Here is a 57,671-nt window from a genome sequence, read left to right as displayed (position 1 = left end):
CGGCATTTGCGCCGGCAAAGTAGTGGGCTGCTGCGGATAGTTGTACCCGTAACCTGGGAAACCTCCCGTGCTTGCTGGACTAACCGCTGTGTTGTACCCGTAACCGTTTGACATAGGATTTAATTCCTCGCTTTCGTAAATGTGCTGCATTGTCAGTAAACTGCTGGACACTCGGAGGCTTTGGGCGCGTAGAAGCAATGGGATTTAAATTTATCGACCAACCGCTGATCCCACCAAGTCGGCGGGCAGCTGCCGGCCGGACGGAAATACCAGAGGGAATTGGTGGCCGGCCATTGCCGCTCGCCGTTGATGACCCGTTTGGCCAGGGCGATTTCATTGTCCCGGGCCGCTTGATAAAAGTAGCCCTTCTGAGTCGCTTCGAACCCTCCCGGACTTTGGAAGACCATCTGCTGGATCGTGCGAATGTTCCGGAAATCGATGCAGTTGCCTCGTACCCGGTTGACGCCGACGTTGCCGACCATCAGCATGCCGAGGTTGCCTTCGCCTTCGGCTTCGGCACGCAGCAGCCGCGCCAGAAGCTTTACTTCTTCCGAGTTGGATTTAATGACTGCCATTGCCGAACCTCCCACATCCTTTCGCTCAGTTGGGCCATGAACCACATTGACAGTGTATTGAGAACTGGGCAAAATGGTTCCAACCGGTGTCAAATTCATGAACGACAACCGCGAACATTGTCAAGAGCTTGTTTTTTCGGTATGATTAAGAACGATTTTAAAAAGAAAATCTAGACACAAAATGGGCGGAAAATTCGCTCATCGGGATCGGAAGCGGGGAGGCTGGCTGTGCTTAAAGATTATGTGGCCCTGACAAAACCGAACATCATACGATTAAACGCAATTGCTGCGTTCGGCGGGTTTTGGGTCGCTTCCAAATGGGATAATATCGATTGGTTGCTACTGCTCTACATGTTAATCGGCTCGGCGTTGACGATGGCATCGGCTTGCGTCATCAACAACTACTGGGACCGTGAATTGGACAAGAAGATGGAACGCACCAAGAATCGCGCGCTTCCGACAAAGAGGCTGAACCCGAACGCCGTTCTGGTTTACGGAATCGTGCTCGGCATTATCGGGCTGGCGGTGCTGTTCGCCCTTGTGAATCCGCTCACAGGCTGGCTTGGCCTGCTCGGATTTTTCGTCTACGTGGTCATCTACACGATGTGGCTCAAACGGACGTCGACATGGAGCACGTCCATCGGCGGCATTTCCGGGGCGATGCCTCCGGTCATCGGCTATTGCGCGGTGACGGGCGTCGTGGACGAAGGCGCTTGGATTTTGTTCGCGCTGCTCTTCCTGTGGCAGCCGGCGCATTTTTGGTCGCTCGCCATTCGCCGAGTGGAAGAGTACCGCGCGGCGGGCTTTCCGCTCCTGCCCGTCGTCAAGGGAATCCCGCGGACGAAGCTGCAAATGCTGCCCTATATCGTACTGCTGATTCCGACGGGAATCCTGATGTTTACGTATGATTACGTCGGTTATACCTACCTGATCATATCGCTGATCTGCGGCATCGTCTGGCTCGTGCACACGTGCATGGGAATACGCGCCGCCGATACGACCAAGTGGGCAAGAACGAATTTTCTGATTTCCATTAACTATCTGATGGTCGTGTTCCTCGTTATGATCGCGGATACGAACGGCGCGATCGGTTAGGAGGGACGTAGAACATGCACGTGTTGCGCAAGTATGGTTTTGCGATTGCGGTGCTCCTATTGTGCGCCGCGATGGGCCTTTATTTATATCTCTCCTCATCCAAAGGGTCCAGCGTCAATTTGGATCAGAACCTGAAGGCGCCGAATTTCGCCCTTACGGATCTGGACAATAACAAGGTGACGCTGGACGAGACGAACGGCAAAGTCAGGGTCGTCTACTTCTTCTACGCCAACTGCCCGGACGTCTGTCCGCCGACGACGTATTTGATGACGCAGGTGCAGAACAAGCTGAAGGAGAAGGGCTCGTTCGGCAAAGACGTCGAGTTCATGTGGGTAACCTTCGATCCGAAGCGGGATACGACGGAAGCGCTGAAAGAGTATTCGAGCAAATTCGACATCGATACGAGCGGCTGGAAATTCCTGCGGGAAGACAACGCGGAAGCTACGGAGAAGCTGATGAAGGATTTCGGTCTGGGGCTTCTGAAGGACGAGAAAACGAATACGTTCACGCATACGGACACGATTGCCTTCGTCGACCGTAAAGGCGTCGTGCGCAAATACTTGACGGGGTCCATCGACGAGACGCAGAGCGCGGATAAAATCGTGGACGTCATCAATGCGCTCGTGAAAGATTAACGCATGGCCATATTTCTCTCTATACTATGGAACAACGTAATCCCGCTGTCAGTCATGATTGCTTTAGGCATCACGCTGCATCGGGTTTTTTCTTTGGATATCAAGACGCTGTCCAAGCTGAATTTTTATTTGTTTTCCCCGGCTATTATTTTTAACTTATTGTATACGACCGAGATTTCGATGAACGTACTGCTGAAGGTATTGTTATTCTTCTTTGTTTTCATGTTTCTGCTCTACGGCTGCGTGGAAGCGGCGATCCGGATCAGGCGAACGCCCAAAGCGATGCAGGGCGCGGTGCGCAACAGCGTGCTCTTCTACAACAGCGCGAATTACGGCATACCGCTCAACCAGCTTGCGTTCGCTTCTAATCCGTACACGCTGTCCGTCCAGGTGCTGATCATGATGATGCAGTCGCTCATACCGAATACATACGGCATCTATAACGTGAATTCCCATAAACTGCAGGCGAGGGATATCGGGCGGACCATTCTGGGACAACCCGTCATCTACGCGATTCCGATGGGCTTCCTGCTGCACACCTTCCATATCGAAATTCCGAAGGCGCTCGATATTCCGCTGAATTACTTGGCCAACGCGTTCATCGGCACGGCGCTTATCACGCTCGGCGTTCAGCTCGGGAGCATGAAGCTGACGCTGCGGCATCCCAAGCTGAAGGACGTGCTGATCTCCGTCGTGCTCCGCTTGATCGGCGGACCGCTGCTTGCGCTCGCCGTCGTCTGGCTGATGCGGACGAACAGCTTCACGATGATCGACAGCCTGATGGTGAAGGCGCTGATCGTCTCGTCTTCCGTGCCGACCTCGCTCTCGAGCGTCCTGCTGGCAGTGGAATTCGACAACGAACCGGAATTCGCCTCGCAGGTCGTGCTGCTGTCGACGACGCTGAGTATCATCACGGTGACTTGCGTGATTTACCTGCTTCACATCTAAGTGTGATTAGATGCTTTGATTCAAAGTTATCCGGCTACAACAGCGATTGGAAACCCATACTGCCCGCAGAGCATGCTTCTGCCGATGGCTTGCAATCCAACTTTCAAATCCCGTCTTCCTTACTCCAACTGGCGGCGCTCCGAGGCGGATACACGATATACGCCTCAAGGCCCGCCTTTTCCAATTGCTCGATCAGGTACTCCTCAGGCGTTTTCTCTACGCCAGGGTAGCCGCGCCGCGTGTGAATATGCTCGGCGTCGGGGAACGCGTCGCGGAGCATGCCGCGAATGCGCCGCCCGGATGCGTCGTTATCGGTGAATATGTACACCTGCTTGTCGCCGGCCTGCCGGCGCAGCTTCTCGAGCTGGAGCGTGCCGGGCGTGCCGAACGTGCACAGGATGGGAACATCCTCGTGCAGCACGCGCCGAAGCCGGCTGCGGTCATTCTTGCCTTCTACGATTATAGCGATATCCATGGAAGCGTCACCTCTTACCGTCATCTTACCGCATTTGCGCGCGAAACGAAAAACGGCCTGCCGGGATAACCCGGCAAGCCGTTTTTCACATACCCGATATGAAGAATTTTAGCACCAGCAGCCGCTAAATACGATAACGAGCAGGATGAAAAGCACGAGAATGATAGCGGAATTTCCGAATCCGTGATGACCATGATGGCCGTGGATTGGCTCTACACATTGAGACATTGTGAAGTCACCCCTCTTTCGCCTAATGAGGACTAGGGCTTCAGGCGCTTTGCGTTTAAGCATTACAGCCGCATGCCACACAGTACTATATGCCCCGGAGTGATAAAAGCCCTGTGCACTTACCCAGTATGGGAAAAATGGGCGCCTGCGTCCCGCGCATCGCCGGTCCGCTTCGGATCGGAATAAAAGGGAAGAATCGAGACGGCCAGCATCAAGGCGACGAACGCGATGTAGTAGGGGGAGACGAAATCCCGCAGCTGGCCTGCCAGCATCGGCCCCATGAAAGCGCCGATGGAGAAGGCGATCGACAGAATGGAGAAGATGCGTCCATACCGCTCGCCGCCGCTGCGTTCGATGAGAAGCGAAGACAAGGCAGGGAAGATAACGCCTTTGGCCATGCCGAGGAAGAACAGCAGCACGAAGAAAGGAAGCGGCGCGCCTGCCGCGATCGCAAAGTAGGTGAGGGCCAGCAGGAAGGCGCCCCAAAGCGAGCGCAGGAACGGCGAGAGCTTATTCAGGAACAGCATGCTGAGCGTGAACAAGGCGCCAAGGCTGACGATGGAGAAGAGCAGCCCCGTTGTCATCATGCCTTCCTTGGTCGTCGACATGAGCGGCAGCTCGAACGACAGGATCCCTTGCGCGCAGCTCATGGCTACCGGAAGCAGGAAGATGAGCCAAGGAATCGCCGGCGGTTTCTTTTTCGTTGGCGCGCCGCGCATGCCGACCATCTCCGCCTGCGCTTTGGCGAGACTGCCGCCGGCCGGCTTTTCGCTCTGGGCGGGAACGTCGCGGATGAAGAAGAGGGCGCAGACGGCCGTTCCGATCAGCACCCAGCCCAGCACGTTAAAGGCGGTCGTGAAGCCGATCTGCGCAACCAGATAAGCCCCGGCTGCGGGAGAGACGACCGAGGCCAGCGTATGAACAAGGCCGTTGCCGGACATCAGCTTCCGCTGATTCATGTGATCCGTGGCGATGCGGGCGAGGAGCGACATGCAGGCGGGCGATAGAAAAGCGAGCACGAAGCCGCTGATCGAGCGGAGCGTGAGCAGCTGCCAAGGGTCGGTCACATGCGACTGCAGCAGCAGGATGCCGCCGGCCGCAGCCAGGCTGAACACGATGAACAGCCGGCTCCCGAACCGGTCGACGCCTACGCCCGCGACGAGATTGCCGGGAAGATGAGTGATCGAATACAGCCCCATCATGAGGCCGATAAAGGACGGAGCGGCCCCCAGCGATACGGCGAAGGGCGTCAGGATGGGATATTGGGCATGCAGGTCGAAGAACGCGACGAACAGGAACAGGTAGAGCCATATGGCGGTTCTCAAGCGGGAATCACTCCTTCAGTCAAGCTTGGAAAAGCTGTTACTACTTGTACGCGCCGGAACGCCCGGATATGTCTCGACTCCGGCCTGGTTTACGCTCCCTAGGTCATGGGTTATAATGTGTGATATAATGACCTTTTGGTCGTATATTGGGGGCGTGCATGCCGAATGAGCGTTGATTTTAATTATGATACCGATACGTGGGTACAGTTTCTGAAGGATAACTGGCTGTTTCTGGTTATTGCCCTCGTCGTCCTGCTGCTTGTCGTTCGCGTCGTGAAGACCGTCGTGAAATGGCTGATCGTCGTCGTCATTTTGGCGGGCGTCGTCATCTACAGCGGATATTCGCTGGAGGACGTCAAGTCGATCGGCACGAAAGTGGCGGACAGCGTGAAACAGGAAGCGGTTGCGGCGATGGCGGGCGAAGCGAAGGACGCGACGTTCACGAACAACAGCGACGGCACGTTTACGGTCCGGACGAAGAACCTGGAGCTCGACGGAACGCCGGGCAAGGGCGAAGTGAAGGTTACGTTCCACGGCACGTCGCTCGGAACTTGGAAGATCGATACGGCGATTCAATCTCTGATCGATCAAGCGAAGAATAACGTCTGATACGGGTTACATCGATTCTGCGGCAAGACTGCAATCGTTGATTAAAGGAGGCTTCATCATGCATACATGGGTTCATACCCTGCTAAAACCGGAACCGGTTGCGCTCATGGTGGTGCTTATCCTGCTTGTCTCCTTATTTTCGGGCATGAGAAGAGGTGCATCGGGTTCCGCGAAGCACCTTTTCTTTTTTATTTGGCAGGCGGCGGCGGTCGTCGCCTCCCTGATCGCGGCAGGCAGGGGAGCGGTCTATCTGTCTCCGCGCGTTCAGGACTGGCTGATCGGCCAAGGCATCACGATTCCTGCGGAAGAGCTGGGAGCGCTGAAGCAATTCTGGTATACGGTGATTACCAGCCTGCGCGATTTTGAGCTGCTTCGTTTCGGCGTGTTGTTTCTGCTGCTGTATGCCCTTCTGCGGCTGCTGCTCCATACGCTGGAGCCGTTCGTATTCGGGTTGGTCGACGGCCTGCTCTCGCGCGGCGGCGCGGACGGACGGAGGCAGACTGGCACGTCGCCGTTGATCTCCGGCACGGCAAGCCGAACGACGGGCGCGATGATCGGCGCATTGCTCGGCGGCGGCCGCGCGTTTATCGTCATGGCCTGCCTGTTCGTCTATGTGTCCGTCCTGCCGAACGCGTTCGGCACGGACGTTATCCGGGCTTCCGCGCTGTATAACAAGACAGCGGCGGAACTGCTGGATCCCGTGGCAGGGGATGTGCTGAAGCGCGGTCCGGTAATCACGGAAGCGGTGGAAGCCGAGTTCCGGCGGGTGCTGGAGCGCAAATACGATGTCATCGATGCCGCGATCCCGCCGAATATCGAAGCGGCGGCCGCGGCGGTAACGAAGGGCAAGGCGACGGACGAACAGAAAGCCCGGGCCCTCTACGATTGGGTCGGCACGCGGATCGCGTACGATTGGGACAAAGCGAACGACTATACCGAGCGCGGGATATGGAAAGAACAGACGCCGACGGATACGTTCGCCTCTCGCAAGGGCGTTTGTATCGACGTAGCCAGACTCTACTCGGTCATGGCCCGGTCGGTGGGCTTGGAGGTTCGCGTCGTGACCGGCGTCGGCGAGACGGGAGACGGCGGCTACGGTCCGCATGCCTGGAACGAAGTGAAGCTGGCCGATGCCGGCGGTGCTTGGATTCCGCTCGATGCCACATGGGCGTCCTCCGGCGATTGGTTCAACCCCGAGGGTTTTTCGAAGACGCATATACGGGAAGCGTAAGGAGATAGATGTGATTTATGGTGCAGGACGATCCCCAGAAGCGGGAAATATCGAGGCGGAGAAACTTTTCGTTTCGGTTGAACTTATTCTTTTTTGCCACGTTTTTCTTATTCAGCGTCTTGATCGTCCGATTGGCGATCCTACAGTTCGTCGACGGCCCCTCCCTTCGGGAAGAAGAGGAGAGGCGCGGCTCGACGAAAGTACTGATTCCTCCGATTCGCGGCAACATCTACGATTCAGGCGGCAAAGCGATCGCCTATTCCACCTCGACCCAGTCGCTCTATTACAGCATCGAACCGGGTGCAAAGAAGGGCGATTCCGTCGCGATGGCCGCGAAGCTGCATGGCGTATTCCAGAAACACGGGGACCCGAAGGTCGCCGTCACGCTGGAACAGATCGTCAAGAGCATGGACCTGGACTACAAGAAGAATACGGTATCGGTGCCCCGCCGAATCAAGAGCGGCCTGACATCGGGCGAAATCGCATACTTCATGGAGAACCGCGACACGTACAAGGGCATCGACATCGTCGAGGAGAGCATCCGGCATTACGATACGACGAACACGGCCGTCCAGCTCGTGGGCTATCTGAAGAAATTCGGCGGGGGCGCGGAGAACGGCTTGTATAAGGACAAGGCCAAAACCGATGACGCGCGCCTCAAATATTTGCAGCAGGAAGACGTCGGCTACGATGGACTCGAATATTTGTATCAAGACGAACTGCGCGGCAAAAACGGACTGAAGGTTTATCCCGTCAATGCGTCCAGCCGCATCATCGGGCCGCCGGTCGTCACGACGCCGGAGAAAGGCGACAATATTTATTTGACCATCAATCGGCAGGTGCAGGAAGCGACGGAGACGGCGATCATGGACCAGCTGCATTTGCTGCGGACGACGACAACCGACAAGCATGCCCCGAATGCCAAGACCGGTTATGCCGTGGCGATGGAAGTGAAGACGGGTAAAGTGATCGCGATGGCGAGCATGCCGGACTACGATCCGAATATTTGGGAAGGCGGCAGCATCTCCACGGATGATTACAATGCCATCAAGTACGTGCTGCAGAACGGGACCATCAGCCCGGTCATCGGACCGTACGACGAACCGAAAGAGCAGCGGAAGCATCCGTCGTCTATCGTGTTCCTCGGCTCTACCCAGAAGCCGCTCTCGGTACTCATCGGGTTGAACGAGAAGCTGTTCACGACATCGAGCACCTATACGGATACGGGTTCCTTTTTCTACGGTAAAGAAGGCGCCACCCGCCGCCGGATCGGGAATGCCAAGGGCCATGCGTACGGAACGCTCGACCCTGCATCGGCGATATCCCATTCCTCTAACCCGTTCATGGCCAAAATGATCGGCGACGCCCTCTACCGCAAGGACTCGAAGAACGGCGTCGACATTTGGGATCGGTACGTCAAACAGTTCGGCCTCGGCGTCAGCACGGGGAGCGGGCTGTTGAATGAGAGCCGGGGCGTAGTCGGGTATTTTCATGAAAAGGAAGCGGCGAGTTCGCAATCCGCGCTTATTCTGGCCTCCTTCGGTCAGATGGGGCGTTATACGACGCTTCAACTGGCCCAATACGCGGCAACCTTGGCCAGTCACGGCAAGCGGATGAAGCCGCAGTTCGTGAAGGAGATCCGCGATTCGGACGGTAATGTCGTGCAGACTTTTCAACCCGAGGTGCTGAATACCATTACGTTCCCGGATGCCTACTGGAATGAAATCGAAGAAGGCATGTCCAAGGTACGCTTAGCAAGCTTCAATAACGCCCCCTACAAAGTACTTCGTAAAACGGGAACGTCGCAGCAGCAGGTCAGCGGCAAAACCGTGGAAAACTCGGTGTTCATCGCCTCTGCGCCTGCAGATGATCCGGTCATTGCCGTTGCGGTCGTGATCCCGGAAGGCGGCTTCGGGGCCGACGGTGCCGGACCGGTCGCGCGCAAGATTCTGGATGCCTACGAAGACTACATCGGCTTGAACGGCGTGCCGAAGAAGCAGCCATCCCCGCCGGGAGGCAGCGCGGCTAATGGAACGACGGGCGGAACGACGGGCGATAACGGCGCCGCCAGGTAAGATCGAAGCGCGTTTTCAGCCGCGGATGGATGTGCATGTGTTTGCGATGGCATCATCGGTTTAAGGTCGCTATGGAGCGGGGAGAAGCAGACATTTGGTCCGCTTCTCCCCGTTTTGTTGTCAGGCAGCCGGGTATTGTACAAATGTTGCACAACAGCAACAGTCTTGCATATGATAAAAATATAATCGTTATCCAAGGAGGGGATCCCATGAGGAGAAATGTATGGAAGCTGCCGGCCATGCGCAGGTTCGTATATGCCGTTCTGTTTCTTGCCGGCACGCTGATCGGCGTTTGAGCGCAAGAGCAGTTTGGATTCTCTCCATTCTGTGCTAAAATTGCTCTAGTGAGCTGCCTGCAGGCGCAGCTTGGGCAAGGAGGCCATCATGGGATCGATTAAGCTAGTTGCATTGGACATGGACGGAACGCTGCTCAACGACCGGCAGGAAGTGAGCAAGGAGAACGCGAAATGGATTCGCAAGGCGCTGGATGCCGGCATTATCGTCAGCTTCGCGACGGGCCGCGGCTATGATAGCGCCCTGCCGTATGCGGAGCAGCTGGGACTCGAGACGCCGATGATCACCGTCAACGGCGGCGAGATTTGGACGCGGCCACAGGTGCTGCACCAACGGACGCTCATGTCCGTCTCGGTAGTGGAGCGGCTGCATGAGGTGGCGCTTCGCTATCCGGAATGCTGGTATTGGGCCTATACGACGATGGGCGTTTACAACAAAGAGAACTGGAGCAAAATCGCTGGCGATCTAAGCGCGCAGCATTGGCTGAAGTTTGGCTACTACACGGAGGACAAGCCTATGCTGGAAGCGATTCTGAAGGAAACCTCCTCGTGGGGCGGGCTCGAGATTACGAACTCCTCGTCTTCCAACCTGGAGATGAATCCCGAAGGCGTGTCCAAGGCGTCGGCTCTTCGCGAGCTGTGCAGCGTTCTTGGCATCGAGATGTCGGAAGTCGCCGCGATGGGCGACAGCTTGAACGATATCGCGATGATCCGGGAGGCAGGGCTTGGCGTCGCGATGGGCAATGCCCAGGACGAAGTGAAAGCGGCTGCCGATGTCGTGGGCGTGTCGAACGAGGAGGATGCCGTCGCCTACTTGATTCAAAACCATATTCTGAAAGGGTGATACGGGGATGGAAATCGCAGGCTGGATTATCGTCATCGCATTGTTCATCGTCGGTATGGCCGGCGCGATCTTTCCGATCCTGCCGGGGGCGCTGGCGATTTACGCTGCCTTCTTCGTCTACGGGTTCTTTATCTCGTTCTCGCCGTTCGGCTTTTGGTTTTGGACCATTCAAACGCTCATCGTCATCGTGCTGTTCATCGCCGACTATGCCGTCAGCGCCTGGGGCGTAAAGAAATACGGGGGTTCCCGCGCGTCGGTTATCGGCAGTACCATCGGCATTCTGGTCGGACCGTTCGTCATCCCGGCGTTCGGTCTGATACTGGGTCCGCTCCTCGGCGCCGTCATCGGCGAGCTGTTCACGGGGGCGGGCTTCGAGAGGTCGCTGAAAGCGGGGCTCGGCGCCGTCGTCGGGTTGTTTACCAGCACGGTCGTCAAATTCATTTTGCAGGGCGCAATGATTCTGATTTTCTTTCTATGGCTTTAATTCGAGGAGGCTGACGGGGAATGGTCAACGTAACCGTATGGAACGAGTTTTTACACGAGAAGCTGCATGATGAAGTAAGGGACGTCTACCCGGACGGCATTCATGAGGCGTTGAAGGCGGGCATCGGCACGGAGGGATTCCAAGTCGCGACCGCGACCTTGGATCAGCCGGACCATGGCCTGACAGCCGAGGTGCTGGCGAACACCGACGTACTGATCTGGTGGGGCCATATGGGACATGACAAAGTGGAAGACGCCATCGTCGAGCGCGTGCATGCCCGCGTCATGGAGGGCATGGGACTGATCGTTCTTCATTCCGGCCACTTCTCCAAAATTTTCAAGAAGCTGATGGGAACGGGCTGCGACCTGAAATGGCGCGAGGCCAACGAGAAGGAACGCATCTGGACCGTTAATCCGGCGCATCCGATCGCGGCAGGCATTCCGGAGCAGTTCGTGCTCGAGCGCGAAGAGATGTACGGCGAGCATTTCGACATTCCCGCGCCGGACGAGCTCGTGTTCGTCAGCTGGTTCGAAGGCGGAGAGGTGTTCCGCACGGGCTGCACCTGGTCCCGCGGCCAAGGCAAGGTATTCTACTTCCGTCCCGGGCATGAGACCTACCCGACTTATTATAATCCAACCGTGCTGCAGGTTATCCGCAACGGGATCCGCTGGGCAGCCCCGTCGGGCGCGGCGAAGCCGGTCCGCGGCAACCATCAGCCGCTTGAGGAAATCAAGGCGAAATAAGGTTCAGAGTAGGAGACTATAAGCAGCTCATGGTTACAAAGGACTCGTTAATCAAAGGCACGATCATTTTGGCAGCGGCGGCGCTGGTGGCCCGGTTCCTCGGGATTTTCCAGCGCATCCCGCTTGATTATATGACGGACAGTCATGGCGGCGGATATTTTACCGTTGCGAATAACATTTACTTAATGCTTCTTATCGTCGCTACGGGCGGCATTCCGAGCGCGATCAGCAAGATGGTGTCCGAGCGCTATGCGCTCGGCCGCCCTGACGAAGCGCGGCGAATCTACAAGGCGGCGCTGTTGTTCGGCGCCATAACCGGCGTGCTCATCACCGTTTTGCTGCTTATCTTCGCCCCGTACTACGCGACGCATATCGCGGAGAAGCCGGGAGCGGCTCTCGCCGTGCGCGCGATCGCGCCGGCGCTGCTGTTTTTCCCGATCATCGCGATGATGCGCGGCTACTTCCAAGGCCGGCAGTACATGACGGCAGGGGGCGTCTCCCAGATCGTGGAGCAGATTCTCCGCGTCATCACGGCCGTCGGACTCGGTTACCTGGCATTCGCGCAGGACTGGGGTCAAGATTGGATTGCGGCCGCAGCCACGTTCGGGAGCGTGTTCGGCAGCGTGGGCGCTTTCGCGATCATGCTGTCGTATGCCCGCAAGCTGAAGCGCCAGGATGTGAAGGACGCGGCCAAAGCTGGTCATGCTTCGACGATGACCCGTCGCTCAGCGTTGTCGTTCCAAGCCATCTATAAAGAACTGTTCAAGATTTCGGTCCCGATCGTCATCACGTCGATGACGGTGCAATTCATTTATTTCTTCGATACGTCGTTCTTCATGAAGCTGACGCACGGTTATTATGTCAGCGCCGACGCCGACCAGATGCTTGACTGGCTGGGGGTAAAAGCGCAGGCGCTTGCCGGCATTCCGCCGATCCTCGCGATCGCGCTCAGCCAATCGATGATCCCGATTATTTCGGCCGCGTACAAGGTCCGTAATATGAAGGAAGTCGAACGTCAAGCATCCCTCGTCATGCGAATCGTCGTCTTCACCGGCGTTCCGGCTTCGTTGATTATGACGGTGGCTGCCGTATCCATTACCGGCTTGCTCTTCTCCAACATCGGAGGCAGCGGCGCTGTCGCGGCACTGACGGCAGGGACGATCTTCCAGATTACGATGATGACGAGCAACACGGTGCTGACCAGCATGAACAAACCGACGCTTCCGATGCGCCATGCGCTGATCGGCATCGCCGTCAAAGTAGTTACGAGCTTGATTCTAGCGCCGCTTCTCGGCGTGTATGGCATTATCTTATCGTCCACGATCTGCTTCTTAACGATTGCTGCGCTCAACTTCCGGAGTATCCGGAAGGAAATCAATCTGAACATTCTCGGTACTCGCTGGGTTGGGTACGGGATTACGATCGCGGTCGCTTCCGGCGCCGGATGGCTGATCGATTATGCGTGCCGTACGTATATCGGAGGCCCGGACAAATTGACGTATGCCATCGCTTGCATCGCCGCGGGCATCGTTTCGCTTGGGCTTTACGTCGCATTGTTGATCCTGCTCAAGGTGATTACGAGAGATGACGTGCAGCAATTCCCAGGCGCTCTCCGCCGGCTGCTGAACCCGCTGATGCGCATAACGGCGCGGCGCGGCGCCAATTCCAATCATTAAAAATCATTTCCATATCCCCCTCTATATGGTAGAATTGACCGTGGTCTTTTTACCTAGGAGAGGGGTTTTTTTCGTTGATGAAATCATGGATTAGGGGAAAGAAAGCGTTAGGCTTACTGGCCGTATCGCTCGCATTGCTGATAGCTGCCGGATGTCAAGCGCTGAACGGCGTGGATTTCAATGCCATGCTGAAACAATCGCTCGGCACAAGCTCCTTCGAAGGCTCCACGACGATCGAGATCAAGCTGCTGCCGAATGACGAGGACGTCTCGGATGAGGCAAGCTCCGCGGAGACGGAGGAAATGCTGGACTTGCTGTCGGACGTCAAGCTGCAGCTCGACGAAGTGAAGTCGAGCGAGGCAAAGGGCATGTCCGCGAAGGGGAGCCTGTCGCTTGGCGAATTACATATCCCGTTCGAAGTGAAGACGAACAATGAAACGGCCGAGCTGGTATTGGCAGGCGCCCGCCAGCCGATTCGGATTCAATTGACGGATGAGTCGGCCGCAGCGGCCGGCCAGCCCGAGAACGAGACGCTCGCGCAAGCGCAGAAGCAGGTCATCGATGCGTTCAGCGGCTATGCCGTGGACAACATGCCGAATCCGGTCCACCTAAGCGTGCTGCCCGGACAAGAAAGCGTGAACGGGAGCACCCTCACCGGGATGAACGTCCATGCCGAGCTGAAGGGCACGGAGATCCTGGATTGGTTCAAATCGTACCTGACTGCGCTCATCGCGGACAAGGATGGCTTGGAGGCGATGCTGACCGGCTTGCTGGAAGCGGTCCAAAGCCAGTCGGCTCTGCTCGAAGAATCGCCTGCGGACAGTCTCTTCGGTTCGCTGCCGGAGGAAGACAAATCGGCAGCCGCGATCGATGACGCGGTCGATCAAATGATTGACGCGCTGACGGAGGCGCAGGCGAATATCGCAAAGTCCGAACAAGAAGATCCGGAAGGCAGGGACCGCTTGTTCAATGACGGCGTTTACGTGAAAGGCGACCTGTTCCTCGACGGCAAGCTGGATATCCGCAAGGCGGTCATCGAAGCCGGGGTTACCATTAATGACGAGGTGCCGGCGGCGATCGAGGAAAACGAGGATGCCGATTCGGACGAAGACTTCGGTTACGAAGATTCCTATATGACGGTGTCGCCGTTCAAAGGCCTCTGGATGAAGATCACGACGGAGCGTTGGAACGTGAACGGCGACGTTCAGCCGGAAGCGCCGTCGGCGGGAACGCCGGCATTGGACGCGGAGAAGCTGGGGGCCATGGAAGGCTACGAAGTGCTTCGTCAGTTCGACAGCGGCTCCGATATCTATCATCTGCTGCGCGAACAGGCACACATCAGCAAACAAACGGTCATGCTGAACACGGAGTACGGTCCTTATCAGCCGATCGTGACGCCTGGCGGGATCGCTCTCGTTCCGCTTCGCTACGCTGCCGAGGCTGTTGGCGCGCAGGTCCTGGAAGAGCGCGGCGGCGGGATCCGCGTGCTGGACGGCGCCACGAATACCGACATGCGCTTGAAAAAGGGCGGCGTCAATGCGATCATTAATGGCAAGACTGTAGCATGGCGGTTCCCGCTGACCGTCGTGAATGACATGACCTACGTACCGGCCCGCGATTTCGCGAATGCGATTGGCGCACAGGTGAGCTGGGAGCAGGATTACGACTCCAAGACGCTGATCCTTGTTCGTGAGCCGTAAGCAGAGGCTTTCGATCCCTATCGTCCCGCAACGGGCCGTGCTACGCCCATACAACCCGTTACAGGAGGAGAGATTCGCATGGAAATGATTAAGACAGATGAAGCATTCCGCAGTGCCGTGCAAGGAGATGGCGTGACGGTGGTGGTCTTCAAGACAACCTGGTGCCCGGATTGCCATTACATCGACCCGTTCATGCCGGATGTGGAAGCGGCGTACGGCGGCAAAATCCGATTCTTCCAGATCGACCGCGACGAGCTGCCGGATCTCTGCAGCGAGCTGAACATCTTGGGCATTCCGAGCTTCGTTGCCTTCAAGAACGGCGGCGAGCTTGTACGGTTCGTCAACAAACTCCGCAAATCGCGGGAAGAAATCGAGCAGTTTCTGGATCGCGCGCTTGAAGTGGCGGAAGCCCTTCAATCCTAGCCGAACGACCCTTCAGCGACGCCCGCCAAGCGGCATAACAGCCGTTTTGGCGGGCTTTCCGCGTTACGCCCGCGTTCACAGTTTGAACATGGTATTTGTCGAATTTGTTCGTTATAATGGGAGGTGATTCTTTCGGAAGTAAGGTGATGACATTGAACGCGAAACGCTATCGTGCGCTTGCGATCCTGACCTGCATCGGTATGTTCCTCGTGCTGATTGCGGGCGCATTGGTTACGAATACGGATTCCGGCCGCGGCTGCGGGACGGATTGGCCGCTATGCAACGGTAAATTCATTCCGGCGTACACCGTCGAGTCGTTAATCGAATATTCCCATCGTTTAATCAGCGGCGGGGTGGGCATGCTGGTTCTTGCGAGCTTTATTGCCACGCTGGTCTTATACCGCAAGGAGAAAGAACCGATCGTCTACGCATCGGGAGCAGGCCTCTTCACGCTGCTTCAGGCGCTGCTCGGTGCCGCTGCCGTCATCTGGCCGACAACGCCGCCCGTGCTGGCGCTGCATTTCGGAATCTCCATCTTGGCCTTTATGTTTACGCTTCTGCTCGTCATATGGACGTACCGCAAGAAACGCGGAACGGAGGCGGACAAGCCGCTTACGGCCATTCCGCGGCCGGTATTTTGGTTTTCGTTATTTATCCTCGTCTATAGCTATTGCGTCGTCTACTTGGGGGCATACGTCCGGCATACGGATTCGGGCGGCGGCTGCGAGGGCTGGCCGCTCTGCAACGGCGAGTTCGTTCCGGATCTGCATGGCGCGACGCTCTATGTGTTTATGCACCGCGTAGCCGCCGCCGTTCTGTTCGTCCTGGTCGGTCTGTTGACCTTGTACTTCAACCGCGTGAGCCAAGGTCACCCGGGATTGCGCAAGGAAATGACGGCTACGTTCGTGCTCATCTGCTGTCAAGTACTCAGCGGCGCGCTGCTCACGGCGACGATGCGCAATGACGATTGGTTCATCTTTACGAGCATCTTGCACAATATGATCGTATCCGCTCTGTTCGGCATTCTATGCGATTTTATGATTCGAGCCTGGAAATGGCGCGAAGGCCGGCCGCAGGCATAGGCCTTCCCCGCGGCTCAAGAGCATGGCTTCCGGGTAATGCAACCTGTTCGAGTATGGAGGAATGACGATGCTCCGCATGCTGTTTGGCGAGCCCCCGCGCAAGGACGAGGGCAAGCTGCTAGAGGCAACCCAAGCGATGGAGCGGTTTGCCGCTCTAATGTCCGGCCGCATCGAGCGCGGTCTCGACAATGACCATCTGCTGCGCAAATTTGAGATCTACACGCTCGGGCTGATTGCAGCGCTGGATGAGCTGGAGCAGAGCGTCTATGCCGCCGCCAAATTCGCTTCCATGGTGAAGTCCGAAACCGTCGAGGGCTTATCCGACGTGGAAGTCATGAACTACCGCCGCTACGTTTATTTCGATAAGAATGCATTTATCCGCTTGTTCTCCCTGTTGGATAAGCTCGGAACGCTGATGAACGATTCGCTTCGACTCGAAACGGAGCGGGTCAAGCCGCATTATTCGTATTTTACCGTCCTGCGCCGAATGTTGGACCGAAATGCCTATCCTGAATTAACCGCTGAGCTGCATAGACTCAAGGAAGAGGGCATGCAGGCGATGAACCGCCTGCGCAAGCGGCGCAATACGGAGATTCATTATATGAACTCCGAGATGCAGGATGACCTGAAGCAGAACCACGAAGCTTATTTCGAGCCGCATCGCCTGGAGGATCTATCGCAGCAGACGCAGGACCTTGCACAAATGATGGACTTCGTGCTGGATACGCTGAAGCTGACCTTTCATCATGCCTACAGCCAGTTCGAGCATTGAAGCTGACCTAGGAGGATGCCATGGAGCTGCAAGGAAGAACGGCCCTAATTACAGGAAGTGCCAAAGGCTTAGGCAAAATGACCGCGCTCGCCCTGGCCGCCATGGGCTGCGATATCGTGCTGAATTACGTGACCAGCGAGCAGGAGGCGCTGCAGCTGGCGGGAGAGATCGCGCAGCGCCATACGGTCAGGGCAACCGCGATCCGCGCGGATATCTCCGCGGCGGAGGATGTCGCCCTTCTGGCTTCGAAAGCGCTATCTTGGTCGCGGACCGGCAGCATCGACGTTCTCGTCAATAACGCGGGACCGTTCATTCGCGAGCGCCGGTTGTTTACGGAGTACGACGCAGCCGATATTACGGGGCTGGTGAACGGCAACCTGCTCGGCGTTATGCTGCTCGATCATCATATGCTACCGGGGATGCGGAGCCAGCAATGGGGACGCATCATCCATTTCGGGTTCGGCCATGCCGGGGAAGGCCGCGCTTGGCCGCACAGGGCGGTGTATGCCGCCGCGAAGACGGGACTTGTATCGTTCACGAAGACGCTGGCCGTCGAGGAGGCCGCCAACGGCATCACGGTACATATGGTCTGTCCCGGAGACATCCGGGGGATGAACAAGGAGCGTACGATCGCCGAAGTAGCGGAAGAGCGGGACGAGGAGTCGCCTCGCGGCCGGCCGGGCAGCGGGGAGGATATCGCGCGCGTGATCTCCTTCCTCTGTTTGCCCCAGTCCGATTATATGACCGGCAATATCGTGGATGTGACGGGCGGGTTCGATCCCATCAAAACGTCGATAAAGCCGTAAACTAGAAACCATGACCTTCAGTCGAAATAAGCCTTCAATCGCTGTTGTAATTCTTTTTTCCTGATTATCGAAGTGAGTAGATGTGGAAAACAGATTACAAAGGCGAACGCTTGAGGCGATTGGTTTGCGTTCACTGTCGGACGACAGGGAATGCAGCATTCGCCTACTTCGTAAGCATCATGTGCTTCCGGCTTCATTGCGACCTTCGGTCACTCTTAACTAACATTACAGGCTTGAAATAACTAAAACGCTAAACACCAAAATAAAACAAAAAGCGTCTTGCCGTTGGCAAGACGCTTTCATGTAAATAATGGGACAACAGGAAACAAGTTTTAGAAAACTTGCATAACCTCTTGTACGCCTTCGACTTCCTCGAGCAGTGCGCGTTCGATACCTGCTTTAAGCGTGATCGTCGAACTTGGGCAGCTGCCGCAAGCTCCCATCAAACGGAGCTTAACGATGCCATCCTCTACATCAACGAGTTCAACATCGCCGCCGTCGCGCTGCAAGAACGGGCGAAGCTTATCGAGAACGTCCAGTACTTCGTCATACATGGTGCTTTGTGCGTTTTCACTCATTGCAATCCACTCCTTTCTCCCCTATTATAGTACAAAGCAAGGCAATTGAAAATGGATATCAGAACAAGAGGCAAGGTGAGCCATCATGTTAAAACCGATTATTGAATTTTGTGCCAGCAATATGCATCACGGCACGGATAAGCTCATGAAGAAATTAGAAGCGAATCCGGATTATGAAGTCATTGAATATGGCTGCCTGGGCAATTGCGGCGAATGTTATCTCGTGCCGTTCGGCATGGTCGACGGCCAAATCGTCGCCGCCGAAACCATTGAAGAATTGGAAACGAAGCTTATGGATGAGATCGAAGAGCAGCAAGCGCTCCGCGAAGCGCTCGACCGGATCATTGACGATATGTAACACCCGCATGCAGCATGTGCATGGATGACGATTACCGTCCGGAACCGAAGCCGAGCTTGAGAATAGACGAGCGGAGCCGAAGCTATTCAAATAAAGTTATACGTACAGACGTTACCTCGATTAACCCATATGATGTTTGGACATCCAGAGGACGCCGCTTTTCACGAGGCGCGGCACGCGGCCCATCATCGTCGCGCGGCCCATTAGTCCGAAGCCGTCCTTCTTGCCCAGCGAGCCCAGCGTGCCCTTGAGCTTGATCTTGCCGAGCTTCGGCGTCTTGCCGCTCCAGATCGCCTGCATGACTTCCGCAACCTGCTTGCCTTGTCCTTCCGCTGCCTGCGCGCTTGGCGAGAAGGGCACGGAAGCGCAGTCGCCGACGATGAAGACTTCGTTGTAGTCGGGCAGCTGATGATATTCGTTAATGATCAGACGGCCTTGATTGTCCTTCGGCAGGTTCATGCGCTGCACGATCGCCACGGGCTGGATGCCTGCCGTCCAAACGGTCACATCGGACAAGATCGGACTCGAGTTATTCGCGTCATGCAGAACGCCTTCCTCCAGTTTATGCAGCGATACATGGCCTCGCATCTCCACCTCATGCTCGATAAACCACGACGATACGTATTGCTGCAGTTTGCCGGGGAATGCAGACAGGATGCTCGGACCGCGGTCGATAATACGAATGTTCAGGTCCGGACGGCTCTCGCGAAGCTCCGCGGCCACTTCCACGCCGCTTAAACCGCCGCCGACGATCGACACTTGGCCGTAAGGCTTCACGTCGTTCAAGGCCATATAGGTTTTGCGCGAAGCAGACATCGTCTGAATGCTGTTGGAGTATAATTCCGCCCCGTCGATGCCGTGGTACTTATCCGTGCAGCCCAGAGCAACGACGAGCCAATCGTACGACAGCGGTTCTTGTCCGGCCATGACGATATGCTTCTCGTCCAAATTGACGTCCGTCACTTCTCCGTAAGTCACGATCAGGCGCGGATCGGACGGGAATGCGACCCGCAGGTCGATTTCGGGCGACGTACCGGCAACCAGCGAGTAATATTCCGTTTTTAGGCCTTGGTAAGGCATGCGGTCGATAAGAACGACAACCGTATCGTCCGGCAGCTCGCCTTCAAGCAGTGCATGAGCAACCGTTAGTCCTCCGTAGCCACCGCCAAGAATAACGAATCGTTTCATTCCAATCCCAACTTTCTTTGTAGCATGTATGAGTGCTGTTCTGAATGGTTTTGTGTTGTAGTATGCGCACGACAGACCCTCGCAATGAGAACATCTCCTCGCGAAGGTCATGGGAATCGCTGTTTATTCGAAAACCTTAACCTCATTGTAGAACGTATCGCGTTCGACCGGAATGCGTCCTGCGCCTTTGATAAGCCAAATCAGGTCTTCGCGCGTAATGCCTTCGGGCGTCAGCGCGCCGGCTGCATGGCTGATGCGTTCTTTGACCATGGTACCGTGTACGTCGGAAGCGCCCATCGTCAACGCGACTTGCGTCAGCTGCGTGCCGATGTTGATGAAATAAGCTTTGATGTGCTGAATGTTATCCAGCATCAAGCGGCTGATGGCAATGGCCTTCAAATCGTCGAAAGCCGAATTGCGTCGGCGAATGCTCGCCTTCGGACTGATCGGCTGCATGGAGAGGGGAATGAAAACCTGGAAGCCGTTCGTCTCGTCCTGCAGCTCGCGGATTTGAAGCATGTGGTGGATGCGGTCTTCTTTCTTCTCGACGGAGCCGTAGAGCATCGTCGTATGCGTGCGAAGGCCGAGATTATGCGCCGTGCGATGAACCTCCAGGTACTGCGAGACGTCGGCTTTGTCGACGCGCATTTTTTTGCGGTACTCGTCCGACAAGATTTCGGCGCCGCCGCCGGTCAAGCTTTGCAGCCCTACGGCAATCAATTCTTGCAGCACTTCCTTGTAGCTTAATCCGCTGATGCGGGAGAAGAAGTCGATTTCCGCCGCCGTGTAGGCTTTCAACGCGACTTCGGGGAAGCGGTCGCTCAAGGCTTTCAGCGAATCCACGTAATATTGGAACGGTACGTGCGGATTATGGCCGCCGACGATATGGAACTCGCGAACGTCCGGGTGAATATGCTGTTCCACATAGGCGATCATCTCGGGTCCGCTCAGCGTATACGCGCCTTCTTGGCCTTCGTCCTTGCGGAAGTTGCAAAACGCGCAATGCGCTTCGCAGACGTTTGTGAAATACAAGCTCATATTTTCAATGAAATAGACCTTGCGTCCGTTCTTCTTCAGGTTCACCTCGTTGGCCATCTGTCCGATCGTCAGCAGATCGTCGGATTTATACAGGAACTCTCCGTCTTCTTGCGTGAGACGTTCGCCGGAACGAACCTTCTCCACGATGGCTTGCATTTGTTTTACTTCTGACGGTATTGCAACATTCATGACGGCTTCCTCCTAGTCCGCCGGGCACGCGCTTGCAGGTCCGGTGTTTGTAATAATGAAGAGAAATAATGACATGCAGCGTACAAATGATTACTTTGTGAAAAAAATTACTTATTCTTTCCCTAAAAAACCAGTTGATCAACTTTTCCCTATTATAAACCTCGGGCGACGCGGGCGGCAACTATTAACTCATACCAAGCCACCAAAGTGCTGGAAGAACCAGATTTTCATTCAGGCGGGGATTTTGAACAAGCGAGCAATTGAAGTACAATATAGGAAAGAGAAGCAATGTCGTTCGACATTGGAAATGAGGGACAACATGGCAAACACATACACCTATACCCGCAAAGAAGAAACGTTAAACGCGATTACGCACGGAATCGGCGCGGTGCTGAGCGTGGCTGCGCTGGTGCTGCTCATCGTATTCGCCGCGCTGAAGGGGAATGCCGAACATGTCGTCAGCTTCACGATCTATGGCACCATGATGCTTCTGCTGTACGTATCGTCTACGCTCGTGCACAGTTTTCCGGAAGGCCGGGCAAAAAAAGTCTTCGAAATCATGGATCATGCCTGCATCTATTTATTCATTGCCGGCACTTATACTCCGATCGTTCTGCATATGGTACAGGGCGCGGTCGGCTGGACGCTACTTGGCATCGTGTGGGGGCTTGCGCTCTGCGGCGTCGTATTCAAAATCTTCTATGCGTCGCGCTTCTTGTTCACGTCGACGATCGTCTATATTCTAATGGGGTGGATGATCGTATTCGTCTGGGGACCTCTGAAGGCGAACCTGGCTGAAGGCGGTCTGCATCTGCTCGTCGCCGGCGGGTTGTTATATACGGCGGGAACGGTATTTTACGTATGGCGGAGCTTCAAGCACCACCACGCGGTCTGGCATTTGTTCGTTCTTGGCGGTTCCGTGCTGCATTTCTTCGCGATCATGCTTTATGTGCTGCCGAGATAATGGGAGCAAAGGCGAAGCTGTTCCCGCAAAAACGCGCTAAACAAGGCTGTACGCTTATTGAGTCGCGGCCGGATGTGCAGTATACTTATACTATAGAAACGTAAGTAAGTCGCATGAGATGAGCGAAGGAGGATAAACCATGATTAATATCAGCGAGACGGCGAACGAGAAAATCAAAGAAATGCTGGCAGCCGAGGATGCGCCGGAATTGTTTCTGCGCGTCGGCGTGAAGGAAGGCGGCTGCAGCGGTTTCTCCTACAATATGGGATTCGACGACGAGCTTGCCGATTCCGACAAAGCTTTGGAGATGGACGGGTTGAAGGTTGTCGTGGACGCGGACAGCATCAAATATTTGAACGGTCTTCAAATCGACTTCAAGGAATCCGCCATGGGCGGGGGCTTCACCATCACGAACCCGAACGCGACGGCTACTTGCGGATGCGGATCGTCGTTCCGTACGGCAACGGAAGCAGGGAATCCTGCGGCAGAGCCTTGCTAAACGATCGTTCGCAAGCGAACGGTTCATGGTAAAACCCAAAAAGGAAGGCCCCCGCGAGCGGGGGCCTTCCTTTTTGCCGTATCTGTATGCCGTACAAGCTACTGCGCCGCAATCGCGCGAATCTCCGCCAGCGTCGCTTCGTCGAGCTTGATGTCAACCGCGGGGAGCACGCCAAGAATGTGGCTCGGCTTGCGGACGCCGACGATGGCGCTCGTCAGTGCGGGATGCGCCAAATCGTAAGCGATGGCAAGCTGCGGCAGCGTAATATCGAAGCGCGCCGCGACCTGCTTCAACTTCTCCGCTTTATCCACGTTGCCGCGCAGGCCTTCGCCGATATGCGCTTTGTTGCGCGAGCGCCAATCGTCCTCGCCGAAGGTCGTCTCGTACGTGTAGTTGCCGGAGAGCAGGCCGGACGTCAACGGGCTGTAAGCGACGACGCCGATTCCATTCGCTTGGCAGAAAGGAAGCAGTTCCTGTTCGGCTGCCGGGCGCAGAATGGAATACGGGGGCTGAAGAGAGTCGACATGACGCACGGTCAGAGATTGCCGAAGCTGCTCGGCGTTGTAATTGCTGACGCCGACGTATCTCACCTTGCCGTCCTGAACGAGCTTGTCCATTGCGCGCATCGTTTCTTCGGCCGGCACTTCGCTGTCCGGCCAGTGTACCTGATACAAGTCGATGACATCCGTTCCGAGCCGCTTCAGCGAAGCTTCTGCTTCGCGAATGACGGAATCGTATGCTCCGCTTCTCGTGACGCTGCCCGACTCATCCCAGACGAGGCCGCATTTCGTCGCGATAATGACGCGGTCCCGGTCGCCGCGAAGCGCTTGGCCAAGCACCTCCTCGGAGTGGCCGAGGCCATAAACGGCAGCGGTGTCATAGAACGTAACGCCTGCATCGAGCGCGGCGCGAATGCTCTCGATGGACTGATCGTCGTCTTGACTTCCCCAAGCGCTGGCCCAGCCGGCCCCTCCGATTGCCCAAGATCCGAAACCGATTACGGAGATAATAGGGCCGTTCTTGCCGAGTTTGCGATATTGCATGCGTTCATCATCCACCCTTCCTATGCGTTAATTCCATTATAGTAGACGTCAACGCGGAAAGAAACGTAAGGAATTGTATAATGGAAGCCGCGGTTGTCGAATCATGCTCGCTTCGCCGCTTAATAGCAATGCTTCTTCCTTGTCCATTGTCTTAGGAATAAACGCCAACCTCTATCAGCCTATTAAATCAGGCGAGTTAACCATATCAATCATCCAAGAGATAGTTGATTACGAGGCATATGCTGTCCTATAGCACGTCACCAAGGGGAGGACCACGACATGGGGAATGAATCGGGAAGGCAGCTGGCTAGCAAGTGGGCAAAGACGGAGGCGCTGTTGTCTCATGCGCAGATTGCGCCGCATATCCCGCCGACTCGGATGTTCACGCGCGATAACTTGAGCAGCATGCTGAATCAGCACAGCATGGTCGTCGTTAAGCCGGTGAAAGGGGCGGGAGGACACGGAGTCATCAAGGTAACGCGGGAAGGCGGCAGCTATCGCTACACGTATTACTCCAAGACGAACAGCTTTCATAGCTTCGAGGGGCTCTATAAGTCGCTGAACGCCAAACGAGGCAACCGCAGATATTTGATTCAAAAAGGCATTCGCTTAGCGACGATCGCAGGCAGGCCGATCGATTACCGCGTGAAATACGTCAAGCAGCCCGAGGGACATTGGAACATTACCGCCATTGTCGGCCGCTTGGCCAAACCTGGACTATTCGTGACGAATATATGCCGCGGAGGCACGCTGCTCAGCGGTTCCGAAGGCATCCGCCGTTCGTTCTCGAGCGCGTCCGTCGGACCGAAGAAGCGGGAAATGCGAACGCTTACGCAGTTGTCGACGGAAGTGCTGGAAAGCCGGTTCCCGGGGATGGGAACGCTTGGTTTCGACTACGGCATCGATACGAGCGGGAAAATATGGATTTTCGAAGTGAATACGAGACCGCAGTAATTGTTAACCTAATTTAATATATTCGATTGATAGACTTATAGAGGCTCATTAAAGTTTTTTATCGAAATGGTTCATCATCAGCCTGTGCATAAAAGTATCCACAAATTCCCATCGGTATTTCCTGTTTATTCGACCTTTATTCACATCCTGCACACAAGCTGTCCACAGTAGGATGTGGATAGTCGGAACGCTTGTTCTATCCTCTGGGGACATGCTAAGATGAACGGGAAGTAAGAGGAAGGGGGGCAGTGGATATGGAACAACTGTCGGATGAATTGCTGCTCGATGCGTATATTGCCGCGAACAAATATAACTTGGAGCCCGAATTTATCGAAATGCTGGAAGTCGAACTTCTACGCAGGCAGATCAGTCCAGACGCCTACCGCAACACTGCCTAACACTTCACGCTCCGCAAGGTTCAAGGCCATTTTTGGACAAAGGCTTGATAGGCTGCATCGCATTGACGACAATATACGACATGACCGCACCTTTGAGCCGACAACCCGATCCCGGAAGAAGACATCGTCACTGCAATCTCTTCCATGACATCATCCGGCTGATAAGGGGCATAAGGACCCGTAAAATCGACTGCCCGCCCTAAATCATCGGTTTGCACCGCGCAGGTAGGACATTGAACATGCAACTGTTCCAAGCCGTTGCAAATAGGACATAGCATATGAAAAGGGTAACCTCCTTAGCTGTGCGCGTAATGATCGCGGACGTCGGCTATAGGTAGGTTACCCTTTTTTATTGGAATTACTTCGCGGATACCTGGCGTGTCGGAGGCCTACAGCTTCATGTTACTGCTGTGTCCCGGCGAAAGCTTGGCGGTCGGATCGACGTATACCTTGGCGTTGTTGATTGCGGTAGGCGCTTCGCCGAAACCGACGGCGATGAGCTTTAGTTTGCCGGGATAGGTCGTAATATCCCCTGCCGCGAATATGCCGGGGATGCTGGATTCCATACGGGAATCGACGATGATGCTGCCGCCGTCGATTTCAAGTCCCCATTCGGCGATCGGGCCGAGCGACGAGACGAAGCCGAAGTTAACGATGACGGCATCCGTGTCAAGCTCCTTGATCTCGGAAGTCTTGACGTGCTGGAGCGTGATGCCTTCGATACGGTCCGTGCCTTTCAGGGCGGCAAGCTCATAAGGAGTCAGCACGCTAACGGTCGACTTGACCAGATTCTCCACGCTGTGCTCATGCGCCCTGAATTTATCGCGGCGGTGGACGAGCGTCACGCTGGCTGCAATCGGCTCCAGCATAAGCGCCCAGTCCACCGCCGAATCGCCCCCGCCGGTCACGATGACATGCCTTCCGCGGAACTGACTCAGGTCGCTGATGAAGTAATGCAAGTTTCGCTGTTCGAATCGGGACGCCTCGCCCAGCTCCAGCCGGCGCGGTTCGAATGCGCCGACCCCGGCGGTAATGATGACCGATTTGGCGTAATGCGTCGTTTTGTCCGTGAGGATGGCGAAGTCGCGCTCGTCCCGCTTCACGACTTCCAGCACCTTCTCTTCCAAATGGATCTCCGGCTTGAACAGATCCATCTGCTTCTTTAACTGCTCGACAAGCTCGCCGGCGGTTATCTTCGGGAAGCCGGCTACGTCGTAAATATGCTTCTCGGGGTAAAGCGCCGCGAGCTGACCGCCTAACTGGGGCATACTTTCAATAATCTTAACGGAAGCCTGGCGCATGCCGCCGTAAAATGCGGCGAACATGCCGGCAGGACCGCCTCCGATAATCGCGATATCGACCTGAGGGGAAGCAGGAGAACTTGACACGGTTGACACCTCCAAAAAATTGGAAATCGGGAATGAAAAGAAGCCGCTCTTTCTGTTCATTATATAGGGTCGACAAGCCGCTTTGAAATAAGAAAATTGGATGTTATTCTAAAGATTTTCGTATATTTTACCCTTGAAGTTTTCAGAAAAAATTTGTATCATGTGTGGTATTAGTAATGGGTTTGTCGAAAGGCGACTGGCTTTTCTCATAAATAAATGAACAGTGAGAACCACACACTACAGGCAAGAATTGTTAGATTATTGCCTGTTTTTCCGTGTTTGTGTAATTTTTCACATTCCTAGAAAGAAAAGACTTAACGAATGGATGGGATTCTGGATGAGCAACATACCGAAAATTGTTATCTTGGGTGCCGGTTACGGCGGTATCCTGACAGCGCTTCGGCTACAGAAAGAACTAAACTATAATGAAGCCGACGTCACGCTCGTCAATAAGCACGACTATCACTATTTCACGACTCATCTGCATATGCCTGCCGCAGGTACGGACAAGACGGAAAATGCGCGCGTGAGCATTTCGAAGCTGATCGATGAATTTAAAATTGACTTCGTCAAATCGACGGTCGTGCAAATCCGGACGCAGGACAAGAAGGTCATCCTCGAGGATGGCACGCTTTCCTATGACTACCTCGTCATCGGTCTTGGCGGGGAGCCGGAGACGTTCGGAATCCCAGGTATGCTTGAACATGCGATGAACATCCGCAGCATCAACTCGGTCCGCTTGATCCGCGAGCACATCGAATATCAATTCGCGCGCTACAAGCGCGAGCCGCACCGCACGGATTACCTGACCTTCGTGGTCGGCGGCGCAGGCTTCACCGGCATTGAATTCGTAGGCGAGCTTGCCGACCGGATTCCCGAGCTTTGCAAACAGAACGACGTGGATCCGTCACTCGTCAAAATATATAATGTCGAAGCCGCTCCTTCGGCTCTCCCGGGCTTCGATCCGGAACTCGTCGAATATGCCATGGCGGTGCTGACGAAGAAGGGGGTAACGTTCCGCATCGGAACGGCCATCAAAGAATGCACGGCAGACGGCGTCGTCGTAGGCGACAACGAAGAAATCCGCTCGGCCACGGTCATCTGGGCGGCCGGCGTGCGCGGCAACCGTCTGATCGAAGAAGCCGGCATCGAAACGATGCGCGGACGCGTGAAGGTAGATGAATTCCTTCGCGTGCCGGGCCAAGAGAACATTTATGTGGTGGGCGACAATTCCCTTATGTTCAATCCGGAAGGCCGTCCCTATCCGCCAACCGCCCAAATCGCGATGCAGCAAGGCGTCGTTTGCGCGCATAACCTGGTCGCGTCCATTCGCAACCAGCCGCAGAAGAAATTCGAGTTCAAGAACAAAGGCACGGTGGCATCCTTGGGCAAAGGCGAAGCCGTCGGACTGGCATTCGGCAAGAAATACAAAGGTAGAGTGGCAGCTTGGCTGAAGAAAGCAATCGATATTCGCTACCTCTACACGATCGGTGGCATTACGCTCGTGGTTCGTAAAGGTAAATTCCTGTAATGCGCCACTGCAGCGTGCAAGTCCGCGGGCTGCTGCTGCGCGAGGAACTGGACCGTTACAATGCGCTGATGGAGGTCGGTTCGTTCCTGGAGTCGCAGAATCGGTATGATCTGGCCTATATCGTTCAGAAGGAAGTCGACATTCTCATCCTGCCCGCGATCGAGCGGCTAAAGGAAAAGGGCAGGGAACGCGACCGTCAAACGGAAGCGTACCTGGAAGCGAAGCGCCTGCTCGAAGACGAGGACGACGAGGACTAACGGCAAGCGGTACGAAACGAAATAAAAGCGGATGGGATGCCCGAAGGCGTTCCATCCGCTTTTTTGCGTTGCATTCCCGCTGCTTGCCATATTGCTATTTGATGCCGAACAGTTCTCCAAGCTTCTCTTCCGTCAGACGGTTGCCGACGTAGAAGTCGCCGAAATCGCCGAAGCGCGCGCTTACTTCGTCGAAGCGCATCTCATATACGAGTTTCTTGAATTGCAGCGCGTCGTCGGCGAAGAGCGTAACGCCCCATTCCCAGTTGTCGAAGCCGACGGAGCCCGTAATGATTTGCTTCACTTTGCCGGCGTACGTGCGGCCGATCATGCCGTGGCTGCGCATCATCGTCTTGCGCTCGTCCATGGAGAGCATGTACCAGTTGTCGTTGCCTTCGCGTCGTTTGTTCATCGGATAGAAGCAGATATGGTTCCATTTCGGAAGAATCGGCTTCAAGCGCGCGAGGATCTCCGGATTTTGCATCGGGTCGGTGCCAGGCTGCGCCATGTAGTTGCTAAGCTCGACGATGCTCACGTAAGAATGCGCCGGAATCGTGAATTGCGCGAACGTGGATTTGTTGAATGCATTCTCGATGGCGTTCAGCTCGTCCAGCGTCTCGCGCAGATGCATCAGCACGAAGTCGGCCTTCTGGCCGACGATGGAATAGAACGCCGTGCTGCCTTGCTTGTTATCTTCAACGGACTGCCATTCTTTCAGAAACGCGTGGAGATCGTCGAGCGCCATTTGGCGTTCTGCTTCCTCTGCCGCTGTCCAGGCCATCCAATCGATGGAGCGGAAATCATGCAGCGCATACCAGCCTTCCAGCGTTTGAGCCGCTTCACTCATAGTTCATCTCTCCCTACTCTTCGGAAGCGCAAACCGCCATAAAAAGACGGCGTCACACGCTTCATCTTGTCGCTTACATTGTATCGTAACGGCGCGAAGAAGAGCAAATGGCGGACTTGTGACAACATGGCGACAGAAATTGACTTCCAATCGGCCATCTACTACACTATTTGTAGCGAAAGGGGAAGAGTTTCCACATGAATTCAGACGTTACTATTTTGCAGTTGGTTATCGCGACTGTATTATTTTTTGTCATGATGTTCGGAATCGGGTTCATCTTGAACATGCTGCTCAAAACGACCTTTTTTCCGATTTATTTATTCATTATCGTACTCGTGCCTGTCTTCATCTGGCAGACCTGGGACGATACGAAGACGTTCGGCGGTAATTTCACATCCTTTACGTTCGTCGACATTTTGCCCGGCGTCGGCGCACTTATCGGCGCTTATGTCAGCGGTGCGACCATTCGGCTGCTGCGGCGCGGCGGCTATAAAATGTTTTAGGATGAAAGAACGGCTGGCGGTACGGCCATACTAAGGAAAACGCGCGTCAGCAGATGACGGAGGCAGTCATGCCCCCGGCACCGCTTGATTGGTCGCGGAACCGAGGTGAGGGTCTGTGCCGTTTTTTCATATTGGAGATGTAGCTTTGCACGTTCATGAGCCGGCAGGCAGCGGTAGTGGCGGAACGGTCGTTTGCGTTCATCCGCCTTGCTTGACGAGCCGGCTGTTTTCCGGCATCGAGGATCAATTGATGGGCGGGCATCAGGTCGTTCGCTGGGATATTCGCGGTCACGGTTCCAGCGAGAGCGGAAGCGGCAGGCTGAGCTTGGCGATGATCGCGGAGGATATGAGGCGGCTGCTGGATGAGCTGGGCGTCAAGCAGGCATACGTTTGCGCCTACGGTGCCGGTTCTTTCCCGGCGCTGACGGCGCTGCTGCTGCATCCGGACCGGTTCATCGGCGGCATGCTGCTGTCGGGAAGCGCGTCGTACACCGACATTCGGAGCCGCTCCAGGCTTCAGGCGTCCTATATATCGAGCATTTTGGCGCCCAAAGACCCGATTGCGTTCAAAGCGGCTTGGAACGAAGCGCGCACGCGGTCGGAATTCGAAGCGCTGCGCTCGGAAGCCCGGCTGGGAGACGCGGCTAGATGGCGCGACTACACGGCCGCTTGCTTGGAGAGCGGGTTGGAACGCCGGGTCCGCCAGATCAAGCAGCCGGTTCTGCTGCTGTACGGCGCGAAGGATACGCTTGGCGGCCAGTACGCCGGCAGGCTGCATCGTCTCCTGCCTCAGAGCGAGCTGTACGGGATTATCGGCGCGAAGGGGCAGCTGGCGACGCATGAGCCGATTACGACATCTTTCGTCATGTCCCAGTGGATGGCCAAGCAGGAGCATCCGGAGCTTGCCGATACGCACGAGGAGCGGGAAGCGCTGCTGCGGGAGCTGGCCGAGCACGGGGTCAAGGAAGCCGGAGAACGAGGGCTGATTCACTGAGAGGAGAGGGAAAATTCCCTTCGCAAGGGGGGATTTTCTTTTTTTGCGTCCGGAAAAACCGAAGCTTTTATGATAAACTAGTTACAAGAATACGAGGCGGATGGAGTCGAGAATGAATGCGGATAGGCAGCTTGCACCAATTTACTGAACATCACCGCTATTACGCCTTTCGCGATTTTTCGCTAAGCGCCGTGGACCGTAAAATGGTCGGTCTGATCTATCAGCCGATGGTAGGCGCATTTGCCGCGGGGCTCTATCAACTGCTCTATCAGCAGGTGGCGGATGATCGCGTAGGTTACTCGGCGCTCGAGCCGCAGCGCAGGCTGCTGCTTGGCTTGGGACTCGAGATGAATGAACGCGGCAGGCAGGAGCTCGTCAACCAGGCTTCGCGTCTGGAGGCCGTTGGCCTTCTGCAGGTGACGAGGCTGGGCGTGCCCGACAACGACGACGTCGTGTATGAATATGAAGTGGCGAAGCCGCTCTCGCCGGACGAATTCTTCGGCAGCCCGCATCTGACGCTGCTGCTCCGGGACAAGGTAGGCAAACATTCCGTGATCGCGCTGCGCGAATCCTTCTATGCGAAGGAAGACGACGAGCTGGCAGGCGCCGAGCTGACGCGCGAAAATATATCCGTGCCCTTCTACGAGCTGTTCCGTTTGAATACGCAGGGCATCGATCTGGAGCTGGAACAGGCGCTTACGGAGGTCGCGCCGGCAAGGCAGGCAGCGCCGAAGCTGCCGCAGACGGAGACGGCGGGCATTCAATACGGCGAGATTATTATGCGTTTCCCGCGCAATTCCGGCAACCGGTCGCATGTCGAACGGCTGCGAGGCAACGAAGAGGCGCTTGCGCAGTTGAATTACGTGGCGTACAAATACAGCCTGACCGTCGTGGATCTGGTGCGGCTGCTTGACGAGGACGAGGTGTTCTCATCGCGGGGAGAGCTGCTGGTGGACGAGCTGCAGCTGCGCGGCAATCAGTTGTTCCGTCAGGACCGCAAGCGGAAGGACGAGCGCCAACGGATCTATGGCCGCATGGAAGCCGTCAAGGCGGACAACGGCAAGGGCGAGAGCAGCGACGACATGCCGGAAGAAGTGGCCGTTCAGGCCGAGTTCTATATGGAAGTGCCCGCGCAGCTGGCAGGCCGCTGCGACATTCATCAATATAACATGCTGATGCGCAATGAGCCGCATACCCGGTTTATCGCCCGATTCTTTCCCGGTGCCGTTCCGGAATGGCTGATGCGGGTATTTGAAGTCATCGATCATAATTATAAGCTTCAAGGCGCCGTCATTAACGTACTTATTCATTACGTATTAGGTCAGAACGATTCGCAGCGCGTTACGAAGACGTATATTGACGCCGTCGCTTCCAACATGCTGGTGAAGGGCGTGGATTCCTTCGAACGGGCGGTCGGCTACGTCAGGGAACAAGCGAAAGTCGAGCAAGAGAAGGAACGCCGCCGCGAGGGCGGCGGTTCGGCTGCGGCGCCGAGAAGAAGCGGAGGCGCCGCAGCGGCGAAGGGCGGCAGACGCAAGCCGCTTATTCCGGTCATGCCGGAGTCGTCGGGCGGGGCGCAGCTCACGGCGGACGAGATGGAAGAGATCCGCCGGATGGCGCGGAAGCTGGACGGAAAATCGACGTAAGAACGAGGTGAAGCAACGATGGCGATGGAATCGCTGGGTGATCTGCTGAAGGCAATGCCGGGCGGCAGGGACATGAAGCAGCACGCCGATAAATTAATGGCCGAGCTGATGGAGGACCCGCTGGTCGGGATGCTTCGCTCGAAATATCCGGAGCTGGACGAGCGGACGATCCGTCTTAACCTGAACCGTATCTATCAATGCACCAAGGAATATCGGAATTGCTCGAATTGCCCGGGACTCGACCAGTGTCCCAATGACTTCGAGGGCCATTATACCGAATTAAGCTGCGAGACGACCGGCAGTCTCGTGCAGTTGAACGACCGCAAGGTCTCCTGCAAGAAGCTCATCGCGAGACAGAGCGAGGATCGGATCCGAACTCGGATTCGCAGCTTTTATATCGATGAGCGGGCACTGTCGAAAGGCTATTCCGCCGACGAAATCGTCTCCAAGGACCTGGAGCGGATGAAGGCGGTCGGCCAGGTCATCAGTTACATCAACCGGACCAAGGATGAAGGCCTTCAAGCCGAAGGCATGTATCTGACGGGCTCCTTCGGAACGGGCAAGACGTTCCTGATGTGCTATATGCTGCATGAACTGGCGAAGGCGGGCTTTACTGGCGCGATCGTCTACATGCCCGAATTCGTCGAGGACATGAAGTCGCTTATGCTGGAGCAGGGAAAAGTGAAAGAGACGGTCGAGATCATGAAGGAAACCGACCTGCTCATCTTCGACGACATCGGAGCGGAGAACCTGAACCCGTGGGTGCGGGATCATGTGCTTGGCGCGATCCTGAATTATCGGATGAACCGCAAGCCGACGTTCTACACGTCCAATTACGGCTTGGAGGATCTCGAGCAGCATCTCAGCTTCACGAACAAGGAAGGCGAAGACCTGCACAAGGGTCAGCGGTTGATGGACCGGATTCGCCCCTACGTGCAGCAGGTCCACGTGACGGGGCATAACAAGCGAGGCCGTTGATCGCGATGCTTGCGCGGTACGCTGCGACGACGCGGCGTTAATCATTGAATCGCTTTGCGCTTGAAAACGTAAATAGCCTGCCGCTGCACAATCGCAGCGGCAGGCTATTTGACGTTAACGCGAGCAAGGCGGAACTATTTTACGCCGAATAACAGGTTATACAGCACTTTGGCGGCCTCCGCGCGGATCGCGTTGTCCCGCGGCGCAAAGCGCCCGTCGCCGCTGCCGGACATCAGTCCGGCGTGGATGGCGTTCTGAACGTCTTCTTTCGCCCAGGCGCTGATTGATTTTGCGTCTTTAAAGGCAGCGAGATCCGAGGAGGAGCCGGCTGCCGAGCCGCCGCTTCGTTTCTCGTACAAGCGAACGATCATGATGGCCATTTGCTCGCGCGTTATGGCCTTGCCGGGCTCGAACTTGCCGTTCCCGGTGCCGGTGACGATTCCGTTCTCGGCTGCGGCGGCAACGTCTTCGGCATACCAGCTGCCCGCCTTGACGTCATTGAACGGCGCCGCTGAGGAAGCTTTCAGCTCCAGCGCCCGTGCCAGCATGGCGGCGAATTCGGCGCGCGTGACGTTCGCCTTCGGGCCGAACTTGTCGGCGGAGATGCCTTGCACGATATGCTTCGCCGTCAGCTCCCGGATGATTCCCGATGCCCAGTAGGATGCGGGAACATCGGAGAAAGCCTTCGTATAAGCGAATACGCCGTAGCTGCTGAAATGGCTGACATCGGCGCTGATCGTGCGGTCCTTCACCGTGCCGCCGATATAGTCGACCGCGCCGTTATCCGCGACGTAATAGATCCCGGCAAGGCGGAAGTCCGCGTCGGCAGGAAGCTGCAGCTGCAGCTGGATCGGCTTCGCGAACGTACTCAGCGTCTTCTCGGTGCCGTCCTTGAAGGCGATGCCGAGCGAGATCTGTACGACGGGGCCTTGCGGGGTCAATCCGGAAGCGGCCGTGCCGGCCTTGTTAAGAAGGGCGGCCGCCTCGCTGTCCGTCAGCGTCTTGACCTTTAACGTGATGCTTGCCTCGGCGTCGCTTCCGGCTAAGTCAGCCAAGGCGCTCAGCACGGCTTGCGGCAAGGTTACGGCGCCCTCGGGCAGAAGGATGCGCAGACTGCTGTCGCCGATCGTACGGCCGACTGCCGGCGGAAACCGAATATCCAGCTCGGCCGCTTTCGTCTTGGAGGCGTCCAGCGTCGCCGAACCGTTCACGGGCGCGGACACATCGGACAAGCCGAGCTTCACTTGAATGACGGACGGATTAGTCGGCGTCGTCGGTTGTCCGGGATCAACCGGCACGCTCGGACCCGTGCTGCCGGAAACCGCAGCGAACGTACGGGTGGAGACGTCGCTGCCCTTACCGGCGATAATACGGTACGTACCGCCTGCCGTCGTATCGCTCGGCATCGTGAACGTGACTTCGTACCGTCCGCCGCTTGCTGCTGCGATATCGAAGAACAGAACCGTGTCGTCCGGATTCAGCACCTTGACGATGACTTCCGAAGCATTCGTCGTGCCGCCGATCGTGACTTTGCCGCCGGCTGCCGCATCGGCGACGGGATCAATCAAGGTGCCCGCTGCGGCAGTCGCAGACGATTCCGCGGCGAAGGCCGCGGAAGGAACGGAGGCCGGAATCGCGAGCGCCAGGGTCAGCGCCGCGAGGAGGATTGCTTTTCTCTTCAACGATGATGCTCCTTTCATAGCGGCATTCAGAACCGGCCGAATCGGCCGAATTCGGAATGCCATCGGTATTTTGTCGAGCCGCGCTGTTCGTTAGCCCAGGTTCTGGTTCGTAATCCGGCCCTTCACGCTTGCCGTGATCGTACCGTGATTGAAGGTTTTCAGGACGTATTTATAAAATGCTTCGATATCCGTGCTGCCGGCCTCCTGATTCTTGCCTTGGGTGAGCACCGTGTAATTGTCCCCTCCGGCCGCCATGAAATTGTTCACCACAGCCGTGTATTCGGTCGTGTCCCCGATCGGCGTGCCGTCTTCTTTCGTCAAGGAAACGACGCGTTCCGTGATCGGTTTGCTGAAATCGGCCGTATACTTCAGACCCGAGATTTGCAGCGTCTTCGTGTCGGCAGCCGCAGCTCCCCATTGCTGCTGGAGCAGCGTCTTGATCTGCGCGCCGGTCAGCGTCATCTTGACGAGCTGGTTGCCGAACGGCTGGATGCGGAACAGATCGGAATAAACGATGCTGCCCTTCGGCAGGTCTGCGCGGATGCCGCCCGGATTCATGAACGCGAAGTCCGAGCTCATCGCGTCCTTCATCGCATCGGCGATCAAGCTGCCAAGCGCGTTTTCCTGCGTATAGGCGTTGGCCTTCGTAATCACGTCGGCGGTCATGCCGACCGGCTCCATCAGCTCGGGATGCTTGGTCAAGGAAGCCTGGACGATCGCCGATACGCCGGCATCCGGAGTTACACCGGCTTGTTTCACGTCGATAATGGCTGCCTGTTTCATCACGATGTCGTGCGTCTCCGGATCGATCTCGAGATCGACGTCCGCGAAGGCGGTGCCGTAAGAGTACGCTTGGAAGATAAGCTTGCCGTCGACCGTGCCGTTTACCTTGGCGTGGTTATCGCCGGCAAAAATGACGTCGACCTCGTCGTCGACCGCGTTGGCCAAATCGGCGGCTTCGCCGGTAATCGCGGTTCCGGATTGCGAAGCGGGATCATGCGCGAGGACGACGATCGCCTTGACCCCTTGCTCTTTCAGCTCCGCGACGGCTGCGTTCACGACCGGAGCCTGCTCCACGATATCGACCGGCGCGAGCGCCGAAGGGGACACCTTGGACGGCGTCAGCATCGTGACGACGCCGACGAAACCGATTTTCTCGCCGCCGATTTCTTCGACGGCGTAAGGCGCGATGATCGGTTTATGCGTCGTTTTGTCAATCACGTTGGCGTTGACGTAATCCATGGTCGTCGGATTGAACGTCACCTGAGAGTTGACCGGATCCTGGCCGCCGTTCAATTGGGCCATCAAGGCAGGGACGCCTTGATCGAACTCGTGATTGCCGAGCGTGGCGACGTCGAAACCGAGCATGTCCAGCATGTCGAGCGTCGGTTTGTCCCGATCCAGCGCCGAGACCGGAGAGCTGGCGCCGACGGCGTCGCCGTTATGGACGAGCAGCGTGTTCGGGTTCGTTTGTTCGAATTGTTTCAGGTATGTGGCCAGGTAGGCGGCTCCGCCGACGACGCTGCCGCCCACGGTCGTGGAATAGTCCAGCTGGCCGTGAAAATCGTTAATGCCGAGCAGCTGCACCTTGACGTTCCCGTTCGGTTGCGGCGCTTCGCCGGAGACGTCCAGCTTGTAGATGCCGAAGCCAGCGGCATTCTCCTTGTCCAGCGACGAGATGCGCGGATTGGCGCTCAAGTATTCCTTCGCTGCAGGAGCGGTCGTGAACGTCACGTTGACGTTGCCGGCGATCGGCGCGATGGACCAGTTATTGTCCGCGGCCGGGTTGATGGTCTTCTGCTCCGTAATATAGTCCATCAGTACCTGGCGATTCTCGTCCGCCGAGTCCACGACGAGCGGAGCCCCCTTCACGCCGGGAAAATTGCCGCCGCCGTTCACGCGGTAATTGTTGCTGACTATGATGAAGTCTTGATTCGGGTTAAGAGGCTCACCGTTATACTTCAGATCGATGATTCGGTTGGAAGCCACGTTGTTGAACGTACCGTCCGTGTTGTATCTGGCCGGCTTCGTGACGTCGACCCGGTACGTCACGCCGTCGATGACGTCGAAGTTGAAGACCGGGAAGGACGGATTCAGCAGCGTCTGCTCGTCGGTCTTGGCCGGGTCGATTTGATTGAACATGCCGGCCGACATTTCCAGCCATTCCTTGACGACCGAGCCTTTGACCTTGATCGCCTTCAGCGTATTGTCGTAGAGATACAGATCGCTGGCGCTCTTGATCGTCAATGCGCCTTGCTTGATGTCCGTATACTCGGTCGGACCGTTGCGGCCAGCTTTGAATGGCGCGCCGACGGAGAGAATAGGGAGATCCTTGTCCGGCGAGTTTTTGGATTGCAGCATCTTCTGCACGTACGACTTCTGCGCCTGCGTCACGATTTGGACGGAAGGATCGTCCTGCACGAGCGAGAAGTAGCTGTAGATCGGAGCCGTCGTTTCGCCGATGGCTGTGTTGACGTAGGTTTTCGTGGCCGCATGCTCGTCCTTGATGGCATCGACGATGGCGGGTACCGCATCGACAAGCGGTTTCTTGGCGGCGGTGTCGTAGATATATTTATTGGAGGATTGCGAATTCGTGACCTGCCACTTTCCGTTCGTTCTGCTCAGCGTCAGGTCGATCAGGCCGAGATTCGCGCCGCCGAAGCCGGCTTGAACGGCTGCGACGCCGTTGATCGTGCCCTTCGCGTTATCGACGCCCGGCAGCGGTTTGCCGCTCGAGTCCTTGAACAGCACGTCCAGCGCGCTCTCTGACGGAGCGGGGAAGACCTTATGCGTATGGGAGAACGTAATGGCGTCGATTCCGGGGACGAGGCTGAGCGGGTAGACCGCATCCTCTGCGCCGGTTCCGGCAGCCGCGGAGCCGTTGAAGCCCGAGTGCGTCAGCGCCACGATGACGTCCGCGCCCGCGGCGCGCATTTCGGGAACGAATTTCTCCGCCGTCGTCACGATATCCTTCGTAATGACCTTGCCGCTTAGGTTATCCTTGTCCCAGTCCATGATCTGCGGCGTCACGAGGCCCAGGAAGCCGACCTTCACCGTTTGACTTCTGCCGTTCTCGTCTATGAACGTTTTATCCAGGATCGTATAGGGCTTGAATTTGTTGACGTCGTTATCGGGATTCGAATCGTGGTCATCGACATAAACATTCGCGTTGACATAAGGGAAATCGGCGTCGTCGATCGCTTCGTTCAAATAATCGAGGCCGTAATTGAATTCATGATTGCCGAAGGTCGCGATGTCGTAGCCCATCAGGTTCATCGCTTTGTAGGCGGGGTGGACTTGTCCGTCTTGAAGAGGGTTTACTTTCGCCATATAAGTGCCGAGCGGCGTGCCCTGCAGCAGATCGCCGTTATCGACGAGCAGCGTGTTCTTCGCTTCGGCGCGCGCCTGATGGACCAGGGCTGCCGTCTTGACGAGCCCGACGGTGTCGGCCGGCGCGTCCTTGTAATAATCGTAATTCATGAAATTGGTGTGCACGTCCGTCGTTTCCATGATCCGCAGCTTCAGAACGGCAGCATCGATCGTAACGGGATCGGCGAGATTCGTGCCGACCTCGGTGAGCTTGCCGCTGTACGAGTCGACGACGAATACTTTGACCGATAATCCGCTGCCGCTTTTATTGAAATGCGCCGTGATTTTCTCACTTGTCGAAATGTCTTTCGTGACCGCGGCGATGCCGGCCGGCGTCGAGCCCTCGAACAGTTCGAACAAAACGGTCTCGTCGCCGGCATGCGGCGCGGAAGTCGGCGTTACGACAACGCTGGCGGCGATGCCGCCGCTCGTGTCCATGACGGGCTGGGAGATCGTGAATGCTCGATTTTCAGCGGGTGCATCCGTGGCGGCATGCGCGGGAACGGCGACATAACTCGAAGCCAGGAAGCCGGCAAGAAGCGAGGCGGCTAACGCGGTCCGCGACATTCTTTTCTGAAAATCTACCATTTTCTAGCTATTCCACCTTTCGATTGGTATACGGACATTATAGCAATCGAAATGTATGCGGAGGTTTAAAGTAATGTTAAAAGTTTGAAAAGTCTGCAAATTTGGAAATGTATTCATCCTGCAGACGAAAACAATGAAATGGCGGCATTCGGCAGACGAGCAAGATGAGCGGACATAAGAAAACAAGCTAACACGCGAATGACTACAGACGTATCGGCAAAGGAATGAAGGCCAAAAAACTCATCGAACAAAAGACTCTCTATGAACAAACAGCGCAACAAACAAACAATGCAACGAACTAAAAACTCAGGGAACAAAACATGCAAAAAACTAAAAACCGCACAATCTTGTGCGGTTTTTAGTATGTGCGGCGGGACATTTGCAAATTTACGGCGTATAGATTTTGTCGAACACGCCGCCATCATTGAAGAATTTCGCTTGCGCTTTGTTCCAGCCTCCGAAGTCTTTGATATTCGCCAATTCGACGCCCTTGAACTTCTTCGTGAATTCGGCGGCGATGGACGGATTGGTCGGACGATAGTAGTTTTGCGCGACGATCCGCTGGCCGGCATTGGTATAGAGGTAATCGAGATAAGCTTTCGCGACGGTACGCGTGCCGTGTTTATCGACGTTCTTGTTGACGACGGCTACCGGCGGTTCCGCCAGGATGCTGAAGGAAGGCGTGACGATTTCGAAATCTTTCGGATGTTCTTTCAAAGCCAGGTACGCTTCGTTCTCCCAGGCAAGCAGCACGTCGCCGATGCCGCGTTCCACGAACGTCGTCGTCGAGCCACGCGCGCCGGAATCCAGTACCGGCACGTTTTTGTACAGGCTGGTCACGAATTCGGTCGCCTTGGCTTCGCTGTTGTTGTTGTGCTTCAGCGCATAAGCCCATGCCGCCAGGAAGTTCCAGCGCGCGCCGCCGCTCGTCTTCGGATTCGGCGTGATGACGGACACGTTCTTCTTGAGCAGGTCGCTCCAGTCTTTGATTTTCTTCGGATTGCCTTTGCGGACGAGGAACACGATCGTCGACGTGTAAGGCGAGCTGTTGCGGCCGAAACGGCTTTCCCAGCCGTCATTGATGAGGCCGGCTTTCTGAATCGCATCGATATCGTACGCGAGCGCCAGCGTGACGACGTCGGCTTCCAATCCGTCGATGACCGAACGAGCCTGCGCGCCGGAACCGCCATGCGACTGTTTGATCGTCACCTTCTGGCCGGTTTTCGCTTTCCAATAGGAAGCGAAGGCTTTGTTGTACTGTTCGTAAAGCTCGCGGGTCGGATCATACGAGACGTTCAGCAGCTCGATGTCGGGCTTCGCGGGCTTCGGCGTGACGGCGAAGCTCGTGGAGGATAAAGACAGGACTAGCGTTAAGACGGTCAGGACGATAAACAGCTTTCTCTTCATAAGACAACTCTCCCCGGAATCGATATGTATCCGCCGTCTGCCGGTCTGGATATAAAAAGGAGGCCCCGATGGATCCGGCTGCAGGAGCAGCGCATAAGCGGATCGTTCGGGGCCTCCGGTGTACCGGTCGGCTTGATGAAATCATCATAATGCTAATAATTCCCACCTGTCAACTGTGAATTAAAAATCATTTAAGCGGGCTTCACACGGCATGCCTCCTGGCCCAATGTCCAGTGCTTCTCCCTTATATAAGAAGAACTGATAGCTATCATAACGAATTCGAAAAAAAGTCGTTGACAAGAAAGCTTTTCCATTGCTATTATTCTTTCATAACCAACTAAACAGGTAGGATTAATTTTGTTTTTACTACCGGTCCACACGGCGTAGGAACACATTAGTTATCTGTAAAACGAAGATAAGGGGTGCTTTTACATGTCCAACATGAAAAAGAGAAACGTTTTACCGTTGAAATCACTAATGATCATTATCGCTTTCGCGATCGCCTTGACCGGCTGCGGCTGGAACTCGAACAACGATTCCGGCAACGCGGGCACATCGAACCAAGCAGGCAACGACGGCAAGACGGATGCGAACGCCTCGAACGGCAACGCAGCCGAACCGGCGGCTTCCAATAACGGCGGCTCGAAGAAACCCGTTGAACTGCTCAACGTTTCCTACGATCCGACGCGTGAATTATACGCGGCTTACAATAAGCTCTTCGCCGAATACTGGAAATCCGAGAAAGGCCAGGACGTTACGATTAAACAATCCCATGCCGGTTCCGGCGCGCAAGCCCGGGCGGTTATCGACGGGCTGAAAGCGGACGTCGTCACGCTGGCTCTCGGCTACGACATCGATTCCATCGCGCAGAAGGAACTCATCAGCTCCGACTGGCAGCAGCAGTTCGACAACAACAGCTCGCCTTACACGTCGACGATCGTGTTCCTTGTCCGCAAAGGCAATCCGAAAGGCATTAAGGACTGGAACGATCTCGTGAAGCCTGGCGTGCAGGTCATCACGCCGAATCCGAAGACGAGCGGCGGCGCGCGCTGGAACTACCTGGCGGCATGGGGCTATGCGCTCAAGCAAAATAACGGCGACGAAGCCAAAGCGCAGGAATTCGTGAAGGCGCTGTTCAAGAACGTACCGGTGCTGGATACCGGCGCCCGAGGATCGACGACGACGTTCGTCGAGAAGGGAATCGGCGATGTGCTGCTTGCCTGGGAGAACGAAGCGCTTCTGTCCGTGAAGGAATTGGGCAAGGACAAATTCGAAATCGTTTATCCTTCCTTGAGCATTCTGGCGGAACCTCCGGTAGCCGTCGTCGACAAGAACGTCGACAAAAGCGGCACGCGGGAAGTAGCCGAAGCGTATCTCGACTACCTCTATACGGAACCGGCTCAGCAGGTCATCGCGCAAAATTTCTATCGTCCGACGCTGGCTTCCGTGGGGGAGCAGTATAAAGATCAATTTCCGGATATCCCCATGCTGACGATCGACGACGATTTCGGCGGCTGGGCTGCGGCGCAAGCCAAACATTTTGCGGATGGCGGCGTGTTCGACAAAATTTACGTGCCGGGTTCATAAGCCAACGAGGAGCTGACTCTACAAATGACGAGTTCCCCCAAGAAGAAGGCGAAGCCGCGCAGCGTGCTTCCGGGCTTCGGCCTTTCGCTCGGATTTACCGTTTTTTACTTAAGCATTATCGTCATCATTCCGCTGATCGGCATATTCGTCAAAACCTCCGGATTGACGCCGGGACAGTTCTGGGACACCGTCTCGAACGCGCGGGTAGTGGCTTCTTACAAAATCAGCTTTCTAACCTCGTTCTACGCGGCACTCATTAACCTTGTATTCGGCCTCCTCATTGCCTGGGTACTCGTTCGTTATCAATTTCCGGGCAAGAAGATTATCGACAGTCTGATCGACATGCCGTTCGCGCTGCCGACCGCCGTAGCGGGTATCTCCTTGACGGCCATTTATGCACCGAACGGCTGGGTCGGCCAGCTGCTTGAGCCGCTCGGCATCAAAGTGGCGTTCACGCCGCTCGGCATTACGCTCGCGCTCATATTCATCGGACTCCCCTTCGTGGTACGGACGGTCCAGCCCGTGCTGCAGGACCTCGACAACGAAGTGGAAGAGGCCGCGGTCATGCTCGGCGCCTTCCGGTGGAGCACGTTCCGCAGAGTCGTCCTTCCGGAATTGATTCCGCCGCTCTTGACCGGCTTCGCGCTTGCTTTCGCCAGAGGAATCGGCGAATACGGATCCGTCGTCTTCATCTCCGGCAACATGCCGATGAAGACTGAGATCGCGCCCTTGCTCATCATGACCAAGCTGGAGCAGTTCGATTACCGCGGCGCCACGGCCATCGCGCTCGTGATGCTCGTCGCATCGTTCCTGCTGCTGCTGCTCATCAACTACCTGCAATGGCGGAGCAATCGCCGCGTTGTGTCGGCATAGGAGGGGAATCACATGGCTGGAGCCGTTACGGTTCATTTGGCTGAGAAATCAGCGCGTCCGAAGCATATTAACGAATCGATCGTCGTACGAATCGTGCTAATCTCCATAGCACTGCTATTCCTTGGATTGGTCGTCCTGCTGCCGCTGCTGTCGATCTTCATCGAAGCGTTCAAGAAGGGCACGGACGTTTACTTCGCCGCCCTGAGAGATCCCGACGCCTTGTCGGCGCTCAAGCTGACGCTGCTGACGGCGGTCATCGCCGTTCCGCTGAACACGGTGTTCGGCGTCGCCGCGGCATGGGCGATCAGCAAGTTTCGTTTCCGGGGCAAAAACATTCTGATCACGCTGATCGATCTGCCCTTCGCGGTATCGCCGGTTATCGCAGGTCTCGTGTTCATTCTATTGTTCGGCGCTCAAGGCTTCCTGGGTCCTTGGCTGAGCGACCACAATATCCAAATCATGTTCGCGCTGCCCGGCATCGTGCTGGCGACGACGTTCGTCACGTTCCCGTTCGTAGCCCGGGAGTTAATCCCGCTGATGCAGGCGCAAGGCGTGCAGGAAGAAGAGGCAGCCGCAAGCCTTGGCGCGAAGGGATGGCAAATCTTCTGGCGGGTGACGCTGCCCAACATCAAGTGGGGCCTCCTCTACGGCGTTATCCTTTGTAACGCAAGGGCCATGGGCGAGTTCGGCGCGGTATCCGTCGTATCCGGCCACATTCGCGGAGAGACGAACACGCTTCCGCTGCATATCGAGATTTTGTATAACGAATATCAGTTCTCCGCTTCCTTCGCCGTGGCCTCTCTTCTCGTGATGCTGGCCGTCGTGACCTTGATCGTGAAGAGCTTTATCGAGTGGAAAACTGCCAAGCAACTTCCGAAGGAGAGCTGAGCATGCACATCGAAGTCAGGAACCTTAACAAGTCGTTCGGAAACCATCAAGCCGTCAATGACGTAAGCTTCACGATCGAGCGCGGCAAGCTGATCGGCCTGCTGGGACCGAGCGGCGGCGGCAAATCAACGCTGCTTCGCATCCTCGCGGGCCTGGAAACGCCGGATTCCGGCGACATCTTCATCGACGGCAAACGCGTCAACGACGTGCAGCCGCAGCTGCGCGGCATCGGCTTCGTCTTCCAAAACTATGCGCTGTTCAAGCATATGAACGTGTTCGATAATATCGCCTTCGGTCTTACGATTCGCAAGATGGGCAAGGCCGAGATCAAGGACCGCGTCCATGAACTGCTGGATCTGACGGGATTGCGGGGGTTCGAGCACCGCTATCCGAATCAGCTCTCCGGCGGCCAGCGGCAGCGGGTCGCATTCGCCAGGGCGCTTGCGCCGCGTCCGAACCTGCTGCTGCTGGATGAGCCGTTCGCGGCGATCGACGCCAAGGTGCGCAAGGAGCTGCGCACTTGGCTGAAGAGCCTGATCGCGGAGATCGGAATCACGTCGATCTTCGTTACGCACGACCAGGACGAAGCGGTCGAGGTGGCCGACGAAATGCTGATCGTGCAGCAAGGAAAGCTGGAGCAGCAGGGCTCGCCGATTCATATTTACACGGATCCGCGGACGGCTTTCGTTGCCGGCTTCATCGGCAACTCCAGCGTCGTGGAGCAGCCCGGCAGCCTGCGGGGCTTCGAGAACACCGCATACGGAGCCGGCGCGCGGGCGATCATCCGCCCCGAGTTCGTCGAGGTGGGGCGCAAGAACGAAATTCCGTTTCCGTCCGCGGCGGAGAAAGGCAAGGTCCGGCACGTCTTCTTCCGCGGCGCGCATCTCGAGCTGGACGTGGAGATCGGCGACAACCGGCTGTCCGCGCACCGCTCCTTGGACCAAGAGCCGCTGCAGCCAGGGGAAGAGGTAGTCGTTCTCATTCATCGGTTATATGTCATTTCGGAAGAATCAGCGACGATGGTCGAGAATCCGCTGAAGGTCGATCCGCTGCCGGTCCATATCTGATTCATCGGATCCGTTGTCGGTCGGGCGTTCAGGCGCTGAAGCCGGAAGGTTGATTACACTTAGGAGGGGTTTATGATGGCGAAGCCAATCGTATTGGATCAAGAATGGATAGAGCGCATTTCATCGCAGGTAAATGGGCTTGAGTACGGTTCGGTTCTCATTACCGTCCACGACGGCCGCGTTGTCCAGATCGACAGAACCGAGCGCAAGCGCTTCGAGGCGAACAATGCCAAGCAAGCGAACTCGAATGCTTCAGGGTCAAACCCCTCGGAAAAATTGAAGGCTGTTAACGGCTAGATCGCAGCCATGCCAATAACAAATCGCCCCATACGCCAGCTGAAGAAGCTGACGTTGGGGCGATTTTTCGTGAGAAGGGCAGCATTCTCAATGCCGGGTGCCTGCCTGCTCGGTCACCGCTTGCGGCTTTGTCTCGACCTGCGGGGCGGATGGCCAGAACGAATATCGTCCGCATAAGACGGTGAGAGCGGGAACGAGGAACGGACGGACGACGAACGTATCCAGGAGAACGCCGATTGCCGTCACGGTGCCGAATTGGACGAGCACCTGGATCGGCAGCGTGGCGAGCACGGCGAAGGTGCCTGCCAGAATCAAGCCGGCCGACGTAATGACGGAGCCGGTTTGGGACACGCCTTCCTTGACCGCCTGCCGAAGCGGCATGCTGCGGGCTTTGCGCCAAATGCCCGATATCATGAAGATGTTGTAGTCCTCGCCAAGCGCGACGATGAAGACGAAGGCATAGAGCGGAATAAGGCCTTGAATGGCATCGGCTCCGAAGACGTAATGCAGCACGATCCAGCCTAGGCCGAGCGCGCTGTAATAAGAGAGCAGCACGGTCGCGACGAGATAGAGCATCGCGACGATGGAGCGAAGGTAGAGCAGCAGCAGCAGCGCGATCAGGACGATAATGGCCGGAATGACGAGCCGGGCGTCCCTGGCGGTCGTATGCCGCGTGTCGTACTGTTCGGCGGTTTGTCCGGCGATCCATACCTTATCCGGTGCATGGTCGATGCCTGCGGCTGTCAATGCTTCCTCGGCGGTATGCCGGATATCGGGGAGATGATCGACGGCTTCGTTCGCGTACGGATTGTCCGCGAGCTCGACTTCATAGCTATGGAAGCCGGGATCCTTGGTGCCTTCTCTTGCAACCGACACGGATTGAACGAAAGGCAGGCCGGCTAGCGCCGATTGCACGTCGTCTTGATGTCCATCGGTTTGCACGACGACCTGCACGGGCGCGAGCTCGCCCGGGTTGAAATGATCGCCGATCAAGGCGAAGCCTTCTCGCGAACCCATATCCTCGGGAAAAGAAGAGAGGGTATCGAACGTATATTTGATTTGCGTTGCAAACAGAACGCAGACGATCAATACGGCCGAAGTCAGCACTGCGATCGACTTCGGCCGGCGCACGACGAGTCCGCCGATACGATCGCCCCAAGTTTCGCGCGTTGCGGCATTGTTCTTGGATGAAGGAACCGGCTTTCCTTTCCTGCGGGCACGCTCCGCTTCCATCTCCCGCGTACGCGGAATGAAGGGGAAGAAGGAAGCGCGTCCGAAGAGGCCGAGAAAGGCCGGAACGAGCGTCAGGCTCGCGATCATCATGATCAGGATGGCCAAGCTGAACGGGACCGCGAATCGGCGGAAGCTGCCGAATTCCGCGAGCAGCAGCACGAGCAGGGAGAAGACGACGGTGAGACCGCTCATGGCAATCGCGCCTGCCGAGCCGCCGAACGCCCGCTTGAGCGCGGCCAGCGGATGGCGTTCTTCCTGCAGCTCGCTGCGGAAGCGGGAGATGAGGAACAAGCAGTAGTCCGTACCGGCGCCGAACAGCAGCACCGTCATGATGGATAAAGCCTGCGAATCGAAGGCGATCCAGCCATGGTCCGCCATCCAGCCGAGCAGCGGCGTGACGGCGCCATAGGCGAAGCCGACGGCAAGCAGCGGAATGAGCGCAAGTACCGGCGAGCGGTAAATGAGCAGGAGGAAAAGAAGTACGAGCGATACCGTGGCTATAAGCAAGGAGACGTCGGCATCTTTGAACAAGCCTGTCGCGTCCACGGAGATTCCGACGGGACCCGTGGCGCGAACGGCGAGCTCGCTGCTGCCGGACAGCTTCGCCTGGAAGGGATGTCTGCCAGCGAAGACGGTATCCGTCTGCTTTTGCAGCTCGTCGAGCCCTTCCTTCAATTGATCGCTGCCTGCGCTTTTATCGAAGAGGATCGGCTGCACGAAGGTCGTTCCGTCCTTGGACAGCTGCTGTTTCAACACGGGCAGGGGCATCTTATGCAGCGGAACGGCACTCAGCTGATAAGGGAGCGGGTCATCCGTGATCTGCTTGGCAAGCTGCTGAATACCTTGCAAGTCGGTATCGCTCAAGCCGGAAGCGCGGTACCAGGTAAGCAGGGCGGGGACGCCGTCGTCCGCGGGAAACTGCTCCTTGATCAGCTGCTCGGCCTGCACGGAAGGTTTGTCGTTGCCGAAGTTGCCGAGCGTATCGTTCTTCTGGTCGCCGGAACTCGGGAGCAGCATGTTCAACGCGGCAACCGCGACGATCCAGAGAACGAGCGTCAGCCAGCGTCCTTTCGGTCCGCCTATGGCTAATGTAATTCGATCCAGCCATTTCATGTGCGATTCATCTCCTTGGGTGGGGTTTGTTTCGAGACTCACTTATACTTATCAACCGATAAGCGAAGTTTTGAAAAAAAGGGCTGTCGGACAGCTAAACCCGGGGAGGTTCGGCTGCCGACAATCCATACAGCAATACATGGACGAGCATGCGGGCTTGCTGGTCCCCTTCCTTCTGGCTGCTGAGCGGGACGCTCGCGGCGGCGCTTCTTCCGGCTTGATTCTCATAGCCGCCGCCGGAGGGCGAAGATCGCGATTGGCTGATCAATCCCATGAGCAGCCGCGCGGACATATCCGGGGTGATCCCGAATTGCGCGGAGCCGCGCAATCGCCCGTCCCGCTGCCCGTCCTCGAATATCGATACAAGAGGATCGAGGTAGGCATTCTTCCACAGCGAGTAGATGGCGATTTGCGATTCCAGCGAGAGCTCATGCCGGATATCGTGGAACATCTGGCTTAAATCTTCAGGATGGTTCGCGATCATATAATGGGTCACATGAACCAAACATTCCCCGATGCCGCTTTCCCGGCGGATGATCCGGTCGAGCGCGGCTCGCGTTCCTTCGCAGACGTAGCGCATGACTTCGACGTAGAGAGACTGCTTATCCGAGAAGTGGTGATACAGCGCGGGCTGGGTAAGCCCGCACGCATCGGCGATCTGCCGCGTTGATACGGCCCGGTAACCGAGCGACATGAACAGCTCTTTCGCCGTTCGGATAATCATGGCACGGGTTTCCAGCGCTTGACTCGATGATTGTCTTGCCATTCGATGTTACAGATCCTTTCTGGACAATCCGATTGCTTATCGTTTGATAAGATCATAGTAGAAAGTCCGCCGGGAGTCAACTTTGTTTCCGGTCATTCGAAATCCTTCGTCAGGCTGACGTTATTCGCGCGAGCAACTTGGCGTTTGTCGGCGTTTTTCTTGGCGCGATTCGTGACGGAACGCTCCTTGCGAGCTTGATGCGCCAGCTCTCGTCCTGTTTTCTTGTAGCTGGCGTAACGATGCTCGTCGAGCGAGCCGTCCTGCAGCGCTTCTCTAACGGCGCAGCCTTTCTCCGCCAGATGTTTGCAGTCGCGGAAGCGGCAGTTTGCGGAGAGCGCTTCGATGTCGGCGAAAGCCTCCTGCCGGCCCGATTCGGAATCCCACAGCTGAAGCTCCCGCATGCCGGGCGTATCCATCATGACGAAGCCGCCCGGGAGCGGAAACAGCTCGCGGTGCGTCGTCGTATGGCGGCCCCGCGCATCGTCTTCGCGGACGCCTTGGACGATTTGGCGTTCTTCGCCGGCCAGCCAGTTGAGCAGGGTGGATTTGCCCGCACCGGAGGAGCCGGTAACGGCGATGGTACGACCCTGCCGGAGATAGGGAAGGAGTTCGGACCTGCCCTCGTCCTGCAGGGCGCTTACCGCGTGGACCGGCACGCCCGGCGTGGCAGCCTCGACTTCCGCGATGCGCTGGAGGGCATCCTCGCATAGATCCGCCTTCGTCAGCAGAACGACGGGAGCGGCGCCGCTCTCCCAAGCGACTATGAGGTAACGCTCGATCTTGCGAACATTGTAGTCCCCGTTGAGCGCGTTCACGATGAACAAGGTGTCGATATTGGTGCCGATGACCTGTTCCTCCGGCACGCTTCCGGCAGCTCTGCGGATCATCGCGGTGCGCCGCGGCAGAACGCCGTGAATAACGGCACGCTGCTCGCCTGGAAGCGGCTGGATAAGCACCCAGTCGCCGACGGCGGGATAGTCGCTGCGGGAAGCGGCTTGGAATTGAAACTTACCGCTCACTTCCGCGGATAGCTCGCCTGCTTCCGCACCGATCCGGTATTGATTCGTGAATTGCGCCGTGACGCGGGCCGGTACGAGACCGTCGATCGTCTTCGCCGCCGCTTCGAAAGCCGACTGCCAGTGGACGTTCCAGCCAAGCGCTTGCAGCGGTTCGGCTTTATTCGCATCGGTGCGGACTTGCGGAACATCCGTGTTTGGAAGCGCGCCTGAATCTTGAGTCGGTATTTCAGATTGTTGCTGCTTTTGTTGCGAACTCTGTTGTGAAATCTGATGCGATGACTGTTGCGAAGATGGAGCTGCGTTAGATCGGATTGTCAAATCGGATAACCCCTTTGAATGTGAATTTTGGTTGTTGGCATGCACGGCAGCTAAGCTTACTGGCGTGTGGGCATTAGAACTACTTGATCTAGGACTCGGGACGGAACGACAAAAAGACCGCAGGAAAGAAAGCTCCTGCGGTCTGGCCATGCTGGGTGAGGCGTACGATCCTAATCTTGGATCATAACGGCCGCCATACCCGCTCGGACAGAAAAAAACCGCAGGAAACCGTAAGCATACGGTTTCCTGCGGTAATGAAACGTCGGCAATCGAGATGCCGGTTTCTATAATCCGTCCGAGACCGATGCGTATGCGATTCCCTTCACAGAAACGATCGTGTTAGTGGTCACCATTTGACATCAGCCTCCTCATTTGTTTGATGTTGCCATTCTATGCGGAATGCAGCGGTTTGTCAACACCTGGCTGCTCCACGAAAATGGCCTCGTTCCGGCAGTCCGCCGAAAACAAGGCCAATGAGTTACGAAATCGCGTATTTGATAATCACCGCAACGGCGAAAATAACGAACAGAAGACCAAAGAATCCCCCAAAGCCGATTGCGACGTCGAAAAAATCATCGCGCGGTTCCTCGTTCAGATGCTCGCGTGGATCTCTTACATTTTCCATGTTTCATTTCCTCCTCTAAGGCGACGATTGCTCCCCATAGTATAACCAACTTTCAGAATAATTGTAAAGGCGCGAACGTGACAAAATTGAGGACATTTTCCGCGGCCGGATCTTCCTTCCATTGCCTTCTTCCGCCGCAATTCCCCGTGCCGTGTGGTACAATAAAAGACAGCGTAAGACCGGGAGGGAGACGACAATGGGGGAAAACCAAGCAGGCGAGACGGCCGTCGACAGGCTTCTTGCTGAAGAGCGAATTCGCAGCAAGCTGGCGCTGCTGCCGGATCAGCCGGGTTGTTATTTAATGAAGGATGCCGGCGGAACCATTATTTATGTCGGCAAAGCGAAGGTGCTCAAAAATCGCGTGCGGTCGTATTTTAACGGCAGCCACAACGGCAAGACGCTGCGGCTGGTCTCGTTGATCCGCGATTTCGAATATATCGTCACGTCCAGCAACATGGAAGCGCTCATTCTGGAGTGCAACTTGATCAAGCAGTATCATCCGAGATATAACGTGCTGCTAAAGGACGACAAGACGTTCCCGTATATCAAGATCACGGGCGAGGCACATCCGAAGCTCGAGGTAACCAGGCGGATCGTGAAGGACAAGGGCAAATATTTCGGTCCCTATCCCAATGCGTACGCCGCGGCGCAGACGAAGAAGCTGCTCGATCGGCTGTATCCGCTTCGCAAATGCGGGACGCTGCCGGACAAAGTCTGCCTGTATTATCATCTCGGCCAATGCGTGGCGCCATGCGAGTTCGATATCGCTCCGGGCACGTACGAGACGATGGTGCAGGAAATCACCCGATTCCTGGGCGGCGGACATGCCGAGGTAAGGAAGGCGCTGCAGGCCAAGATGGAAGCGGCCGCTGAGGAGATGGAATTCGAGCGTGCGAAAGAATTCCGAGATCAGATTATCGCCATCGATGCCGTTATGGAGAAACAGAAGATCACGCTCAACGACGCGATGGACCGCGACGTCTTCGGCTTCGCCGTGGATAAAGGCTGGATGTGCGTGCAAATCATGTACATGCGGCAGGGCAAGCTGATCGAACGCCGCGCGACGATGTTTCCGTACTATGGCAGCGCCTATGACGATTTCATGACGTTCGTGACGCAGTATTACTCGGAGAATCCGGCGCTTCCGAAGGAAATCTTCCTGCCGGCTCCGCCGCTGGCAGAGGAAGCTGACCAGGCGGCGGAAAGCGAAGCAGCCGGAGCGGAGGCCGTTGATGGGGCAGGACTGGCCGCGGAATCGCAGGAGCCTTATTTGCTCGGCGGCGCCGACGGTTCAGAGCCCGAGCCGAGAGACGAGCAGGACTCTGAGCCGGAAACCGAGCTGGAAGAAGCCGGCGAAGCGGATATGCCGGCTGCCGGTTCAGCGGAAGAGGAGCTTCGCCAATCGCTGCAGAAATGGCTGAAGGTGAAAGTATTCATCCCGCAGCGGGGCAAGAAGAAGGATGTCGTGGCGATGGCCGTCCATAACGCCAAGATGACGCTCGAAGAGAAATTCAAGCTGATCGAGCGCGACGAGGACCGGACGTTCAAGGCTGCCGAAGGATTGGCCGAAGCGATCGGCCTCCCGCAGGTCGGTCGCATCGAGGCGTTCGACAACTCCAATATTCAAGGTACGAATCCCGTATCCGCGATGGTCGTCTTCACCGACGGCAAGCCCGATAAGCAGGAGTACCGCAAATATAAGGTCAAAACGGTCGTGGGTCCCGACGATTACGAAACGATGCGCGAAGTCATCCGCCGCCGCTACGAACGCGTGCTGAAGGAAGGCTTGCCGCTGCCGGACCTGATCATCGTCGACGGCGGGCGCGGACAGATATCCGCCGCACTGGACATCCTGGAGAACGAGCTCGGGTTGGCCGTGCCGGTATGCGGTCTCGTCAAGGATGCCAAGCATAAGACGGCGCAGCTCATGACGGGCGATCCGCCGCAGGTGGTGCCTCTGCCGCGCGACAGTCAGGCGTTCTACCTGCTGCAGCGCATTCAAGACGAGGTGCATCGCTTCGCGATTACGTTCCACCGCGAGCAGCGGGGCAAGTCGATGATCGCGTCCCGGCTGGATGCCATTCCGGGCATCGGCGAGAAACGACGGAAGCTGCTGCTGAAGCATTTCGGCTCCATCAAAAAAATAAAAGAAGCCGGAATCGAAGATTTCCGGCCTCTGTCCATCGGCGAGAAGCTCGCCGCGCAAATTATCGAAGCACTGAGGGAGGAGCCGTCCTAGACGGTCTCGGCCCTCTTTTTCTATCCCACATTCGGAAGAGCCACGCAATCGGAATCGGCAGCACGATGTAGAAGATGCCAAGCAGGATGTCGCTTGTGCCGCCCATGAACATGAGGGAGATGGCCATCATGGTGCTGTCGAACACCGCGTGCGCGAACAGGACGGTAATGAAGCCGAAGCGCAGAAACATAAAGCTGAAGACAAGACCGATAACGGTCAGTTCCAGCAATCTTGTGGTCGACGGGAAGATCGGGTACGTGACATGGCCAAGCGCCCAAATGATCGTCGGGATCAAGGAGGCCACGAACGGATTCTTGAACCAGCGCTTCATCAGTCCGATGCCGAACAAGCGGAATACCGCTTCTTCCGAGATGGCGGCGCACCAGGCCAGGAGCGGGAATGCCCATGGAAACGCAAGGTTGTACGTCGATTGCGTCACGTCCGTCGTGGCCCAGGATCCGTAGACGCGCATGAGGATAATGAAGATGACGGTCTGCAGGCCCAGCAGCGCGAAGGCGGTTAAATAGCCGAGCCACATGCTGCGCCATACATGATCGCCGTAGCCGCTTTGGCCGAACCGCGGCCACGGATTGCGGCCCATGGCCCGCCACAAGCCGTCCCCGGCGACGAGCGAGAAATAAACGGCGAGTCCCATGATCGCCGTGACGATGCAGGTGACGATGACCGCCGCCGATGCGAGCATGCTGCCGTCGACCGATTCGCCGTAGCCGGCCAGCAGGCCGTCTTTCATACTGATGTCATTGACGATGTACATCACCAGGAATAGCAAGGAGATTACGATGCCGCGTACGAACGAGCTGTGCTTGCGATATAGCGATGCATAAATGATGGCTAGGATAAAGAGCACGAAGGAGAGAAACAGGCTGCCGATCGTCGACAAGTAATTGGCCAGCTTCTTCTGTTTCGCTACATAGTCGGAATAACGATCCGGTACGACGAAGCGCGGCTTGAACGCTACGATGCGGTAACCTCCGTTGTCCGCCTTCTCGCTGCGGATGCCGAGGATCAGCTTCGCCTCGCCGATGCCGGCATTGGTTTGCTCCAGCCATATCTGCCCGGTTTCGGATTGCGTGCGGTAGACCTTCAGGTCGGCTTTCTTATAGCCTTTGGAGACGGCGAATGCCATCGCGGAGTCGGTGAGCCCGGAACCCGTGGCAGGCGAGACTTCCTTGCCGCCTAACTGATTCCATCCGACGACCGTCCCCTTCTCCATATGTACGTATACGAAGACGACGCTGTTGTCCGGCATGTCCGCGGTCACCTGAAACGTGTCCGTCGGGAGCGTCCGATCGTACTTGTTCTCGTAATTCTTGGTCAGCTTGTTCTTCTCCAGATAACCGTAAAGCATGCTGTCCGATTGATGCACGGCATGTACGCGGACAGGCTGGCTGGCGAATTGCCGCTGTACGAAGTCCGCTGCGGCCTGCTCCGCCTTGCTTTTGGCGATGATCGGTTCGCTGTTGCTGGAGAAGAAGGACTCCGCCGTCGACGGGATGATTTGAATGAGCAGGTAAATGAAGATGCCGATTCCGGCTAACCACCCGAACCGCTTCCAATTTGGATTTAACTGCATTTCGTCCATGCGGCACCCCGTTTGCTCGAAATAGTGGATACGAAACGATACTTGCTTACCTTAACATAATCGCCGCGCTTTTATCCATGCTCCCGGTAACGTGTTCCCGGTAGGGGAAAGCCCAGCCCGATCCGGAGGCACATGTCCTATTCATATTCGCCCGAAGCGGTTATAAAACGTCGAATGGAGCGAATCGGACGAAAAAGTTTCGGCTGCTGTTCATGCGGCGGAATCGCTACGGGAGTGAGCACTGGGAATCGGTACGGAGGGCGGTATGGGGATCGGCAGGAACATGCACAATCGTCGGCCCTGCCATGGTATTGGATACGAAAATTGGCAAACAATAAGAACAGGGCCCCTCTGAGCACCAAGGGGTTCCGCACACAGGCTATTCAGGTCTATACAGGCTTGTAATGGGAAGATATTTCATTGATCCATTCTCTGACGGCGGGGCTAAAACTCTCCAAATGATCGTAAATGAGCGACGTCGTCCGTTTCGACTGCTGCAGCTCGCGAATCGGCACCACCTGCAGGTCGTTGTCGGCCAGCATCTGCTGACGCAAGTATGACTTGGGCAGCAGCGTTGCCGCCCGGCAAGTGTGAAGCAGGCGAAGGATCGCCTCGAACGAGTCGATCTCCATGCGGACGTCGGGCAGCAGACGATGCCGTTCGAACAGCTCGTCCGTCATCACGCGGTACCAGGTGCCTTTGGAAAATAGAATCATCGGCATGCCGTTCAAGTCGCTGATGACCGGCGCGCTTTTCTCCATTATAAAGTGATTCACGGGCAGCACGAGCACGAGATGATCGTCGAACAGGGGAACGCAGTTCAGCTGCGAATCTTCAATTCGGGAAGCCACGATGCCAAGATCGGCCTTGCGGTCGCGGACGAGCGTGACGATTTCATGCGTTTTGCCGGTGATGGCTTTGATGTCGAGCTCCGGACTGTGCGCCGTCAGCCCCTGGATGAGATCCGGCAGCGACGTTTGCAATGTCGTCAGGCTGGCGCCGATCGTGAACGTGGAGCGTCCGGTATGCTTGTATTCCGCGAGCAGCTTCAAGAAGCGCAGATGCTGCTGTCTCGCTTCCACCGCGTAGTCGTACGTAAGCTGGCCGATGCGCGTCAGCTCCAGCCGCTTGCCGATCCGGCGGAACAGCAGCGTGCCGAGATCCTGCTCCAGCTTGGCGATTTTGCGGGATAGGGCAGGCTGAGACAGATTGAGCGCCGCCGATGCTTTGTTCATGCTGGATTGTTCGACGACGACGGTGAACATGTTTAATTCCTCTAGCATGGGACTAACCTCCTTGTTTAGGCGGGCATGGAATGCTGCATATGCAAATTCGTTATAAGTTTTAATGAATAATACGCAATTCCATTATAAGCGTAAAAGGAGTATCATGTGAAATGTGACCATTATGTGTAAAGCTTTTCGGATATCGGATCGATTGTACGGTTCGATGTCAGACGCGCATGACTTTGTATCCAGTCAAAGGGGAGAAACCGTGTTGACGCCTATATGGGCGAGGGTTACAATGGAGAATGGTTTTGGCGAATAATGGCGAATGCAACCCCACAGTTTGGAAAGGAGAACGTTTACGTTATGAAAGGAAATTCGTATTTATCGCGCAAGATTCACTCCTTGCTTGGAGTCATCCCGCTCGGATTGTTCATTATCGAACACATGATAACGAACTATTCGGCCTATGAAGAGGGCGCGCAGGGATTCAAGGACAGCGTCAAGTTTTTGAACGATCTGCCGCTGGTCTTCTTCCTGGAGCTGTTCGGCATCTGGCTGCCGCTGCTGTTCCACGGCGTGTACGGGCTGTACGTGGCTTACCAGTCCAACTTGAATACGGGCCGCTTCCAATACGGCCGTAACTGGTTCTTCACGCTGCAGCGGATTTCGGGCGTGATCACCTTCATCTTCATCTTCTGGCATTTGTACCAAACGAGGCTCCAAGTCATGTTGGGCAATGTAACGCACGAAGAACTCGGTAATCAGATGCATTCGATTACGACAAACGGGTTCTATTTCGTGTTCTACGTCATCGGCATCATTGCTGCCACGTTCCACTTCAGCAACGGCATGTGGGCTTTCCTCGTCAGCTGGGGCATTACGATCGGCCCGCGCGCGCAGCGCATCTCTTCTTACATTTTCATGGGCGTGTTCGTCATCGTAGCGCTTTTGTTCCTGCTTTCGCTCACGGCGTTCCGCGGCGACGAATTCAAGGAAGCGGCCTCTGCAGCCCTGCAAATGACGAATCTCGTTTAAGTTTTAAGACAAGGAGCGATTTGAAATGGCTAAAAATAGAATTATTGTCGTCGGCGGCGGCCTCGCCGGTCTGATGGCTACGATAAAGGCGGCCGAAGCGGGCGTTCATGTCGACCTGTTCTCCGTCGTGCCCGTCAAGCGCTCTCACTCCGTGTGCGCGCAGGGCGGCATTAACGGCGCCGTGAATACGAAGGGCGAAGGCGACTCCACGTGGGAGCATTTCGACGATACCGTCTACGGCGGCGACTTCCTGGCGAACCAACCGCCGGTCAAAGCGATGTGCGACGCGGCACCGGGCATCATCCACTTGATGGACCGCATGGGCGTCATGTTCAGCCGTACGCCGGAAGGCCTGCTCGATTTCCGCCGTTTCGGCGGTACGCAGTATCACCGTACGGCATTCGCCGGCGCGACGACCGGCCAACAGCTGCTGTACGCGCTGGACGAGCAGGTTCGCCGCTGGGAAACCGCAGGTCTCGTCACGAAGCGCGAGCACTGGGAGTTCATGGGTTCGATTCTCGATGACGACGGAGTTTGCCGCGGGGTATCCGCGCAGGATCTCCGCACCATGGAAATCCACACGTTCGCCGCGGATGCCGTTATTTTGGCAACGGGCGGCCCCGGCATTATTTTCGGCAAAACGACGAACTCGGTCATCAACACGGGTACTGCGGCTAGCGCGGTCTACCAACAAGGCGTGTATTACGCGAACGGCGAGTTTATCCAAATTCACCCGACGGCCATTCCCGGCGACGACAAGCTGCGCTTGATGTCCGAATCCGCGCGCGGCGAAGGCGGACGGATCTGGACGTACAAGGACGGCAAGCCTTGGTACTTCCTCGAAGAGAAGTATCCGGCTTACGGGAACCTTGTTCCGCGGGATATCGCGACGCGCGAAATTTTCGCGGTCTGCGTCGACGAGAAGCTCGGGATCAACGGCGAGAACATGGTGTACCTCGACCTGTCGCATAAAGATCCGAAGGAGCTGGACGTGAAGCTCGGCGGCATCATCGAGATCTACGAGAAGTTCACGGGCGACGACCCGCGGAAAATCCCGATGAAGATTTTCCCTGCGGTTCACTACTCCATGGGCGGCATGTGGGTCGACTTCAACCAGATGACCAACATTCCCGGCTTGTTCGCCTGTGGCGAATGCGAGTACCAATATCATGGCGCGAACCGTCTCGGCGCGAATTCCCTGCTGTCGGCGATCTACGGCGGCATGATCACGGGACCGAAGGCCGTCGAATACATTAAAGGCTTGAAGAAATCGGCCGAGGATCTTTCTTCCAACGTGTACGACCGCGAGAAGAAGCGCCAAACCGACAAGTACGAAAGCATCTTGAAAATGGACGGCACCGAGA

53 protein-coding genes (2 of these 53 cut by a window edge) are annotated in these 57,671 nt (G+C 56.4%); 34 read left to right on the top strand and 19 right to left on the bottom strand.

The features are described 5' to 3' along the window. Both gerQ and GT003_RS12430 read right to left on the bottom strand, forming a co-directional pair. Nucleotides 1-114, bottom strand: partial view of a spore coat protein GerQ gene (gene gerQ / locus GT003_RS12435; RefSeq protein WP_161698003.1) — the 5' end (the start) only. Its footprint begins 465 nt before the window's first position; 114 of the gene's 579 nt are visible here — the first part of the coding sequence; the start codon lies at nt 112-114; the stop codon falls past the left edge of the window. Between the two features lie 38 nt (nt 115-152). Continuing rightward, nucleotides 153-575 carry a cell wall hydrolase gene (locus tag GT003_RS12430; RefSeq protein ID WP_161698001.1) on the bottom strand — a complete coding sequence of 141 codons (423 nt, stop codon included), beginning with the start codon at nt 573-575 and terminating at the stop codon, nt 153-155. 192 nt (nt 576-767) lie between these two features. Between GT003_RS12430 and cyoE the strand changes: the two genes are divergently transcribed. The 3 genes from cyoE to GT003_RS12415 are packed head-to-tail and all read left to right on the top strand — an operon-like array spanning nt 768 to nt 3,253. Continuing rightward, the gene (gene cyoE, locus GT003_RS12425; RefSeq protein WP_338045988.1) at nt 768-1,670 is read left to right on the top strand and encodes a heme o synthase; all 903 of its coding nucleotides are present in this window, start codon (nt 768-770) and stop codon (nt 1,668-1,670) included. Nucleotides 1,671-1,684: 14 nt separating this feature from the next. After that, complete coding sequence (locus tag GT003_RS12420) at nt 1,685-2,305, top strand: SCO family protein (protein ID WP_161697999.1); 621 nt, start codon at nt 1,685-1,687, stop codon at nt 2,303-2,305. Nucleotides 2,306-2,308: 3 nt separating this feature from the next. Continuing rightward, the gene (locus GT003_RS12415) at nt 2,309-3,253 is read left to right on the top strand and encodes an AEC family transporter (RefSeq protein ID WP_161697997.1); all 945 of its coding nucleotides are present in this window, start codon (nt 2,309-2,311) and stop codon (nt 3,251-3,253) included. 103 nt (nt 3,254-3,356) lie between these two features. Here the strand turns inward: GT003_RS12415 and GT003_RS12410 are convergent, their stop codons facing one another. Beyond that, complete coding sequence (locus GT003_RS12410) at nt 3,357-3,728, bottom strand: toprim domain-containing protein (RefSeq protein ID WP_161697995.1); 372 nt, start codon at nt 3,726-3,728, stop codon at nt 3,357-3,359. 347 nt (nt 3,729-4,075) lie between these two features. Continuing rightward, a complete protein-coding gene (locus GT003_RS12400; RefSeq protein ID WP_161697991.1) occupies nt 4,076-5,281 on the bottom strand; it encodes an MFS transporter in 1,206 nt (401 codons plus the stop codon). Between the two features lie 165 nt (nt 5,282-5,446). On the opposite strand from GT003_RS12400, the gene GT003_RS12395 reads away from it, so the two are divergent. The 12 genes from GT003_RS12395 (at nt 5,447) to GT003_RS12340 (ending at nt 18,019) form a co-directional block, all read left to right on the top strand. After that, nucleotides 5,447-5,890, top strand: a complete 444-nt coding sequence (locus GT003_RS12395; protein ID WP_161697989.1) for a hypothetical protein — start codon at nt 5,447-5,449, stop codon at nt 5,888-5,890. Between the two features lie 58 nt (nt 5,891-5,948). Then, nucleotides 5,949-7,121 carry a transglutaminase domain-containing protein gene (locus tag GT003_RS12390; RefSeq protein ID WP_161697987.1) on the top strand — a complete coding sequence of 391 codons (1,173 nt, stop codon included), beginning with the start codon at nt 5,949-5,951 and terminating at the stop codon, nt 7,119-7,121. Nucleotides 7,122-7,138: 17 nt separating this feature from the next. Continuing rightward, entirely contained in the window at nt 7,139-9,196 is a 2,058-nt protein-coding gene (locus GT003_RS12385) for a peptidoglycan D,D-transpeptidase FtsI family protein (protein WP_161697985.1), read from the top strand. Between the two features lie 384 nt (nt 9,197-9,580). Then, nucleotides 9,581-10,333 (top strand): Cof-type HAD-IIB family hydrolase, encoded by a 753-nt coding sequence (locus GT003_RS12380; RefSeq protein ID WP_161697983.1) that lies wholly within the window; start codon nt 9,581-9,583, stop codon nt 10,331-10,333. A 7-nt stretch (nt 10,334-10,340) separates the two neighbouring features. Beyond that, on the top strand, nt 10,341-10,817 hold the full coding sequence (locus tag GT003_RS12375) for a DUF456 domain-containing protein (protein WP_161697981.1): 477 nt from the start codon (nt 10,341-10,343) through the stop codon (nt 10,815-10,817). 20 nt (nt 10,818-10,837) lie between these two features. Next, nucleotides 10,838-11,560, top strand: a complete 723-nt coding sequence (locus tag GT003_RS12370) for a ThuA domain-containing protein (RefSeq protein WP_161697979.1) — start codon at nt 10,838-10,840, stop codon at nt 11,558-11,560. Between the two features lie 29 nt (nt 11,561-11,589). Further along, complete coding sequence (locus GT003_RS12365) at nt 11,590-13,236, top strand: putative polysaccharide biosynthesis protein (RefSeq protein WP_161697977.1); 1,647 nt, start codon at nt 11,590-11,592, stop codon at nt 13,234-13,236. Between the two features lie 77 nt (nt 13,237-13,313). Continuing rightward, a complete protein-coding gene (locus GT003_RS12360) occupies nt 13,314-14,936 on the top strand; it encodes a copper amine oxidase N-terminal domain-containing protein (RefSeq protein WP_161697975.1) in 1,623 nt (540 codons plus the stop codon). Nucleotides 14,937-15,014: 78 nt separating this feature from the next. Then, complete coding sequence (locus GT003_RS12355; protein WP_161697973.1) at nt 15,015-15,359, top strand: thioredoxin family protein; 345 nt, start codon at nt 15,015-15,017, stop codon at nt 15,357-15,359. Nucleotides 15,360-15,505: 146 nt separating this feature from the next. Further along, on the top strand, nt 15,506-16,441 hold the full coding sequence (locus GT003_RS12350) for a COX15/CtaA family protein (protein ID WP_338045985.1): 936 nt from the start codon (nt 15,506-15,508) through the stop codon (nt 16,439-16,441). A gap of 67 nt (nt 16,442-16,508) precedes the next feature. After that, nucleotides 16,509-17,213, top strand: coding sequence for a Cthe_2314 family HEPN domain-containing protein (locus GT003_RS12345; RefSeq protein ID WP_161697971.1), 705 nt, complete (start codon nt 16,509-16,511; stop codon nt 17,211-17,213). 26 nt (nt 17,214-17,239) lie between these two features. Beyond that, nucleotides 17,240-18,019, top strand: a complete 780-nt coding sequence (locus GT003_RS12340) for an SDR family oxidoreductase (RefSeq protein WP_161698290.1) — start codon at nt 17,240-17,242, stop codon at nt 18,017-18,019. 332 nt (nt 18,020-18,351) lie between these two features. Here GT003_RS12340 and GT003_RS12335 read toward each other — a convergent pair whose 3' ends face one another. Next, nucleotides 18,352-18,597, bottom strand: coding sequence for a NifU family protein (locus GT003_RS12335; protein WP_048744982.1), 246 nt, complete (start codon nt 18,595-18,597; stop codon nt 18,352-18,354). A gap of 85 nt (nt 18,598-18,682) precedes the next feature. Here GT003_RS12335 and GT003_RS12330 point away from each other — a divergent pair, with 85 nt between their 5' ends. Continuing rightward, a complete protein-coding gene (locus GT003_RS12330) occupies nt 18,683-18,955 on the top strand; it encodes a YuzB family protein (RefSeq protein WP_161697969.1) in 273 nt (90 codons plus the stop codon). A 120-nt stretch (nt 18,956-19,075) separates the two neighbouring features. On the opposite strand, the gene GT003_RS12325 is transcribed toward GT003_RS12330, so the two are convergent. After that, complete coding sequence (locus GT003_RS12325) at nt 19,076-20,143, bottom strand: NAD(P)/FAD-dependent oxidoreductase (protein ID WP_161697967.1); 1,068 nt, start codon at nt 20,141-20,143, stop codon at nt 19,076-19,078. 123 nt (nt 20,144-20,266) lie between these two features. After that, entirely contained in the window at nt 20,267-21,370 is a 1,104-nt protein-coding gene (mqnE, locus tag GT003_RS12320) for an aminofutalosine synthase MqnE (RefSeq protein WP_161697965.1), read from the bottom strand. Nucleotides 21,371-21,689: 319 nt separating this feature from the next. On the opposite strand from mqnE, the gene trhA reads away from it, so the two are divergent. Continuing rightward, entirely contained in the window at nt 21,690-22,334 is a 645-nt protein-coding gene (gene trhA, locus GT003_RS12315; protein ID WP_161697963.1) for a PAQR family membrane homeostasis protein TrhA, read from the top strand. Between the two features lie 139 nt (nt 22,335-22,473). Continuing rightward, a complete protein-coding gene (gene erpA / locus GT003_RS12310) occupies nt 22,474-22,833 on the top strand; it encodes an iron-sulfur cluster insertion protein ErpA (RefSeq protein ID WP_161697961.1) in 360 nt (119 codons plus the stop codon). 98 nt (nt 22,834-22,931) lie between these two features. Here erpA and GT003_RS12305 read toward each other — a convergent pair whose 3' ends face one another. After that, on the bottom strand, nt 22,932-23,876 hold the full coding sequence (locus GT003_RS12305; RefSeq protein ID WP_161697959.1) for an aldo/keto reductase: 945 nt from the start codon (nt 23,874-23,876) through the stop codon (nt 22,932-22,934). Nucleotides 23,877-24,155: 279 nt separating this feature from the next. On the opposite strand from GT003_RS12305, the gene GT003_RS12300 reads away from it, so the two are divergent. Both GT003_RS12300 and sda read left to right on the top strand, forming a co-directional pair. Beyond that, the gene (locus GT003_RS12300) at nt 24,156-24,830 is read left to right on the top strand and encodes a YheC/YheD family protein (RefSeq protein WP_161697957.1); all 675 of its coding nucleotides are present in this window, start codon (nt 24,156-24,158) and stop codon (nt 24,828-24,830) included. Nucleotides 24,831-25,084: 254 nt separating this feature from the next. Then, entirely contained in the window at nt 25,085-25,228 is a 144-nt protein-coding gene (gene sda / locus GT003_RS12295) for a sporulation histidine kinase inhibitor Sda (protein ID WP_161697955.1), read from the top strand. 389 nt (nt 25,229-25,617) lie between these two features. On the opposite strand, the gene GT003_RS12290 is transcribed toward sda, so the two are convergent. Beyond that, nucleotides 25,618-26,616 carry an NAD(P)/FAD-dependent oxidoreductase gene (locus GT003_RS12290; protein ID WP_338045986.1) on the bottom strand — a complete coding sequence of 333 codons (999 nt, stop codon included), beginning with the start codon at nt 26,614-26,616 and terminating at the stop codon, nt 25,618-25,620. A 337-nt stretch (nt 26,617-26,953) separates the two neighbouring features. Here GT003_RS12290 and GT003_RS12285 point away from each other — a divergent pair, with 337 nt between their 5' ends. Both GT003_RS12285 and GT003_RS12280 read left to right on the top strand, forming a co-directional pair. Next, nucleotides 26,954-28,147 (top strand): NAD(P)/FAD-dependent oxidoreductase, encoded by a 1,194-nt coding sequence (locus GT003_RS12285; RefSeq protein ID WP_161697951.1) that lies wholly within the window; start codon nt 26,954-26,956, stop codon nt 28,145-28,147. After that, nucleotides 28,147-28,404: a hypothetical protein gene (locus GT003_RS12280; RefSeq protein ID WP_161697949.1), complete on the top strand. Its 258-nt coding sequence runs from the start codon at nt 28,147-28,149 to the stop codon at nt 28,402-28,404. The genes GT003_RS12285 and GT003_RS12280 overlap by 1 nt, the downstream gene beginning before the upstream one ends. Nucleotides 28,405-28,498: 94 nt before the next feature. Here the strand turns inward: GT003_RS12280 and hemQ are convergent, their stop codons facing one another. Continuing rightward, on the bottom strand, nt 28,499-29,248 hold the full coding sequence (gene hemQ, locus GT003_RS12275) for a hydrogen peroxide-dependent heme synthase (RefSeq protein WP_161697947.1): 750 nt from the start codon (nt 29,246-29,248) through the stop codon (nt 28,499-28,501). Between the two features lie 197 nt (nt 29,249-29,445). Between hemQ and GT003_RS12270 the strand changes: the two genes are divergently transcribed. The 4 genes from GT003_RS12270 (at nt 29,446) to dnaI (ending at nt 33,369) form a co-directional block, all read left to right on the top strand. Next, nucleotides 29,446-29,751: a YuiB family protein gene (locus GT003_RS12270; protein ID WP_161697945.1), complete on the top strand. Its 306-nt coding sequence runs from the start codon at nt 29,446-29,448 to the stop codon at nt 29,749-29,751. Nucleotides 29,752-29,896: 145 nt separating this feature from the next. After that, nucleotides 29,897-30,745, top strand: coding sequence for an alpha/beta fold hydrolase (locus tag GT003_RS12265; protein ID WP_161697943.1), 849 nt, complete (start codon nt 29,897-29,899; stop codon nt 30,743-30,745). 116 nt (nt 30,746-30,861) lie between these two features. Beyond that, on the top strand, nt 30,862-32,391 hold the full coding sequence (locus tag GT003_RS12260; RefSeq protein WP_161697941.1) for a replication initiation and membrane attachment family protein: 1,530 nt from the start codon (nt 30,862-30,864) through the stop codon (nt 32,389-32,391). Between the two features lie 24 nt (nt 32,392-32,415). Next, nucleotides 32,416-33,369 carry a primosomal protein DnaI gene (dnaI, locus tag GT003_RS12255; protein WP_161698287.1) on the top strand — a complete coding sequence of 318 codons (954 nt, stop codon included), beginning with the start codon at nt 32,416-32,418 and terminating at the stop codon, nt 33,367-33,369. Nucleotides 33,370-33,503: 134 nt separating this feature from the next. Here the strand turns inward: dnaI and GT003_RS12250 are convergent, their stop codons facing one another. From GT003_RS12250 to GT003_RS12240, 3 genes are all read right to left on the bottom strand, one after another. After that, nucleotides 33,504-35,051, bottom strand: a complete 1,548-nt coding sequence (locus tag GT003_RS12250; RefSeq protein WP_161697939.1) for an S-layer homology domain-containing protein — start codon at nt 35,049-35,051, stop codon at nt 33,504-33,506. A gap of 90 nt (nt 35,052-35,141) precedes the next feature. Further along, nucleotides 35,142-39,008: a bifunctional 2',3'-cyclic-nucleotide 2'-phosphodiesterase/3'-nucleotidase gene (locus GT003_RS12245; protein ID WP_239565979.1), complete on the bottom strand. Its 3,867-nt coding sequence runs from the start codon at nt 39,006-39,008 to the stop codon at nt 35,142-35,144. 387 nt (nt 39,009-39,395) lie between these two features. Then, nucleotides 39,396-40,415 carry a sulfate ABC transporter substrate-binding protein gene (locus GT003_RS12240; protein ID WP_161697937.1) on the bottom strand — a complete coding sequence of 340 codons (1,020 nt, stop codon included), beginning with the start codon at nt 40,413-40,415 and terminating at the stop codon, nt 39,396-39,398. Nucleotides 40,416-40,856: 441 nt separating this feature from the next. Between GT003_RS12240 and GT003_RS12235 the strand changes: the two genes are divergently transcribed. From GT003_RS12235 to GT003_RS12215, 5 genes are all read left to right on the top strand, one after another. After that, nucleotides 40,857-42,002 (top strand): sulfate ABC transporter substrate-binding protein, encoded by a 1,146-nt coding sequence (locus GT003_RS12235; RefSeq protein ID WP_239565989.1) that lies wholly within the window; start codon nt 40,857-40,859, stop codon nt 42,000-42,002. Nucleotides 42,003-42,026: 24 nt separating this feature from the next. After that, nucleotides 42,027-42,875, top strand: a complete 849-nt coding sequence (gene cysT, locus GT003_RS12230) for a sulfate ABC transporter permease subunit CysT (protein ID WP_161697935.1) — start codon at nt 42,027-42,029, stop codon at nt 42,873-42,875. A 12-nt stretch (nt 42,876-42,887) separates the two neighbouring features. Next, nucleotides 42,888-43,763: a sulfate ABC transporter permease subunit CysW gene (cysW, locus tag GT003_RS12225; RefSeq protein WP_161697934.1), complete on the top strand. Its 876-nt coding sequence runs from the start codon at nt 42,888-42,890 to the stop codon at nt 43,761-43,763. 2 nt (nt 43,764-43,765) lie between these two features. Beyond that, on the top strand, nt 43,766-44,830 hold the full coding sequence (locus tag GT003_RS12220; RefSeq protein WP_161697932.1) for an ABC transporter ATP-binding protein: 1,065 nt from the start codon (nt 43,766-43,768) through the stop codon (nt 44,828-44,830). Between the two features lie 75 nt (nt 44,831-44,905). Continuing rightward, a complete protein-coding gene (locus tag GT003_RS12215; RefSeq protein WP_161697930.1) occupies nt 44,906-45,127 on the top strand; it encodes a YezD family protein in 222 nt (73 codons plus the stop codon). Between the two features lie 87 nt (nt 45,128-45,214). Here the strand turns inward: GT003_RS12215 and GT003_RS12210 are convergent, their stop codons facing one another. From GT003_RS12210 to GT003_RS12195, 4 genes are all read right to left on the bottom strand, one after another. Beyond that, entirely contained in the window at nt 45,215-47,473 is a 2,259-nt protein-coding gene (locus GT003_RS12210; protein ID WP_161697928.1) for an MMPL family transporter, read from the bottom strand. A 94-nt stretch (nt 47,474-47,567) separates the two neighbouring features. After that, the gene (locus tag GT003_RS12205; protein WP_161697926.1) at nt 47,568-48,239 is read right to left on the bottom strand and encodes a TetR/AcrR family transcriptional regulator; all 672 of its coding nucleotides are present in this window, start codon (nt 48,237-48,239) and stop codon (nt 47,568-47,570) included. A gap of 92 nt (nt 48,240-48,331) precedes the next feature. Then, on the bottom strand, nt 48,332-49,405 hold the full coding sequence (gene rsgA / locus GT003_RS12200) for a ribosome small subunit-dependent GTPase A (protein WP_420831468.1): 1,074 nt from the start codon (nt 49,403-49,405) through the stop codon (nt 48,332-48,334). A 649-nt stretch (nt 49,406-50,054) separates the two neighbouring features. Next, complete coding sequence (locus tag GT003_RS12195) at nt 50,055-50,201, bottom strand: YqzM family protein (protein ID WP_161697922.1); 147 nt, start codon at nt 50,199-50,201, stop codon at nt 50,055-50,057. Between the two features lie 196 nt (nt 50,202-50,397). Between GT003_RS12195 and uvrC the strand changes: the two genes are divergently transcribed. Then, entirely contained in the window at nt 50,398-52,440 is a 2,043-nt protein-coding gene (gene uvrC / locus GT003_RS12190) for an excinuclease ABC subunit UvrC (RefSeq protein WP_161697920.1), read from the top strand. On the opposite strand, the gene GT003_RS12185 is transcribed toward uvrC, so the two are convergent. Both GT003_RS12185 and GT003_RS12180 read right to left on the bottom strand, forming a co-directional pair. Continuing rightward, nucleotides 52,409-54,043, bottom strand: coding sequence for a CPBP family intramembrane glutamic endopeptidase (locus GT003_RS12185; protein WP_161697918.1), 1,635 nt, complete (start codon nt 54,041-54,043; stop codon nt 52,409-52,411). The two genes, uvrC and GT003_RS12185, sit on opposite strands and share 32 nt — an antisense overlap. 389 nt (nt 54,044-54,432) lie before the next feature. Continuing rightward, nucleotides 54,433-55,326, bottom strand: coding sequence for a LysR family transcriptional regulator (locus tag GT003_RS12180; protein ID WP_161697915.1), 894 nt, complete (start codon nt 55,324-55,326; stop codon nt 54,433-54,435). A gap of 309 nt (nt 55,327-55,635) precedes the next feature. Here GT003_RS12180 and GT003_RS12175 point away from each other — a divergent pair, with 309 nt between their 5' ends. Together GT003_RS12175 and sdhA are read left to right on the top strand one after the other, a co-directional pair. Continuing rightward, complete coding sequence (locus GT003_RS12175) at nt 55,636-56,307, top strand: succinate dehydrogenase cytochrome b558 subunit (protein ID WP_161697913.1); 672 nt, start codon at nt 55,636-55,638, stop codon at nt 56,305-56,307. Between the two features lie 25 nt (nt 56,308-56,332). After that, nucleotides 56,333-57,671 carry the 5' portion of a succinate dehydrogenase flavoprotein subunit gene (sdhA, locus tag GT003_RS12170; RefSeq protein WP_161697911.1) on the top strand. 410 nt of this gene lie beyond the right edge of the window, so only the first 1,339 of its 1,749 coding nucleotides appear in the window; the start codon lies at nt 56,333-56,335; the stop codon falls past the right edge of the window.

Origin of the sequence: Paenibacillus sacheonensis (genome assembly GCF_009909195.1) — a bacterium.
In the GTDB taxonomy this organism is placed as follows: Bacteria; Bacillota; Bacilli; order Paenibacillales; family Paenibacillaceae; genus Paenibacillus_Z; species Paenibacillus_Z sacheonensis.
This window is presented reverse-complemented; position numbering and strand designations above follow the sequence as displayed.

Bases quoted from the DNA above. Each gene is read 5' to 3' on its own strand.
- GT003_RS12430 (WP_161698001.1), bottom strand. From the start codon at position 575: ATGGCAGTCATTAAATCCAACTCGGAAGAAGTAAAGCTTCTGGCGCGG.
- GT003_RS12420 (WP_161697999.1), top strand. From the start codon at position 1,685: ATGCACGTGTTGCGCAAGTATGGTTTTGCGATTGCGGTGCTCCTATTG.
- GT003_RS12415 (WP_161697997.1), top strand. From the start codon at position 2,309: ATGGCCATATTTCTCTCTATACTATGGAACAACGTAATCCCGCTGTCA.
- GT003_RS12410 (WP_161697995.1), bottom strand. From the start codon at position 3,728: ATGGATATCGCTATAATCGTAGAAGGCAAGAATGACCGCAGCCGGCTT.
- GT003_RS12395 (WP_161697989.1), top strand. From the start codon at position 5,447: ATGAGCGTTGATTTTAATTATGATACCGATACGTGGGTACAGTTTCTG.
- GT003_RS12390 (WP_161697987.1), top strand. From the start codon at position 5,949: ATGCATACATGGGTTCATACCCTGCTAAAACCGGAACCGGTTGCGCTC.
- GT003_RS12385 (WP_161697985.1), top strand. From the start codon at position 7,139: ATGGTGCAGGACGATCCCCAGAAGCGGGAAATATCGAGGCGGAGAAAC.
- GT003_RS12380 (WP_161697983.1), top strand. From the start codon at position 9,581: ATGGGATCGATTAAGCTAGTTGCATTGGACATGGACGGAACGCTGCTC.
- GT003_RS12375 (WP_161697981.1), top strand. From the start codon at position 10,341: ATGGAAATCGCAGGCTGGATTATCGTCATCGCATTGTTCATCGTCGGT.
- GT003_RS12370 (WP_161697979.1), top strand. From the start codon at position 10,838: ATGGTCAACGTAACCGTATGGAACGAGTTTTTACACGAGAAGCTGCAT.
- GT003_RS12365 (WP_161697977.1), top strand. From the start codon at position 11,590: ATGGTTACAAAGGACTCGTTAATCAAAGGCACGATCATTTTGGCAGCG.
- GT003_RS12360 (WP_161697975.1), top strand. From the start codon at position 13,314: ATGAAATCATGGATTAGGGGAAAGAAAGCGTTAGGCTTACTGGCCGTA.
- GT003_RS12355 (WP_161697973.1), top strand. From the start codon at position 15,015: ATGGAAATGATTAAGACAGATGAAGCATTCCGCAGTGCCGTGCAAGGA.
- GT003_RS12350 (WP_338045985.1), top strand. From the start codon at position 15,506: ATGACATTGAACGCGAAACGCTATCGTGCGCTTGCGATCCTGACCTGC.
- GT003_RS12345 (WP_161697971.1), top strand. From the start codon at position 16,509: ATGCTCCGCATGCTGTTTGGCGAGCCCCCGCGCAAGGACGAGGGCAAG.
- GT003_RS12335 (WP_048744982.1), bottom strand. From the start codon at position 18,597: ATGAGTGAAAACGCACAAAGCACCATGTATGACGAAGTACTGGACGTT.
- GT003_RS12330 (WP_161697969.1), top strand. From the start codon at position 18,683: ATGTTAAAACCGATTATTGAATTTTGTGCCAGCAATATGCATCACGGC.
- GT003_RS12325 (WP_161697967.1), bottom strand. From the start codon at position 20,143: ATGAAACGATTCGTTATTCTTGGCGGTGGCTACGGAGGACTAACGGTT.
- mqnE (WP_161697965.1), bottom strand. From the start codon at position 21,370: ATGAATGTTGCAATACCGTCAGAAGTAAAACAAATGCAAGCCATCGTG.
- trhA (WP_161697963.1), top strand. From the start codon at position 21,690: ATGGCAAACACATACACCTATACCCGCAAAGAAGAAACGTTAAACGCG.
- erpA (WP_161697961.1), top strand. From the start codon at position 22,474: ATGATTAATATCAGCGAGACGGCGAACGAGAAAATCAAAGAAATGCTG.
- GT003_RS12305 (WP_161697959.1), bottom strand. From the start codon at position 23,876: ATGCAATATCGCAAACTCGGCAAGAACGGCCCTATTATCTCCGTAATC.
- GT003_RS12300 (WP_161697957.1), top strand. From the start codon at position 24,156: ATGGGGAATGAATCGGGAAGGCAGCTGGCTAGCAAGTGGGCAAAGACG.
- sda (WP_161697955.1), top strand. From the start codon at position 25,085: ATGGAACAACTGTCGGATGAATTGCTGCTCGATGCGTATATTGCCGCG.
- GT003_RS12285 (WP_161697951.1), top strand. From the start codon at position 26,954: ATGAGCAACATACCGAAAATTGTTATCTTGGGTGCCGGTTACGGCGGT.
- GT003_RS12280 (WP_161697949.1), top strand. From the start codon at position 28,147: ATGCGCCACTGCAGCGTGCAAGTCCGCGGGCTGCTGCTGCGCGAGGAA.
- hemQ (WP_161697947.1), bottom strand. From the start codon at position 29,248: ATGAGTGAAGCGGCTCAAACGCTGGAAGGCTGGTATGCGCTGCATGAT.
- GT003_RS12270 (WP_161697945.1), top strand. From the start codon at position 29,446: ATGAATTCAGACGTTACTATTTTGCAGTTGGTTATCGCGACTGTATTA.
- GT003_RS12260 (WP_161697941.1), top strand. From the start codon at position 30,862: ATGCGGATAGGCAGCTTGCACCAATTTACTGAACATCACCGCTATTAC.
- dnaI (WP_161698287.1), top strand. From the start codon at position 32,416: ATGGAATCGCTGGGTGATCTGCTGAAGGCAATGCCGGGCGGCAGGGAC.
- GT003_RS12245 (WP_239565979.1), bottom strand. From the start codon at position 39,008: ATGGTAGATTTTCAGAAAAGAATGTCGCGGACCGCGTTAGCCGCCTCG.
- GT003_RS12240 (WP_161697937.1), bottom strand. From the start codon at position 40,415: ATGAAGAGAAAGCTGTTTATCGTCCTGACCGTCTTAACGCTAGTCCTG.
- GT003_RS12235 (WP_239565989.1), top strand. From the start codon at position 40,857: ATGAAAAAGAGAAACGTTTTACCGTTGAAATCACTAATGATCATTATC.
- cysT (WP_161697935.1), top strand. From the start codon at position 42,027: ATGACGAGTTCCCCCAAGAAGAAGGCGAAGCCGCGCAGCGTGCTTCCG.
- cysW (WP_161697934.1), top strand. From the start codon at position 42,888: ATGGCTGGAGCCGTTACGGTTCATTTGGCTGAGAAATCAGCGCGTCCG.
- GT003_RS12220 (WP_161697932.1), top strand. From the start codon at position 43,766: ATGCACATCGAAGTCAGGAACCTTAACAAGTCGTTCGGAAACCATCAA.
- GT003_RS12215 (WP_161697930.1), top strand. From the start codon at position 44,906: ATGGCGAAGCCAATCGTATTGGATCAAGAATGGATAGAGCGCATTTCA.
- GT003_RS12210 (WP_161697928.1), bottom strand. From the start codon at position 47,473: ATGAAATGGCTGGATCGAATTACATTAGCCATAGGCGGACCGAAAGGA.
- GT003_RS12205 (WP_161697926.1), bottom strand. From the start codon at position 48,239: ATGGCAAGACAATCATCGAGTCAAGCGCTGGAAACCCGTGCCATGATT.
- GT003_RS12195 (WP_161697922.1), bottom strand. From the start codon at position 50,201: ATGGAAAATGTAAGAGATCCACGCGAGCATCTGAACGAGGAACCGCGC.
- uvrC (WP_161697920.1), top strand. From the start codon at position 50,398: ATGGGGGAAAACCAAGCAGGCGAGACGGCCGTCGACAGGCTTCTTGCT.
- GT003_RS12185 (WP_161697918.1), bottom strand. From the start codon at position 54,043: ATGGACGAAATGCAGTTAAATCCAAATTGGAAGCGGTTCGGGTGGTTA.
- GT003_RS12180 (WP_161697915.1), bottom strand. From the start codon at position 55,326: ATGCTAGAGGAATTAAACATGTTCACCGTCGTCGTCGAACAATCCAGC.
- GT003_RS12175 (WP_161697913.1), top strand. From the start codon at position 55,636: ATGAAAGGAAATTCGTATTTATCGCGCAAGATTCACTCCTTGCTTGGA.